At 69.6% G+C, this 56,012-nt stretch carries 57 protein-coding genes and 1 pseudogene (1 of these 58 cut by a window edge); 26 read left to right on the forward strand and 32 right to left on the reverse strand.

Annotated features, from left to right (window positions below; all coding sequences use genetic code 11):
- Positions 1 to 130 precede the first annotated feature (130 nt).
- The 3 genes from V1227_RS17725 to V1227_RS17735 all read right to left on the reverse strand — a co-directional run bounded on the left by V1227_RS17725 (position 131) and on the right by V1227_RS17735 (position 2,448).
- Positions 131 to 1,258 (reverse strand): sensor histidine kinase, encoded by a 1,128-nt coding sequence (locus tag V1227_RS17725; RefSeq protein ID WP_329793690.1) that lies wholly within the window; start codon positions 1,256 to 1,258, stop codon positions 131 to 133.
- 1 nt (position 1,259) lies between these two features.
- Positions 1,260 to 1,943, reverse strand: coding sequence for a response regulator transcription factor (locus V1227_RS17730; protein WP_090102807.1), 684 nt, complete (start codon positions 1,941 to 1,943; stop codon positions 1,260 to 1,262).
- 64 nt (positions 1,944 to 2,007) lie between these two features.
- A complete protein-coding gene (locus V1227_RS17735; protein ID WP_329793691.1) occupies positions 2,008 to 2,448 on the reverse strand; it encodes a MarR family winged helix-turn-helix transcriptional regulator in 441 nt (146 codons plus the stop codon).
- Between the two features lie 90 nt (positions 2,449 to 2,538).
- Between V1227_RS17735 and V1227_RS17740 the strand changes: the two genes are divergently transcribed.
- A complete protein-coding gene (locus V1227_RS17740; RefSeq protein WP_329793693.1) occupies positions 2,539 to 2,940 on the forward strand; it encodes a nuclear transport factor 2 family protein in 402 nt (133 codons plus the stop codon).
- Positions 2,941 to 2,952: 12 nt separating this feature from the next.
- Here the strand turns inward: V1227_RS17740 and V1227_RS17745 are convergent, their stop codons facing one another.
- The 4 genes from V1227_RS17745 to V1227_RS17760 all read right to left on the reverse strand — a co-directional run bounded on the left by V1227_RS17745 (position 2,953) and on the right by V1227_RS17760 (position 8,978).
- The gene (locus V1227_RS17745; RefSeq protein ID WP_329793694.1) at positions 2,953 to 3,594 is read right to left on the reverse strand and encodes a slipin family protein; all 642 of its coding nucleotides are present in this window, start codon (positions 3,592 to 3,594) and stop codon (positions 2,953 to 2,955) included.
- A 229-nt stretch (positions 3,595 to 3,823) separates the two neighbouring features.
- Entirely contained in the window at positions 3,824 to 5,728 is a 1,905-nt protein-coding gene (gene dxs, locus V1227_RS17750; protein ID WP_329793695.1) for a 1-deoxy-D-xylulose-5-phosphate synthase, read from the reverse strand.
- A gap of 62 nt (positions 5,729 to 5,790) precedes the next feature.
- Positions 5,791 to 6,996 (reverse strand): class I SAM-dependent RNA methyltransferase, encoded by a 1,206-nt coding sequence (locus V1227_RS17755; RefSeq protein ID WP_329793696.1) that lies wholly within the window; start codon positions 6,994 to 6,996, stop codon positions 5,791 to 5,793.
- Positions 6,993 to 8,978 carry an APC family permease gene (locus V1227_RS17760; RefSeq protein WP_329793697.1) on the reverse strand — a complete coding sequence of 662 codons (1,986 nt, stop codon included), beginning with the start codon at positions 8,976 to 8,978 and terminating at the stop codon, positions 6,993 to 6,995. Before V1227_RS17760 ends, V1227_RS17755 begins: the two co-directional genes overlap by 4 nt.
- Positions 8,979 to 9,060: 82 nt before the next feature.
- Here V1227_RS17760 and V1227_RS17765 point away from each other — a divergent pair, with 82 nt between their 5' ends.
- Complete coding sequence (locus V1227_RS17765) at positions 9,061 to 9,723, forward strand: potassium channel family protein (RefSeq protein ID WP_329793698.1); 663 nt, start codon at positions 9,061 to 9,063, stop codon at positions 9,721 to 9,723.
- Positions 9,723 to 10,379, forward strand: a complete 657-nt coding sequence (locus V1227_RS17770; RefSeq protein WP_236220254.1) for a potassium channel family protein — start codon at positions 9,723 to 9,725, stop codon at positions 10,377 to 10,379. Before V1227_RS17765 ends, V1227_RS17770 begins: the two co-directional genes overlap by 1 nt.
- A 60-nt stretch (positions 10,380 to 10,439) precedes the next feature.
- On the opposite strand, the gene V1227_RS17775 is transcribed toward V1227_RS17770, so the two are convergent.
- Positions 10,440 to 11,204, reverse strand: a complete 765-nt coding sequence (locus V1227_RS17775; RefSeq protein ID WP_329793699.1) for a DUF3159 domain-containing protein — start codon at positions 11,202 to 11,204, stop codon at positions 10,440 to 10,442.
- Positions 11,201 to 11,581 carry an OB-fold nucleic acid binding domain-containing protein gene (locus V1227_RS17780; protein ID WP_030464824.1) on the reverse strand — a complete coding sequence of 127 codons (381 nt, stop codon included), beginning with the start codon at positions 11,579 to 11,581 and terminating at the stop codon, positions 11,201 to 11,203. Before V1227_RS17780 ends, V1227_RS17775 begins: the two co-directional genes overlap by 4 nt.
- 202 nt (positions 11,582 to 11,783) lie before the next feature.
- On the opposite strand from V1227_RS17780, the gene V1227_RS17785 reads away from it, so the two are divergent.
- Positions 11,784 to 12,305: an alpha/beta fold hydrolase gene (locus V1227_RS17785; protein ID WP_329793700.1), complete on the forward strand. Its 522-nt coding sequence runs from the start codon at positions 11,784 to 11,786 to the stop codon at positions 12,303 to 12,305.
- Here V1227_RS17785 and V1227_RS17790 read toward each other — a convergent pair.
- Positions 12,302 to 12,919: a DUF3710 domain-containing protein gene (locus tag V1227_RS17790; RefSeq protein ID WP_090102617.1), complete on the reverse strand. Its 618-nt coding sequence runs from the start codon at positions 12,917 to 12,919 to the stop codon at positions 12,302 to 12,304. The genes V1227_RS17785 and V1227_RS17790 overlap by 4 nt on opposite strands.
- Before the next feature lie 3 nt (positions 12,920 to 12,922).
- Positions 12,923 to 13,396 (reverse strand): dUTP diphosphatase, encoded by a 474-nt coding sequence (gene dut / locus V1227_RS17795; protein ID WP_090102619.1) that lies wholly within the window; start codon positions 13,394 to 13,396, stop codon positions 12,923 to 12,925.
- 24 nt (positions 13,397 to 13,420) lie between these two features.
- On the opposite strand from dut, the gene V1227_RS17800 reads away from it, so the two are divergent.
- Positions 13,421 to 13,882, forward strand: coding sequence for a DUF3093 domain-containing protein (locus V1227_RS17800; RefSeq protein WP_329793701.1), 462 nt, complete (start codon positions 13,421 to 13,423; stop codon positions 13,880 to 13,882).
- Positions 13,883 to 13,965: 83 nt separating this feature from the next.
- On the opposite strand, the gene V1227_RS17805 is transcribed toward V1227_RS17800, so the two are convergent.
- Positions 13,966 to 14,265 carry a DUF4193 domain-containing protein gene (locus V1227_RS17805; RefSeq protein ID WP_329793702.1) on the reverse strand — a complete coding sequence of 100 codons (300 nt, stop codon included), beginning with the start codon at positions 14,263 to 14,265 and terminating at the stop codon, positions 13,966 to 13,968.
- A 422-nt stretch (positions 14,266 to 14,687) separates the two neighbouring features.
- On the opposite strand from V1227_RS17805, the gene cei reads away from it, so the two are divergent.
- Positions 14,688 to 15,410, forward strand: a complete 723-nt coding sequence (gene cei / locus V1227_RS17810; RefSeq protein WP_329793703.1) for an envelope integrity protein Cei — start codon at positions 14,688 to 14,690, stop codon at positions 15,408 to 15,410.
- Positions 15,411 to 15,435: 25 nt separating this feature from the next.
- Entirely contained in the window at positions 15,436 to 15,978 is a 543-nt protein-coding gene (locus V1227_RS17815) for a hypothetical protein (RefSeq protein ID WP_329793704.1), read from the forward strand.
- Positions 15,979 to 16,096: 118 nt separating this feature from the next.
- On the opposite strand, the gene V1227_RS17820 is transcribed toward V1227_RS17815, so the two are convergent.
- Positions 16,097 to 16,891, reverse strand: coding sequence for an inositol monophosphatase family protein (locus V1227_RS17820; protein ID WP_329793705.1), 795 nt, complete (start codon positions 16,889 to 16,891; stop codon positions 16,097 to 16,099).
- A gap of 105 nt (positions 16,892 to 16,996) precedes the next feature.
- Here V1227_RS17820 and ppgK point away from each other — a divergent pair, with 105 nt between their 5' ends.
- From ppgK to V1227_RS17835, 3 genes are all read left to right on the forward strand, one after another.
- Positions 16,997 to 17,758 (forward strand): polyphosphate--glucose phosphotransferase, encoded by a 762-nt coding sequence (gene ppgK / locus V1227_RS17825; protein WP_329793706.1) that lies wholly within the window; start codon positions 16,997 to 16,999, stop codon positions 17,756 to 17,758.
- 218 nt (positions 17,759 to 17,976) lie between these two features.
- Positions 17,977 to 19,287, forward strand: a complete 1,311-nt coding sequence (locus V1227_RS17830) for an RNA polymerase sigma factor (protein ID WP_329793707.1) — start codon at positions 17,977 to 17,979, stop codon at positions 19,285 to 19,287.
- Between the two features lie 577 nt (positions 19,288 to 19,864).
- Entirely contained in the window at positions 19,865 to 20,044 is a 180-nt protein-coding gene (locus V1227_RS17835) for a DUF7455 domain-containing protein (protein ID WP_231642793.1), read from the forward strand.
- A gap of 62 nt (positions 20,045 to 20,106) precedes the next feature.
- Here V1227_RS17835 and V1227_RS17840 read toward each other — a convergent pair whose 3' ends face one another.
- From V1227_RS17840 to V1227_RS17855, 4 genes are all read right to left on the reverse strand, one after another.
- Positions 20,107 to 21,261: an ROK family transcriptional regulator gene (locus V1227_RS17840; RefSeq protein ID WP_329793708.1), complete on the reverse strand. Its 1,155-nt coding sequence runs from the start codon at positions 21,259 to 21,261 to the stop codon at positions 20,107 to 20,109.
- 4 nt (positions 21,262 to 21,265) lie between these two features.
- Complete coding sequence (locus V1227_RS17845; RefSeq protein WP_329793709.1) at positions 21,266 to 22,696, reverse strand: sugar ABC transporter permease; 1,431 nt, start codon at positions 22,694 to 22,696, stop codon at positions 21,266 to 21,268.
- 20 nt (positions 22,697 to 22,716) lie between these two features.
- Positions 22,717 to 23,490 (reverse strand): ATP-binding cassette domain-containing protein, encoded by a 774-nt coding sequence (locus V1227_RS17850; protein WP_329793710.1) that lies wholly within the window; start codon positions 23,488 to 23,490, stop codon positions 22,717 to 22,719.
- Between the two features lie 77 nt (positions 23,491 to 23,567).
- A complete protein-coding gene (locus V1227_RS17855; RefSeq protein ID WP_329793711.1) occupies positions 23,568 to 24,692 on the reverse strand; it encodes a sugar ABC transporter substrate-binding protein in 1,125 nt (374 codons plus the stop codon).
- A 246-nt stretch (positions 24,693 to 24,938) separates the two neighbouring features.
- On the opposite strand from V1227_RS17855, the gene V1227_RS17860 reads away from it, so the two are divergent.
- A complete protein-coding gene (locus V1227_RS17860) occupies positions 24,939 to 25,727 on the forward strand; it encodes a class I SAM-dependent methyltransferase (protein WP_329793712.1) in 789 nt (262 codons plus the stop codon).
- Positions 25,728 to 25,733: 6 nt separating this feature from the next.
- Here V1227_RS17860 and V1227_RS17865 read toward each other — a convergent pair whose 3' ends face one another.
- Positions 25,734 to 27,419 carry a DEAD/DEAH box helicase gene (locus V1227_RS17865; RefSeq protein WP_245733948.1) on the reverse strand — a complete coding sequence of 562 codons (1,686 nt, stop codon included), beginning with the start codon at positions 27,417 to 27,419 and terminating at the stop codon, positions 25,734 to 25,736.
- 141 nt (positions 27,420 to 27,560) lie between these two features.
- Here V1227_RS17865 and V1227_RS17870 point away from each other — a divergent pair, with 141 nt between their 5' ends.
- Complete coding sequence (locus V1227_RS17870) at positions 27,561 to 28,670, forward strand: YihY/virulence factor BrkB family protein (protein WP_442916503.1); 1,110 nt, start codon at positions 27,561 to 27,563, stop codon at positions 28,668 to 28,670.
- Positions 28,671 to 28,738: 68 nt separating this feature from the next.
- Here the strand turns inward: V1227_RS17870 and V1227_RS17875 are convergent, their stop codons facing one another.
- On the reverse strand, positions 28,739 to 28,990 hold the full coding sequence (locus tag V1227_RS17875) for a DUF3039 domain-containing protein (protein WP_236220241.1): 252 nt from the start codon (positions 28,988 to 28,990) through the stop codon (positions 28,739 to 28,741).
- 31 nt (positions 28,991 to 29,021) lie between these two features.
- Between V1227_RS17875 and V1227_RS17880 the strand changes: the two genes are divergently transcribed.
- Positions 29,022 to 29,912, forward strand: a complete 891-nt coding sequence (locus tag V1227_RS17880; protein ID WP_236220240.1) for a pseudouridine-5'-phosphate glycosidase — start codon at positions 29,022 to 29,024, stop codon at positions 29,910 to 29,912.
- Positions 29,909 to 30,786 (forward strand): annotated as a pseudogene (locus tag V1227_RS17885) (carbohydrate kinase family protein). The gene V1227_RS17880 and the pseudogene V1227_RS17885 overlap by 4 nt, the downstream one beginning before the upstream one ends.
- Positions 30,787 to 31,125: 339 nt before the next feature.
- Here V1227_RS17885 and V1227_RS17890 read toward each other — a convergent pair.
- On the reverse strand, positions 31,126 to 31,440 hold the full coding sequence (locus V1227_RS17890; RefSeq protein ID WP_329793714.1) for a DUF3099 domain-containing protein: 315 nt from the start codon (positions 31,438 to 31,440) through the stop codon (positions 31,126 to 31,128).
- A 77-nt stretch (positions 31,441 to 31,517) separates the two neighbouring features.
- Here V1227_RS17890 and V1227_RS17895 point away from each other — a divergent pair, with 77 nt between their 5' ends.
- From V1227_RS17895 to V1227_RS17915, 5 genes are all read left to right on the forward strand, one after another.
- Complete coding sequence (locus V1227_RS17895; protein ID WP_329793715.1) at positions 31,518 to 33,002, forward strand: PucR family transcriptional regulator; 1,485 nt, start codon at positions 31,518 to 31,520, stop codon at positions 33,000 to 33,002.
- A 28-nt stretch (positions 33,003 to 33,030) separates the two neighbouring features.
- Complete coding sequence (locus V1227_RS17900; protein WP_329793716.1) at positions 33,031 to 34,500, forward strand: DUF7782 domain-containing protein; 1,470 nt, start codon at positions 33,031 to 33,033, stop codon at positions 34,498 to 34,500.
- A complete protein-coding gene (dtd, locus tag V1227_RS17905) occupies positions 34,497 to 34,922 on the forward strand; it encodes a D-aminoacyl-tRNA deacylase (protein WP_090102656.1) in 426 nt (141 codons plus the stop codon). The genes V1227_RS17900 and dtd overlap by 4 nt, the downstream gene beginning before the upstream one ends.
- A gap of 235 nt (positions 34,923 to 35,157) precedes the next feature.
- Positions 35,158 to 36,147 carry a sigma-70 family RNA polymerase sigma factor gene (locus tag V1227_RS17910; protein WP_329793717.1) on the forward strand — a complete coding sequence of 330 codons (990 nt, stop codon included), beginning with the start codon at positions 35,158 to 35,160 and terminating at the stop codon, positions 36,145 to 36,147.
- A 250-nt stretch (positions 36,148 to 36,397) separates the two neighbouring features.
- Complete coding sequence (locus V1227_RS17915) at positions 36,398 to 38,062, forward strand: fumarate hydratase (RefSeq protein WP_442916504.1); 1,665 nt, start codon at positions 36,398 to 36,400, stop codon at positions 38,060 to 38,062.
- 364 nt (positions 38,063 to 38,426) lie between these two features.
- On the opposite strand, the gene V1227_RS17925 is transcribed toward V1227_RS17915, so the two are convergent.
- The 8 genes from V1227_RS17925 to V1227_RS17960 all read right to left on the reverse strand — a co-directional run bounded on the left by V1227_RS17925 (position 38,427) and on the right by V1227_RS17960 (position 46,079).
- Entirely contained in the window at positions 38,427 to 38,972 is a 546-nt protein-coding gene (locus V1227_RS17925) for a hypothetical protein (RefSeq protein WP_329793718.1), read from the reverse strand.
- Between the two features lie 214 nt (positions 38,973 to 39,186).
- A complete protein-coding gene (locus V1227_RS17930; RefSeq protein ID WP_329793719.1) occupies positions 39,187 to 39,579 on the reverse strand; it encodes a hypothetical protein in 393 nt (130 codons plus the stop codon).
- 56 nt (positions 39,580 to 39,635) lie between these two features.
- Positions 39,636 to 40,769: a hypothetical protein gene (locus tag V1227_RS17935; RefSeq protein ID WP_329793720.1), complete on the reverse strand. Its 1,134-nt coding sequence runs from the start codon at positions 40,767 to 40,769 to the stop codon at positions 39,636 to 39,638.
- Positions 40,766 to 42,025, reverse strand: coding sequence for a glucarate dehydratase family protein (locus tag V1227_RS17940; RefSeq protein ID WP_329793721.1), 1,260 nt, complete (start codon positions 42,023 to 42,025; stop codon positions 40,766 to 40,768). The genes V1227_RS17935 and V1227_RS17940 overlap by 4 nt, the downstream gene beginning before the upstream one ends.
- A 13-nt stretch (positions 42,026 to 42,038) precedes the next feature.
- Positions 42,039 to 42,953 (reverse strand): 5-dehydro-4-deoxyglucarate dehydratase, encoded by a 915-nt coding sequence (locus V1227_RS17945; RefSeq protein ID WP_329793722.1) that lies wholly within the window; start codon positions 42,951 to 42,953, stop codon positions 42,039 to 42,041.
- Complete coding sequence (locus tag V1227_RS17950) at positions 42,950 to 43,828, reverse strand: carbohydrate ABC transporter permease (protein WP_329793723.1); 879 nt, start codon at positions 43,826 to 43,828, stop codon at positions 42,950 to 42,952. The genes V1227_RS17945 and V1227_RS17950 overlap by 4 nt, the downstream gene beginning before the upstream one ends.
- A complete protein-coding gene (locus tag V1227_RS17955) occupies positions 43,825 to 44,691 on the reverse strand; it encodes a carbohydrate ABC transporter permease (protein WP_329793724.1) in 867 nt (288 codons plus the stop codon). Before V1227_RS17955 ends, V1227_RS17950 begins: the two co-directional genes overlap by 4 nt.
- A gap of 77 nt (positions 44,692 to 44,768) precedes the next feature.
- On the reverse strand, positions 44,769 to 46,079 hold the full coding sequence (locus V1227_RS17960) for a sugar ABC transporter substrate-binding protein (RefSeq protein WP_329793725.1): 1,311 nt from the start codon (positions 46,077 to 46,079) through the stop codon (positions 44,769 to 44,771).
- Positions 46,080 to 46,203: 124 nt separating this feature from the next.
- Between V1227_RS17960 and V1227_RS17965 the strand changes: the two genes are divergently transcribed.
- From V1227_RS17965 to V1227_RS17975, 3 genes are read left to right on the forward strand one after another with little or no spacing between them, the layout of a single operon-like run.
- A complete protein-coding gene (locus V1227_RS17965; RefSeq protein WP_329793726.1) occupies positions 46,204 to 46,992 on the forward strand; it encodes an IclR family transcriptional regulator in 789 nt (262 codons plus the stop codon).
- A 43-nt stretch (positions 46,993 to 47,035) separates the two neighbouring features.
- Complete coding sequence (locus V1227_RS17970) at positions 47,036 to 47,860, forward strand: NAD-dependent epimerase/dehydratase family protein (RefSeq protein ID WP_329793727.1); 825 nt, start codon at positions 47,036 to 47,038, stop codon at positions 47,858 to 47,860.
- A gap of 8 nt (positions 47,861 to 47,868) precedes the next feature.
- Positions 47,869 to 49,359 (forward strand): aldehyde dehydrogenase (NADP(+)), encoded by a 1,491-nt coding sequence (locus V1227_RS17975; RefSeq protein WP_329794053.1) that lies wholly within the window; start codon positions 47,869 to 47,871, stop codon positions 49,357 to 49,359.
- Positions 49,360 to 49,431: 72 nt separating this feature from the next.
- Here V1227_RS17975 and cpt read toward each other — a convergent pair whose 3' ends face one another.
- Both cpt and V1227_RS17985 read right to left on the reverse strand, forming a co-directional pair.
- On the reverse strand, positions 49,432 to 49,977 hold the full coding sequence (cpt, locus tag V1227_RS17980; RefSeq protein WP_329793728.1) for a chloramphenicol phosphotransferase CPT: 546 nt from the start codon (positions 49,975 to 49,977) through the stop codon (positions 49,432 to 49,434).
- Between the two features lie 209 nt (positions 49,978 to 50,186).
- Entirely contained in the window at positions 50,187 to 51,506 is a 1,320-nt protein-coding gene (locus tag V1227_RS17985; protein WP_329793729.1) for an NAD(P)-binding domain-containing protein, read from the reverse strand.
- Positions 51,507 to 51,652: 146 nt separating this feature from the next.
- On the opposite strand from V1227_RS17985, the gene V1227_RS17990 reads away from it, so the two are divergent.
- From V1227_RS17990 to V1227_RS18005, 4 genes are all read left to right on the forward strand, one after another.
- A complete protein-coding gene (locus V1227_RS17990) occupies positions 51,653 to 52,330 on the forward strand; it encodes a hypothetical protein (RefSeq protein ID WP_329793730.1) in 678 nt (225 codons plus the stop codon).
- Between the two features lie 10 nt (positions 52,331 to 52,340).
- Complete coding sequence (locus tag V1227_RS17995; RefSeq protein WP_329793731.1) at positions 52,341 to 53,519, forward strand: RtcB family protein; 1,179 nt, start codon at positions 52,341 to 52,343, stop codon at positions 53,517 to 53,519.
- A gap of 71 nt (positions 53,520 to 53,590) precedes the next feature.
- A complete protein-coding gene (locus tag V1227_RS18000; RefSeq protein ID WP_236223336.1) occupies positions 53,591 to 54,175 on the forward strand; it encodes a hypothetical protein in 585 nt (194 codons plus the stop codon).
- Positions 54,168 to 54,734 carry a hypothetical protein gene (locus V1227_RS18005; protein WP_329793732.1) on the forward strand — a complete coding sequence of 189 codons (567 nt, stop codon included), beginning with the start codon at positions 54,168 to 54,170 and terminating at the stop codon, positions 54,732 to 54,734. Before V1227_RS18000 ends, V1227_RS18005 begins: the two co-directional genes overlap by 8 nt.
- Before the next feature lie 92 nt (positions 54,735 to 54,826).
- Here V1227_RS18005 and V1227_RS18010 read toward each other — a convergent pair whose 3' ends face one another.
- Complete coding sequence (locus V1227_RS18010; RefSeq protein WP_329793733.1) at positions 54,827 to 55,168, reverse strand: hypothetical protein; 342 nt, start codon at positions 55,166 to 55,168, stop codon at positions 54,827 to 54,829.
- 341 nt (positions 55,169 to 55,509) lie between these two features.
- Positions 55,510 to 56,012: the 3' portion of a GntR family transcriptional regulator gene (locus V1227_RS18015; protein WP_090102693.1), read on the reverse strand. Its footprint extends 265 nt past the window's final position; the window shows 503 of its 768 coding nt (coding positions 266–768); its start codon lies off the right edge, out of view; its stop codon occupies positions 55,510 to 55,512.

Here is a 56,012-nt window from a genome sequence, read left to right on the forward strand (position 1 = left end):
CGCCCCACGAGATCCAAATCGGGGGTCCTCCAGTGCGTCACCGCAGGTCAGACACCACGCGGACGGCCCAAACCCGCCATGATCGACGCAGAGTGTGACCGGGGCCACGCAGAGAATCTTGCACTCGGCGTCAGTGAGGTGCGCTCGGCAGGTGCACGGTGACCGACAGACCACCCGTCGGCACGGCCACTGCCTGGGCAAACCCGCCGTGAGCGGCCACCGCGGCACGCACGATCGACAGGCCGAGGCCCGTGCCGGACTGGCCGGTGCGGTCCTTGACGCCGCGGCGGAACGGCTCGAACAGCTCCTCGACGCGGTCGGGCGGGATGACCGGACCGGACGACGACACCCTCAGCACCGACCACTGCGGCCCGGTCTCGACCACGGTCTCGATCCACCCGCCGACGTGGTTGTGCCGGACGGCGTTCTCCAGCAGGTTGCCGGCGATGCGCTCCAGCAGTGCGGGGTCGCCGACCGCGAGAGCCGGCACGCACCGGAACACCGCGCGCAGGTTCCGCGCCTCCGCCTCGGCCCGCGTGGCCTTCCACGCCGACTCGACGACGGCGGACAGGTCGACCGGTTCACGCACGGCGAGCCCGATGCCGTCCGTGCGCGCGAGCAACAGGAGCGCCGACACCAGCTGTTCGGCACGCTCCCCTGCCGCGCGCACGACTCCTGCCATGCGGCGCAGCTCTTCGACGTCGGCGTCCGGATCGGACAGAGTCACGTCCAGTTCCGTGCGCACCACCGAGAGAGGAGTGCGCAGTTCGTGCGACGCGTTCGCGACGAACCGCCGTTGCGAGTCGAAGGCCGCTTCGAGCCGGTCGAGCATCGCGTCGAACGTGTCCGCGAGTTCCGCCACCTCGTCACGCGGTCCCTCCAGGCGCAGCCTCGACCCGAGCGACTCGGCCGACAGCTGACGTGCGGCGCCCGTGACGTCGTGCAGCGGTTTGAGCACACGGCCGGTGAACGTCCATGCGAGCAGAGCGGCGGCCAGCACCATGCAGGCGAACGCGATCAATCCCGCGTGCAGCAGGTCTTGGCGAGCGGCAGCCGTCAGCGCGTCGGTCAGGGTCTGCGCGGTGACGGTGACGCCGTCGACCGTGACCTGGCTGTCGGAGGGGAACGACGGCGACGAGTCGAAGACCCGCCCGACCAGCGTCCACCCGAGGAAGAGCAGGACAGCGCTCACCACGGCGACGAGCGCGGTGGTGAGCAGTGTGATCCGGAGACGCAGTCCTGGGCCGCGTCTGCGCATGTCAGTCCTCAGCAGATCCGTTCGAAGCACTCGGCACCCGGTACCCGGAGCCCACGACGGTGTCGATGATGCCCGGCTCTCCGAGCTTCTTGCGCAACGTCATCACGGTGACGCGCACGGTCGTGGTGAACGGGTCGGCGTTCTCGTCCCACACGCGCTCGAGCAGCTCCTCGCTGCTGACGACCGATCCCTTGGCCGCGAGCAGGACCTCGAGGACGCCGAACTCCTTGCGCGTCAGCTCGATCGGGGTGCCGCCGCGCGCCACGGTGCGCCGCGCCGGGTCCAGCTCGACGTCCTGCGCGGACAGCACGGGCGGGGTCGCGGGCGTCGCGCGCCGGGCCAGCGCCCGCACGCGCGCCACGAGCTCGGGGAACGCGAAGGGCTTCGCGAGGTAGTCGTCGGCGCCCAGCGACAGCCCGGACACGCGGTCCTCGATCGAGCCGCTGGCCGTCAGCATCATGACCCTGGTGAGCGCGCCGGAGCTGAGGATCTCCTTGCACAGCTCGTCGCCGGACATCCCCGGCAGGTCGCGGTCGAGCACCACGACGTCGTACCGCGTGACGGTCGACTTCTCGTGCCCGGTCTCGCCGTCGTAGGCGACGTCCACGGCCATGCCTTCGCGCCTCAGGCCGCGAGCGATCGCATCGGCCAGGGGCGCCTCGTCCTCGACAACCAGAATCCGCACGAGTCCAAGGTGCCACATCCACCTGAGACCACGCTTAACGGCACCTTCACGCGAGCTGTCGGAGCTATCCGCGCTGGTGGTGCGCCAGAAGCACGCCCAGCAGACGGGTCAGCTCCTCCCGGTCGGGCTCCGCGAGCGGCCCCAGGAGCGCGACCTGCGCCCCGTCGAGCGCCCGGTCGAGCCGGCACAGCCGCGTCTTGCCGAGCTCGGTGAGCGTCACGGTGTTGCGCCTGCGGTCCCGCGGGTCCGGCGCACGGTCGACGAACCCGTGGTCCGACAGCTCGTTCACCGCCGCCACGACGTCGCTGCGGTCCATGTTGCAGCGGCGGCCGAGGTCGGCCTGGCTGGCCGCGCCGAACTCGTCGAGCGCGGCGAGCACCCGGTAGTGGTAGCCCCTCGCTCCCTCTTCGCCGAAGGCCTCGGAGGCGAGCCGGTGCGCATGTACCGCGAGCTGGGTCAGCAGCCAGCTCGGTTTCGCGGCCAGGCGTGCGGGGGTCTCCTCCATGGACGTCATCCTAAAACGTTGGCGCGACCAACAACGATATGTAATGTTGGCGACGCCAACGTTGGCGACGCCAACTAGTTAGGGGTTCTCATGTCCGCGACAGACCGTCTCGAGATCAACGTCCTGTTCAGCAAGCTCGCCCGCCTGCTCGACGAGAAGCGGTGGGACGACGCGCACACCGTCTTCGACCGCGACATCGCGATCTCCTCCCCCCGCAACGGCGAGATCAACGGCGTCGACGAGTTCGTCGCGGCGATGCGGAGCGCGGACAAGCCGGACGAGCTCACCCAGCACATGACCACCGGGCTGCTGGTGGAGCTCGACGGTGACAAGGCCACCGCCTCGGCGAACTCGGTGACCTACTTCTTCCGTGCCGGTGAGGCACCCTTCCGCACCGCGGGGCTGCGCCTGGACTGCGCCGCGGTCAGGACGCCCGCCGGCTGGCGGCTGCGCGAGTCGCGGACGACCCTGCTCTGGTTGCGCGAGGACTGACCGGTTCCGCGGTCAGGACTTCCGGGCGGGCCGGTCCACCACGACGGTCGAGGCGGCCTGCAGCGCCCGCAGCTCCAGCAACGCCGGGTGCTCCTCGGCCAGCCGGGCGGCGTTCAGCAACGACCGCAGCGCGGCCGTCTCGCCACGGGCCCGCTCCAGCGCCGCACGTCCCTCCGAGGCCGCCACCAGTTCGGCCAGCGCGGCCCGCCGCAGCTCACCCGGCATGACGACGTCGCGGACGGCGACCTCGGACACGGTGATCCCCAGCTCCTCGGCGCGCGTCGCGACACCGGCCAGCATCTCGGCCGCGACGGCGTCCCGCTCGGGGTCCACCGCCGAGTGCGCGCGGGTGACCACGGCGGCGCGCAGAGCGAGCTGCACGGCGGTGTAGAGGTCGGACTCGGGCTCAGCCGACTCCATGACGTACTTCGTCGGCGAGGTCACCGCCCACCGCACCACGACCGTCACGCGCACCAGGACCCCGTCTGCGGTGGGAACCTCCTGCGCCGCCGGGGTCATCGTCCGCGAGCGGACGTCGACGCGGGTCAGCACGGACCGCATCGGCACGCGGTGCCGTCCGGGACCGAGCTCACCGACCAGCACACCGCGGTCGAACCGGACACCCCGCTCCCACGGGTACAACGTGCGCTTCATCGTCTCCACCCCCGTCCGGACAGGCCACGACCCCGGCCGGCGAGGCGGTGAGCGGGAGTCCTCCAGGGACTCGCAGAGCTCCTCGCCCCCGTGTGCGGCCGGGGTCGTGGCGTCAGGATTCGAACCTGGTCTCTACAGAACCAACGCGTCCGCCCTATCACGGAACCAGGCGAGGGAAACCTGCCGGGCCGCCTGGAGCGGACGCTCTCGGGGTGGGAGGTTAGCCGACCTACTTCTCCGCGGTCGCGTCGATTTCCACGGGCAGGCACTCCAGCCGGGCCGCCCACTCCGTCACGCGGCGTGCGACGTCCTGCGCGGTGATGCCGCACAACGCCAGCACCTCGCCGCGCGAGCCGTGGTCGTGGAACTGCTGCGGCAGAGCGATGTCCCGCAACGGCACCTCGACATCGGCGTCGCGCAGGGCAGCCGCGAGAGCCGAACCGAAGCCACCGTGCCGGCCCCCGTCCTCGACGGTCACGACGAGCTTGTGCGACGCGGCCATCTCCACGAGGTCGGACGACATCGGGTAGATCCACCGCGGGTCGACGACCGTCACGCCGATGCCCTGGTCCTCCAGCCGGTGCGCGGCTTCGAGGCCGAGCTCGCCCAGCGCACCGACCGTCACCAGCAGCACGTCGTTGCCGGAGCGGCGAAGCACGTCGACGGAACCCACGCGCTCCAACGCCGGCAGGTCCGCGCCCACGGACGCCTTCGGGTAGCGGATCACCGTCGGGGCGTCCGAGACCGCCACGGCTTCGCGCAGCTCCTCGGCGAGCGTGCCGGCGTCACGCGGCGCCGCCACGTGGATGCCGGGGATGACACCGAGGATCGACATGTCCCACATGCCGTGGTGCGACGCGCCGTCCGGGCCGGTGACACCCGCGCGGTCCAGCACGACCGTGACGCCCTGCTTGTGCAGCGCCACGTCCATCAGCAGCTGGTCGAAGGCCCGGTTGAGGAACGTCGCGTACACCGCGACGACCGGGTGCAGGCCGCCGATCGCGAGACCGGCGGCGGAGGTCAGCGCGTGCTGCTCCGCGATGCCGACGTCGAAGAAGCGCTCCGGGAACGCCTTGGCGAACGCGTCCAGACCGGTCGGCCCCTGCATCGCGGCGGTGATCGCCACGACGTCGGAGCGTTCCCGGCCGATCTCCACCAGCGAGTCGGAGAACACGTGCGTCCAGGTGCGGCTGGACGGCTTGAGGTCCTCGCCGGTGATCGGGTCGATGACGCCGGTGGCGTGCATCTGGTCGGCCTCGTGGTTCTCGGCCGGCGCGAAGCCCATGCCCTTGCGGGTGACGGCGTGCACGATGACCGGGCCGCCGAACGACTTCGCGCGCTGCAGAGCAGACTCCAGCGTCGAGATGTCGTGGCCGTCGACCGGGCCGATGTACTTGAGGCCGAGGTCCTCGAACATCGCCTGCGGCGCCAGCGCGTCCTTGATGCCGCGCTTGGCGGCGTGCAGGGCGGCGTAGACGGGCTTGCCGAGGATCGGCGTCTGCTGCAGGGCGCTCTTGCCCTTCTCCAGCACGCGCTCGTAGCCGGGGCGCAGGCGCAGCGACGACAGGTGGTCGGCGAGACCACCGATGGTCGGCGAGTACGAGCGGCCGTTGTCGTTGACCACGATCACGACCGGGCGGTTCTTGTCCGCCGCGATGTTGTTCAGCGCCTCCCAGCACATGCCGCCGGTCAGCGCTCCGTCGCCGACCACGGCGACCACGTGGCCGTGGGCGCCGTTGATCTGCTTCGCCTTCGCCAGACCGTCGGCGTAGGACAGCGCCGTCGAGGCGTGCGAGCTCTCCTGCACGTCGTGCTCGGACTCCGACCGCGACGGGTAGCCCGACATCCCGCCCCGCTGGCGCAGCCGGTCGAAGCCGTCGCGCCGGCCCGTGACGATCTTGTGCACGTACGACTGGTGACCGGTGTCGAACACGATCGGGTCCTGCGGCGAGTCGAACACGCGGTGCAGAGCCACGGTCAGCTCGACGACACCCAGGTTCGGGCCCAGGTGCCCGCCCGTCTTGGACACCTTGTCGACCAGGAAACGCCGGATCTCCTCGCACAGCCGCGACAGCTGCGCCTCGTCCATCCGTTTCAGATCAGCCGGTCCGTGCACGGACTCCAGCAGGGTCACCACGCCCACCTCACTCCTGAAGACTTCGGCTCAGTCTACGGAGACGCGACTGAGACGCATGGTCACGGCGTCTCAGGTACGAGCAGCGCGATGCACTCCACGTGCTGCGTCATCGGGAACGCGTCGAACGCCCGCAGATCGGCGAGCCGGTACCCCTGAACTGTGAATTCGGCCAGGTCTCGCGCCAGGGCGGCGGGGTCGCAGGCCACGTACACGACCCGCTGCGGACGGCGTCGTGCGACTTCAGCCACAACGACCTTGCCCGCTCCCTTGCGGGGCGGGTCCAGCACGACGACGTGGGGGTCCTCGACGGGCAGCCTGCGCGTCACGGCGCGTTCGACCTTGTCCGCCACCCACTCCACCTGCGACAGGCGGCGCAGGTTGCGCCTGCCGTCCTCCACGGCACCGGGGAAGGACTCCACGACCAGCACCGATCCGCTTTCGCCGACCTGACGGGCGAGCACGGACGCGAAGAGGCCCGCACCGCCGTAGAGGTCCCACGCGCGTTGGCCCGGCTCGGCCGCGGCCCACTGCCCCACGACGGTCGCGAAGGTGTCCGCGGCGGCCGGGTGGACCTGCCAGAAACCCTCGGCGGAAATCCTCCACTTCCGCTGGGCGGCGGTCTCGACGGCCGTACCCGATCCGGCGCGTCGCGCGGTGTGCCGGCCGCGCACCTCGCCCACGTGACGGTTGCCGTCACCGTCCTGGACGATCGTCAGCTCCTGCGCCCGCCACGTCCGGCCGGTCACCGCCTCGACCATGCCCGGCCGCGAGATCACGCAGTGGTCGACCGGGATCACGTCGTGGGAACGGGTGCCGCGGAAACCCGGCCTCCCGTCGCGGTCGACGGCCATCCGGATCCGGGTCCGCCACTCCAGCGGACCACCGGGCAGCGCCTCGACGACCACGTCCCGTTCGATCTTGCCGAGCCGGGAGAGCTGCTCCCGGACGACCTGGGCCTTGAGCTCCCGCTGCGCGTCCCACGAGACGTGCTGGAAGTCGCAGCCACCGCACTTCCCCGGCCCGCTGAACGGGCAGGGCGGCGACACCCGGTCCGGTGAGGGCTCCAAGACCTCCACGGCGTCCGCACGGCAGAACGAGCCGCCGTTGTCCTCGTACACCAATGCCACGACGCGCTCGCCGGGCAGCGCGTGACGCACGAACACAACGCGTCCCTCGTGCCGTGCCACGAAATGCCCGCCATGAGCAACGGGCCCCACTTGGACCTCGAACTTGCGTCCGGTCCAGTCTTCCTTGGTCGAGCTCATCGGTCGTCAAGTCCCCTTCGGACAGCGCCGGGCGCGATGACGTCCTTGTCCTTGACCTTCACCGACGACTCGAGCTGCCACGGCACACTGGTCACCATCACACCCGGCTGGAACAGCAGCCTTCCCTTGAGCCGCAAAGCGCTCTGGTTGTGCAGGAGCTGCTCCCACCAGTGGCCGACGACGTACTCGGGGATGAACACCGTAACAACGTCGCGCGGGTTGTCCGTCTTGACGCGCTTGACGTAGTCGAGGACGGGCTTGGTGATCTCCCGGTACGGCGACTCTATGACCTTGAGCGGGATCTTGAAGTTCTCCTTCTCCCACTCCTGCACGAGCCGGCGGGTGTCGCGGTCGTCGACGTTGACCGTGACGGCCTCCAGCACGTCCGGGCGCGTGGCCTTCGCGTAGGACAACGCCCTGAGCGTCGGCATGTGGAGCTTCGACACCAGCACCATGGCGTGGTTGCGGGCGGGCATCGTGCGCACGCGCTCCTGCTTGCGCAGCTCCTCGGCGACGGTGTCGTAGTGCTTGCGGATCGCCGTCATCAACCCGTAGATGGCGGCCATCGCGGCGATGGCGATCCACGCGCCCTTGGTGAACTTGGTGATGAGCACGATGATCAGCACGGTCGCGGTCAGCGCCAGGCCGAACGTGTTGATCGCCTGCGAGCGCCGCATGCGGGTGCGGGCCTGCGGGTCGGTCTCGGTCTTGAGCAGCCGCTGCCAGTGCTTGATCATGCCGAGCTGGCTCAGCGTGAACGACACGAACACACCGACGATGTAGAGCTGGATCAGCCGGGTGACCTCGGCGTCGAAGGCGATCACCAGCACGACCGCGAACCCGGCGAGGAACAGGATGCCGTTGGAGAACGCGAGCCGGTCGCCGCGGGTGTGCAGCTGGCGCGGCAGGTAGCGGTCCTGGGCGAGGATCGAGCCGAGGACGGGGAAGCCGTTGAACGCGGTGTTCGCCGCGAGCACGAGGATCAGGGCGGTGACACCGGCGATGAAGTAGAAGCCGGGCGGGAAGCTGTCGAACACGGCGTGCGCGATCTGCGCGACCATCGTCTTCTGCTCGTAGCCCTCGGGGGCGTTGGTGATCTGCTGCTTGGGGGACTCGGCCATCCGCACGTCGGTGAGCTGGGCGAGGACGATCAGGCCCATCAGCATGAACACCGAGATGCCGCCCATGAGCAGCAGCGTGGTCGCCGCGTTGCGGGACTTGGGCTTGCGGAACGCCGGCACGCCGTTGCTGATCGCCTCGACGCCGGTGAGCGCGGCGCAGCCGGACGAGAACGCCCGCAGCACGAGGAACACGAAGGCGAGACCCATCAGGTGGTCCGACTCGGCGTGGATCTCGAGACCGGAGCTCTCTGCCCGCATCTCGTCGCCCATCACGAAGCCGCGGAACAGGCCGTAGCCGATCAGGCCGAAGACGCCGATCATGAACGCGTAGACCGGCACGGCGAACGCGGCGCCGGACTCGCGGATGCCGCGCAGGTTCACCGCCGTCAGCAGCACGATGGCCGCGACCGCGAACTCCGCCTTGTGGGTCGCGACGAACGGGATGGCCGAGCCGATGTTCGCCGCCGCCGCCGAGATCGACACCGCGACCGTGAGGATGTAGTCGACGAGCAGGGCGCTCGCCACGGTGAGCCCCGCCCTGCGCCCCAGGTTGACCGTCGCGACCTCGTAGTCACCGCCGCCGGAGGGGTAGGCGTGCACGTTCTGCCGGTAGCTGGCGACCACGGTGAGCATGACCACGACGACCGCGACCCCCACCCACGGCGCCAGGGCGTAGGCGCTCAGGCCCGCCACCGACAGCATCAGGAAGATCTCCTCCGGCGCGTACGCGACCGACGACATGGCGTCGGAGGCGAACACGGGGAGGGCGATGCGTTTGGGCAGGAGGGTGTGAGCGAGGCGGTCGCTGCGGAACGGCCTGCCGACCAGGAGGCGTTTGGCAGCGGTGGCGAGCTTGGACACGGCCAGAGCGTAAGGGGTCCGCTCACCGGGACAGGCTAATGCTGGGTAGGTTCTGCGGAGAGTTCGCCTGAGGAGGCAAGTCGTGCACGTGGTGATCATGGGGTGTGGCCGGGTGGGAGCCTCCCTGGCCAGGGCCCTCGAGCGACTCGACCACCAGGTCGCCGTGATCGACAAGGACCCGCAGTCGTTCCGCAGGCTGGGCAGCGACTTCCACGGCCAGCAGGTCATCGGCAACGGTTTCGACCGCAACGTCCTGATCGAGGCGGGTGTCGAGCGCGCGGGCGCGTTCGCGGCGGTCTCCAGCGGCGACAACTCGAACATCATCTCGGCGCGGGTCGCGCGCGAGACGTTCGGCGTCGAGCACGTCGTCGCCCGCATCTACGACCACAAGCGCGCCGCCGTGTACGAGCGGCTGGGCATCCCGACCGTGGCGACCGTGCCGTGGTCGACCGACCGGTTCCTGCGGATGCTGCTGCCCGAGGGCGCGGCGACCGCGTGGCGCGACCCGTCCGGCACCGTGGCGGTGCTGCCGATCGAGGTCGAGGAGTCGTGGGTCGGACGGCCCGTCTTCGACCTCGAGGCGGCCATCGGCGCGCGCGTGGCGTTCCTCATGCGGTTCGGCACCGGGGTCCTGCCCGACGCCAAGACCGTGGTGCAGGCGGACGACACCATCTACGTGGCGGCGCTGTCCGGCACGATCACCGACGTCGCGGCCGCGGCGCTGCAGGCACCGGAGGAGAGCTGATGCGGGTCGCGATCGCGGGTGCGGGCGCGGTGGGCCGGTCCATCGCGCAGGAGCTCGTCTCGGACGGGCACCAGGTCATGCTGATCGAGCGGGACCGGGCGCACTTCGACCCGAACTCGGTCGAGCAGGCCGAGTGGGTGCAGGCCGACGCGTGCGAGCTGTCCTCTTTGGAGGACGCCGGCATGCAGCTGTGCGACGTGGTGATCGCCGCGACCGGTGACGACAAGGTCAACCTCGTGGTGTCGCTGCTGGCGAAGACGGAGTTCGCGGTCCGCCGCGTCGTCGCGCGCGTGAACGACCCGACGAACGAATGGCTGTTCACCGAGTCGTGGGGTGTCGATGTGGCCGTGTCGACGCCACGGCTTCTCGCCGCGATGGTCGAGGAGTCGGTGACGATCGGCGACGTCGTGCGGTTGCTGACGTTGCGGCAGGGCCAGGCGAACCTCGTGGAGATCACGCTCGACGAGTCGACGCCGTTCGCCGGGCGCGCGGTGTCGGAGCTGACGCTGCCCCGGGACGCCGCTCTGGTGACGATCCTGCGCGGCGGGCGGGTCATCGTGCCGCAGCCGGACGACACCCTGGAAGGCGGGGACGAGCTGCTGTTCGTCACGACCGCCGCCGTCGAGCAGGACATCAAGAGCGCTCTCGGCTACTGATCGCCGTACGGACCCGGCCGGCGCCCCACGAGGAGGCGCCGGCCGGGAACGGCGGGCGGATCAGTCCCTGGACCTGTCGCGGGACTCGGCGTCGACGACGCGCTTGAGCTCGTCCATGTCCGGCGTCAGCAGGTCGTCGGCCGTGCGGGCCAGGACGTCCTCCGCCTCGGCCTCGGACCTGGCCTTCGCCTCCGCGGCATCCTCGGCCGCCTTGAGGCGCTTGTCCGCGCGGCGGACCGCCCAGACCGTGGCCAGCAGTGCGATGGCCATCAGCGGGTAGCCCATGGCGAGGCGGGCGACGGCGAGCCAGCCGACCTGGTCCCCGTCGTAGAGCCAGCGCTGGACGACGAAGCGGGCGAAGAAGACGAGGGCCCACACGAAGGTCGCGATGTCGTAGTCGCGGACCGTGGCCTTGTCGTCGCGCCAGGAGCGGTCTCTGCCGTTGAGGAACGTCCAGATCACGCCGGCGAGCGGCCGGCGCACGACGATCGACAGCAGGAACGCGCTGCCGTAGACGACGCTCTGCCAGATGCCGAAGAGGAAGAAACCCTTGGCCTCGCCTGTCTTGTAGGCGATGAAGGCCGCGATGCCGACGCCGAAGACGGCGGAGATCGCGGGCTGGACGGTGCCCTTGCGCACCGCGAGGACCACGCCGATGACGACGGCCGCGGCGAGCGAACTGATGATCGCGGCCATCAGGTTCTTGGTGGTGAAGTTGACGATCACGAAGACGAGGACGGGCAGCGACGAGTAGAGCATTCCGCTCACGCCGCCCATCTGCTCGAGGACGGTGGGCTGCTTTTCTTCGGTCTTGGCTGAAGTCATGAAGCGTTCTGCAACTCGTAATAGGGGTTGTAGAGCACCTTGCGCCCGTCGCGCACGGCGATGCGGCCACGGGCCTTGATCGTCCGACCAGGCTCGATACCCGCGATGCGACGGCGGCCGAGCCAGACGAGGGTGACGCCCTCGGTGCCGTCGTAGAGCTCGGCTTCCAGGGTGGCGGCCGCGTCGCGGGGGCAGAGCTCCACGCTGCGGAGCCTTCCGAGGACGGTGACCTCCTCACCGGACTTGCAGTCGCAGGCCTTCACCGCGCCGACGGCCTCCGCTTTTCGCGAGAGGTCGTCCGCGTCGAGCTCGGCGACGTCGCTGGTCAAGCGACGCACCAAGCGGCGCCAATAGCCGCTCATCCCCGACTCCTGCATTGCTCAGGTGGCCCGTGGTGTGGACCGTCTGTCATGAGGGTACGCAGAGGGGGCGACAATCTCGGCCGTGCCTGCCGAGACCGTTGTCCTCCTGCCCGGAACCGCCTCCGACGAGGTGTTTGTCCGTTCCGTGTTCACCGAGCCGTTGTCGCAGGTCGGTGCCGTTTTCACAGCACCGGCGGTCCGCACACTCCGTGAACGGTTGACGGCCCTCGAAAATGCCCGGGAAGGCCACCCGATCGTGGTGGGTGGCGTCTCACTCGGCGCCCACGTGGCCGCACGGTGGGCCGCGGCCAACCCGGACAGGTGCGCGGGTCTGGTCCTCGCGCTGCCCGCGTGGACGGGTTCCCCGGACGGGGCCCCCGCGGCGCTCGCGGCGAAGGCCAGCGCGCAGGTCGTCGCGACGCGGGGCCTGGAGGCCGCGCTGGCCGGCACGACCGGCTGGCTGCGCGAGGAGCTCGGCAGGGCCTGGCGCGGCTACGGCGACCTGCTGGTGCCGCACCTCGAGGAGGCCGCCGAGTCACCGGCGCCGACGCTCGAGGAGCTGAGGTCGCTCGACGTGCCGGCGGGGATCCTCGGGTGCACCGACGACCCGGTGCACCCGATCGACGTCGCCCGGCAGTGGGCCGAAGCCCTCCCGCGGGCCGTTCTCGTCACGACGACGCTCGACGCCTACCCGCACGCGCTGGGGCGCGCGGTGCAGGCGTGGCGACAGGCCTGTTAGCCCTGCTGCTGGATGTGCCGGGCGATCGCTTCCGGCAGCTCGACCGGCAGCGGGGTGCGGGGCGGCATCGGCTGCTCGCCGCGCACGACGACGGTGCCGCGGATCATCTCACGCAACGCCTCGGAGTTCTGCGCGAAGTGCTCCTCGGGACCGGCCGCGACACCGCGCAGCATCCAGCGCGGCCCGTCGATGCCGATGAAGAGGATCTGCACGCCCTGGTTGCGCGCGGTGATCTCCTCGCCCCACTCGCCGTTCTCGCGGTTGATGCGGGCGCCGTCCTCCTTGAGGCCCTGCACCAGCTCGGCGCCGACCTCCTTCCAGAGGCCGCCGGACTTCGGCGCGGCGAACGCGCTCACCGTCAGCTGCCCGACGGACGTGAGGATGTGCACGGCGCGCACGGAACCGTCCTGCTGGTCCATCTCGACCTGCAGCTGGGCCTCGTCCGGCATCGGCAGCAGCACCGATCCCAGGTCGAGCCGCTGCACGTCGTCACGGGGCGCCACCGTCGAGTCCCACGGGCCGTCGACGTCCTCGTCGAACGCCTCGTCGTGCTCCGGACCGGTGTCGACCGAGCCCGAGGAGTGACGACCGCGCTTGCGGCGCCTTCCGAACATGCCCTACCCCTCCGCATTCATCCGGGCGAGCACCTCATGCCCACCGGTCGAGCCATAGCCTCCCGCACCGCGTGCCGTTTCCGGCAACTCGGCGACCTCGCGGAACACCGCGTGCTCGACGCGTTGCACGACGAGCTGGGCGATCCGGTCGCCGCGCGACAGCGCGATCGGCTCACGAAGATCATGGTTCACGAGGCAAACGCGGATCTCACCGCGGTAGCCGGAGTCGATCGTGCCCGGCGTGTTGACCACGCTCAGCCCGACCCGCGCCGCCAGTCCGGACCGCGGGTGCACGAACCCGGCGAACCCCTCCGGCAGCGCGATGGCGACACCGGTGCCGACCACCGCTCGCTCGCCTGGTGGAATGACCACGTCCGACGTGGTGACCAGATCGGCGCCCGCGTCGCCGGGACGGGCGTAGGCGGGCACGGGAACCCCCGGATCGAGCCGGGTCAGCAACACCTCGACGCTGGACACGGCGGCCGAGATTACCCTGACGACGTGAGTGAGACTGCCGTGACCGCCACTACGACCTTCCGCGAGCGCCTCTACGTGACGTGGTGGATCTGGCCGCTGCCGCTGCTGGCCGCCGCGCTGCTGGCCGCCGAGGTGCACATGGGCTTCCCCGGGGTGCGCTCCTGGCTGCCGTACGTGATCCTGCTGCCCCTCACGGTCGTGCTGATCGTGCGCATGGGGTCGACGAAGGTCGAGGTCGCCGGCGGCGAGCTCCGCGCCGGTGACGCCCACATCCCGCTGGACCTGCTCGGCGAGGTCGAGGTCATCGCCCCCGAGGACAAGCGCAAGGCCATGGGCCCGCACCTGGACCCGGCGGCGTACGTCGTGCACCGCGGCTGGGTCAAGCCGCTCGTGCGGGTGCGCGTGAACGACCCCGAGGACCCGACGCCCTACTGGGTGATCAGCACGCGGCGCCCGGAAGAGCTGGCCGCGGCGATCAAGTCCTGAAAGACACAACTGGGCGCCACCCGTGAGGGTGAGCGCCCAGTTCTCTGAAGCGGTCTTCTCTCCGACGGCCCTCAGGCCGTGGATCAAGCGCAGTCGCGGCAGACGTACACGCCGTTGTTGTCCTCGGCGAGCCTGCTGCGGTGGTGCACCAGGAAGCACTTGGAGCACGTGAACTCGTCGGCCTGCTTGGGCAGGACCTTGAACGTGAGCTCCTCGCCGGACAGGTCGGCGCCCGGGAGCTCGAAGTTCTCCGCGCTCGCGTCCTCGTCGACGTCGACGACGCCGGACTGCGTCTCGTTCCGCCGGGCCTTCAACTCCTCGAGGGAGTCCTCAGCGAGTTCGTCCGCCTCGCTGCGACGCGGCGCGTCGTAGTCGGTCGCCATCTTCTTCACCCCTGCGGTCTACGGAGACTGTTCGTGTCGCTGGTTAACGCTCCAGCGACCTCATTTGTGCCCCACGTCAAGGTGACGTAGGTCTCTCGCACGCGGCGGCCGAGCCAACCCCCTTGACGTGACCGTCGGCTTGATCGACATGTGCGCGGAGCGCGCAGAGGGTAGCTCATTGTCGGAGTGGCCCGGCATCGGGTTACCCCTTACCGACCGGACGGGTGACACAACCTTTCTACGCTGGACCGATACCCTGTGCGGGAGCACCCACGCCTCGGCGTGCAACCTGACGCCGAGCCGGTACCGTCCTGACTGTGAGCGACCAGGCCGGTGCAGTGGGTCACGCCCGTCGGGGCGCGGTCCAGCCGGGCAAGGCCTAGGCTGGACCTCAGGGACGGATCACGGGGAGGGCTTCGGACGTGGGATCCGCATCGGGGAACTTGACGCCGTACAAGAGGCGTCGGCCCGTGCCCGCGCTCGTCCTGTTCGCGGTGCTGTTGGTCAGTTCCGTGTTCGTGTGGGTGAAGGTGCTCGGCAACGCCGGCGACGTGGACGCGGCGATCAGGTGCAACCCGCCCGGCAACGTGACGACGGCATCGGCCGTCGTACCCGCCGACCCGGCCGCCGCGACGTCGACGGCCCCGCCGCCCGCGCTGGGCACCGTCCTGGAGCACGACGCGCTCGACCGCACCGACCCGGTGCCGGTCGGCGAGGTCAACTTCAAGGTCGTCAACGCCTCGACGCAGCGCAACCACGCCAAGGCCGTGGCCACGATGCTCACCGAGCTCGGCCTGAAGCAGGCGGCCGACCCCGGCAACGACCCCATCTACCCGGCGGGCGACATGACCTGCCGCGGCCAGCTCCGCTTCGGCGCGCCCGGCGCGTCGGCGGCCAGGACCCTGTCGCTGCTGGAGCCGTGCCTGGAGCTCGTGCGCGACGACCGCCAGGACGCGACCGTCGACGTCGCGATCGGCAAGAAGTTCGACGAGGTCAAGCCGAACAGCAGCGCCCGCAAGGTCCTCGACCAGCTCAGCGAGTGGGCGGCGCAGCAGCCGGAGCAGCAGGGCGGCCAGGTCGCCGCGGCCACCTCGCCGTCGCTGAACGCGGACAACCTGGCGGGCGCGCGAGAGGTGACCTGCTGAGGTCCTGCTCCGCTACCTTGCGGGCATGGGGGTGGATCTTCTTCCGGGCGAGCGCGTCCTCTGGCAGGGCTCGCCCGTGCACCGTTCGGTCTTCCTGCGCGTTGACGCCGCGTGGATGCGGTTCAGCCTGAAGTTCGACGCCGTCCTGTTCGCCGTGGTGGCGGCGGTCATGTGGCTGGTGGACGGCTGGCTGGGTCCGTTCGACGTCTGGAACTTCCTGCTCGTCGGAGGCGGGATCCTCGCGTCCACGACGTTCCGCTTCGTCGAGCCGTTCGCGTGGCGCCGGCTCACGCTGCACCGCACGACCTACTACGTCACCAACAGACGTGTCGTGTGTGTGCCCGGCCGCGGAGAGAGGTCGACCGAGCTCTCCGACGTCGAGGTCCTGACGTTCCTGGAGGAGGCGGACGGCTCGGGGTACGTCCGCCTCGACCGGCGGTACACGCCGGACGGGTTCATGAACGCGATGGTCGCCGAACTGATCCACGTCCCGGACGTTCGCGAAGTCGTCGCCCTGCTGTCGGAGCTGACCGGGCAGACGCCGGAAACAACGTTGATCCGACGTTGACGCGACGTTGATCGGACGTTGACCCGCGACGTTGCAACGACCCCTTGTGCAAAAGACGTTTGCGGACGTCGCAAACGTCTTTTGCACAACCGATATATCAGTGCGTTGACCTGCGGTTTCAGACCTTGTCGAAGCCGGACTCGGCGAGCGCTGCGTACATCGCGTCCGCGATGCCCGGTGCGGCGGCGAATGTCGCGTCCTCCCCCAGCTCCGGCGACGATCCCGGCAGCCGCACGACCGCGCCGGCCTCCGCGGCGATCAGCCCGCCGGCCGCCCAGTCCCACCGGCCGAGCGCGTGCTCGGCGTAGGCGTCGAGCCGTCCCGCGGCCACCGAGCACAGGTCGAGCGACGCCGCGCCGGCCCGGCGCAGGTCGCGCACGCGCGTCGCCATGCGGGCCCACGTCTCGGCCTGGCGCTGCCGCCGTTCTGGCCGGTACGCGAAGCCGTACCCGAGCAGGGACAGCGACAGGTCCGTCGTCGCGGACACCTGCAGGGGCGTGCCGTCCAGGAAGGCGCCGTGGCCGCGGGCGGCGGTCCACAAGCGTCCGGTCGCGGGCTCGAACACCGCGCCAGCGACGGACTCGCCGTCGAGCTGCGCCGCGATCGACACCGAGTACCAGGGGATCCCGTACAGGTAGTTGACGGTGCCGTCGATCGGGTCGACGACCCACGTCAAGCCCTCGACGACGGTGCCGCCCTCCTCCTCGCCCAGCACGGGCTCGCCGGGGCGCAACTCGGACAGACGCGTCCGGACGAGTTGTTCCGAGGCCCGGTCCGCGGCGGTGACCACGTCGGTGGAGGTGCTCTTGGTGTCGAACGAGACGACCGCGGAGGCGCGCATGCGCTGAACAAGAGCGCCCGCTTCCCGTCCGACGGCCGTCGCGATGTCAACGAGTGGCCGGGGATCGAACACGACCGGTTTCCTCCTACGTCACTGGCACGGGACTATCGGACGACGTCAGGCTAATGTCTGCGCACCACGGTTACTGAATCGAACGAGTAGGAAGGACCACGGGGAATGGGCATCACCCGCGGGTTCGGTGTGGACATCGGCGGCTCCGGCGTCAAGGGCGGCCTGGTCGACCTCGAGGCAGGAGCACTGGACGGCGAGCGCATGCGGATCCCCACGCCTCAGCCCTCCACGCCGGAGGCGGTGGCGGAGGTCGTCGCGGAGATCGTCGAGAAGTTCCAGTGGGAGGGACCGGTCGGCATCACGCTGCCGTGCGTGGTCAAGCACGGTGTGTCGCTCAGCGCGGCGAACGTCGACAAGGGCTGGATCGGCTGCGACGCGCAGAAGCTCTTCGCCGAGCGCCTCAAGCGCAGGCCCGAGGACATCGTGGTCATGAACGACGCGGACGCGGCCGGCATCGCGGAGATGTCGTTCGGCGCGGGCGTCGGCAAGGGCGGGACCGTGGTGCTGCTGACGTTCGGCACCGGTATCGGCAGCGCGGTGTTCCTCGAGGGCAAGCTCGTCCCGAACACCGAGTTCGGCCACCTCCAGGTCGACGGCCACGACGCCGAGAAGCGCGCGGCCGCGTCGGTGAAGGAGGAGAAGGACCTGTCGTGGGAGGAGTGGACTCCCCGCGTCAGCCGGTACATCAACGTGCTGGAGGACCTCATCTGGCCGGACCTGGTGATCGCGGGTGGTGGCGTGAGCAAGAAGGCGCACAAGTGGTTGCCGTTGCTCAAGGTCCGCACCGAGGTCGTCGCCGCGGCGCTGAAGAACGACGCGGGCATCGTGGGCGCCGCCTGGGCCGCCGCGCACGGCGTCAGGCCTTGACGACCATTCGACACCGAAACGTGTCCGACTCGATCTAGCTGCGACAACGCAGGTGAGAGCGCCTCGAAGCACCTCGGGGCGCAACACCGCGTCACCGACGTCGTTACAATGGAACGCACACCCGCCGGGCAAGATCGGCGGGGAGATCCCCTGAACTCTGGCGACCGAGGTTTCGCGCCCTCTGGTCCGCCTTGAACGACCGTCGCGAAAGGGCGTACGTGGCAGCCGCAGAAACCGCAACCCGACGCTCCAGCTCCGCCGCGAGCGCCGCCAAGACGACCAAGGCGACCGCGGCCGGCGAGGCCGAGGAGAAGCCGAAGCGCAAGACGACCGCTGCGGCAGCGAAGAAGCCCGCAGCCAAGGCCCCGCGCAAGACGGCCGGCAAGGCCGATCCTGCCGCGAAGGGCACCGCCAAGAAGGACGGCGACGAGCCCGAGGACATGGAAGGCGCTCCGGGCGCCGAGGACCTGGAGGACGTCGAGATCGTCGACGAGCCGGTCGTCGACGAGCCCGAGGAGGCGGAGGACCCCAAGACCGAGGGTGACTTCGTCTGGGACGAGGAGGAGTCCGAGGCCCTGCGCCAGGCGCGCAAGGACGCGGAGCTCACCGCCTCGGCCGACTCGGTACGCGCCTACCTCAAGCAGATCGGCAAGGTCGCCCTCCTCAACGCCGAGGAGGAGGTCGAGCTCGCCAAGCGCATCGAGGCGGGTCTCTACGCCGCCGAGCGCGTGCGCCGCTCCGAGGAGGAAGCGGAGAAGCTCACGCCGCAGCTGCGCCGCGACCTGCGCTGGATCGTCCGCGACGGCGAGCGCGCCAAGAACCACCTGCTCGAGGCGAACCTGCGCCTCGTCGTGTCGCTGGCCAAGCGCTACACCGGCCGCGGCATGGCGTTCCTGGACCTGATCCAGGAGGGCAACCTCGGTCTGATCCGCGCGGTCGAGAAGTTCGACTACACCAAGGGCTACAAGTTCTCCACGTACGCCACCTGGTGGATCCGTCAGGCGATCACCCGCGCGATGGCCGACCAGGCCCGCACCATCCGCATCCCGGTGCACATGGTCGAGGTCATCAACAAGCTCGGTCGCATCCAGCGCGAACTGCTCCAGGACCTGGGCCGCGAGCCCACCCCGGAGGAGCTCGCCAAGGAAATGGACATCACGCCCGAGAAGGTGCTGGAGATCCAGCAGTACGCGCGTGAGCCCATCTCGCTGGACCAGACGATCGGCGACGAGGGCGACAGCCAGCTCGGCGACTTCATCGAGGACTCCGAGGCCGTCGTCGCGGTGGACGCCGTCTCGTTCACGTTGCTGCAGGACCAGCTGCAGTCCGTGCTCGCGACGCTGTCCGAGCGCGAGGCGGGCGTCGTCCGGCTGCGCTTCGGTCTCACCGACGGCCAGCCGCGCACGCTGGACGAGATCGGTCAGGTCTACGGCGTCACGCGTGAGCGCATCCGCCAGATCGAGTCCAAGACGATGTCGAAGCTGCGTCACCCGTCGCGCTCCCAGGTCCTGCGCGACTACCTCGACTAGGTCCTACCCGGTCATACGCACGAAGCCCCGCACCGGTTCGGTGCGGGGCTTCGGTGTTTTCGGCGAGCGCTGCTCGCGGGTTCGTGAAAATGTGGCGGAAGTGTTCGCTTTCCGCGAAAGAACGCCGGAAATGTCCGTAGCGGGCGCTGCGCCGGCGTTCGCCCGAAACCTCGAATCCGGGTCGAGGACCGCTCGTCGATCACGGTCTCGCGTCCGAATCGTGGGACGTTCGTGACCTGTTCGCTGCGGGCGGACAAGAGCAACCGATATCACACTCCCGGCCGCACGCAACCGACCGCCTGGCCGCACTTGGCTGCTCCACCAGCGGGTTTCCGGTTGCCCAGCGTGCGTGTCAAGCCGGTGAACCGGTGGCGAACGGAGGTGTGAAGCTGCTGCAGGCGGGTAAATCGGAGAGTGACGCGAGTCGCCACGTACACGGGAACACTGACTAACGCCAAAACGTCTGTCAGAGTGGAGCCAGCGAGCACCGCGCACCATCCAGGGGCGTTGTGGTCGCAGCTTGGTAAGAGGGCACCGGGACACTTCGTTCCGTTGCTGGGACGGAGGGAGATTCATCATGACTGCAGCACTCACCCGCCCCGAGTTGACCGCTGCCGACCGCTGCGACCGCTGCGGGGCTGCTGCCCAGGTTCGCGCTTTGCTCCCGTCCGGGGGCGAGTTGCTGTTCTGCGGGCACCACGCCCGGGCGCACAGTGAGAAATTGCGCGAACTCGCTGCTGAGATTCAGCAGGGCTGACTTCCACCCCACCTAGCCGCTCGGGGCGGAGATCCGCGAGGATCTCCGCCCCCTTCGCTTTTCTAGAGGGCGTCGAGCACCGGCTCGAAGGCCAGTTCGGCGGCCCCCACGAGCTTCGCGTCCCGCCCCAGCGGCGACGTCACGACCTGGGTCCCCCCGACGGCGCGGGAGACGAGGCTGCGCCGCTGCACGGCGGAGCTCACCGACTCCACCACCGACAGCGGCAGCGCCGTGTAGAGGTCGCCGAGCACGACGAGCTCGGGACCGAGGACGTTGACGATGTTCGCGAGGCCCAGGGCGAGCCAGTCGGCGAACTCGTCGAGCACCGAGGGGTCGTCGAGCGCCCGCAACGCCGCGACGACGGCTCCGCGCGGGGCGTCGTCGGGAAGGCCCAGCGCCCGGCACAGCGCCGGCTCGCCCACCTCGGTCTCCCAGCAGCCGTCACAGCCGCAGTAGCACCGCCGCCCGTGCGGGTTGACCACCATGTGGCCCAGCTCGCCGACGTAGCCGCCGGAGCCGCGCAACGGCTGCCCCGACAGGATCACTCCCCCGCCGACGCCGACGTCCGCGGAGATGTAGACCATGTCCGAGGACTCGCGCGCCGCACCGCGGACGTGCTCGGCCAGCGCACCGAGCTCCGCGTCGTTGCCGACCTGGACGGGCAGCTTCAGCACCGCCTCCAGGCGCTTGCCGAGCGCCACACCGGTCCAGTGCAGGTTCGGCGCCTCGTGCACGTGCCCGTCGGCACGCCGCACGACGCCGGGCACGGAGATGCCCACCCCGACCGCGGTGGCGTCGAGGTCGTCGGCCATGAGGCGCGCCGACTCGACGATGTGCGTGATGACCTCCCCCGGATCACGCGTCCGGTGCAGGTTCCAGCTGTCCCGCCCGAGGATCTCCCCGCCGAGGCCGACGAACCCCATCGCCACGTGTTCCACCCGCACGTCGATCGCGATGACGACCGCAGCCTGCGGCTGGGGCAGTACCAGCAGGGATGGGCGGCCCGCTCCGCTGCGCAGAGCGGGCACGCGTTCGGCGACCACGCCGGCTTCGGCGAGGCCGTCCACCAGGGCCTTGATGGTGCTGCGGTTGAGCCCCAGCTCAGCCGCGAGCGAGGCCCTGGTGGACGGTCCGTCGACGTGCAGGCGGCGCAGCAGCGCCGTCCTGTTGTGCCTGCGGATCTCGTCGGGACGAGTGCCGGACGTGGGTCCCGTCACCGCGTCATCGGGCCGCGGTGGCCGCCCGGCGGCGGGACAACGCGTCGACGCTCGCGGCGAGCAGCAGGACGAGGCCGGTCACGATGAACACGACCGCGGCGGGCTGCTTGAGCAGGCCCATGCCGTTCTGGATGATCGCGAGCACCGCGCCACCGATGACGGCGTCGCGCAGGCGGCCCTTGCCACCGAACAGCGACGTACCACCGATGACGGCCGCGCCGACCGACAGCAGCAGCGTGTTGCCGCCACCGGCGTTCGGGTCGACCGAGCCGACCTTCGACGAGTACACGATGGCGCCGATCGCGGCCGCCGAGGAGGCGATCACGAAGACGCTCATGCGGATGCGCTCGACGTTGATACCGGCGCGGCGGGCCGCTTCCTTGTTGCCACCGACGGCGTAGATGTGCCGGCCGTAGCTGGTGCGGTCGAGCACGAACGTGCCGATCACCAGCAGCACGAGCACCAGCGGCACCACGAACGGCACGCCTTCGATCACCACGAGGTTGCTCGGCGCCCGGTTGAGCGACAGCGCGTAGGTGATGACGGCGGCCAGCACCGCGAGGGCGCCGATCTTGGCCAGCACCAGCGTGGTGGGCTGGGCGACGAGGCCCCTGCGCAGCCGCGAGAAGTGGCGGGTGAGCACGACGGCCGCGTAGCCGCCGACGGCGATGACGAACAGCGCCCACGAGCCGACGAAGTCCAGGTTGCCGTTGGCGACGTTGAAGATCGTGTCGTCACGCAGGCCGAGCGTGCCGCCCTGGCCGATGAGCTGCAGCACGACACCGCCCCAGACCAGGAACAGCGCCAGGGTCACGACGAACGACGGGATGCCGACCTTCGCGACGAGGAAGCCGGTGATGGTGCCGATGGCCGCGCCGACGCAGACGGCGAGCAGCATCTCGAGCCAGGCGTTGGCGGGGATGCCGACCGCGGCGATCACGAGCGCCACGGCGGACAGCGCCGCGCCGGCCCAGACCTTCATCACGACCGCGAGCACGATCGCGATCACCAGCAGGCCGCAGAACACGTAGAAGACCGTGTCGCCCATGCCGCCGAGCAGGTTGCCGTTGTGGATCAGGTGCAGTGCCATCACGGCGGCCGTCACACCGGACGCGGTACCGGCGGACAGGTCGATCTCGCCGAGCAGCAGCACGAACACCAGGCCCATCGCGATGATGGTGATGCTGGCGCCCTGCTGGAGCAGGTTGGCGAGGTTGCCGAGGGTGAAGAACGTGTCCGACAAGGAGCTGAACACGATCAGCAGGACGACGAGGCCGAGCAGCGCGGGCAGCGAGCCGAGCTCACCGCCGCGGACCCTGGCCCAGTAGTCGCGGACGGCCTCGCCCGTGGACTGGGACGTCGTGTCGATGCCGAAGTCGGAGATGGCGCCCTGCTGCGGGGTTTCCTGCACGGGCGATTCGGTGGTGTCGGTCATGCTGCCCTCTTCGGAACTCATCAGATCGTCGCCGCCTCGGGGCGGGCGATGCCCAGGTCACCGGAACGGCCGGCCGTGATCAGCTCGACGACCTGGCCGTGCGTGACGTCCTTGGACCCCACGACGGCGGCCATGCGGCCGAGGTAGAGGCACGCGATGCGGTCGGCGACCTCGAAGACGTCGTTCATGTTGTGGCTGATCAGGACGACCCCCAGGCCCTGCTCCGCGAGCCGGCGGACCAGGTCGAGCACCTGGCGCGTCTGCGCGACGCCCAGTGCTGCGGTGGGCTCGTCGAGGAGCACCACCTTGCTGTTCCACAGGACGGCCTTGGCGATCGCCACGGTCTGGCGCTGACCACCGGACAGCGACGAGACCTGGGTGCGCACCGACTTGACGGTGCGGACCGACAGCGAGGCCAGCGTCTTGCGCGCCGCCTGCTCCATGTCCGTCTCGTCGAGCAGACCGGCCTTGGTGCGCTCACGGCCGAGGAACATGTTCTGGACGATGTCCAGGTTGTCGGCGAGCGCGAGGTCCTGGTAGACGACCTCGATCCCGAGGGCCGCGGCGTCGCGCGGGCCCTTGATGTCGACGGGCTTGCCGTCGAAGAGGACTTCACCCGAGTCGGTCGGGTGGATGCCCGCGATGCACTTGACCAGCGTCGACTTGCCCGCGCCGTTGTCGCCGACGAGGGCGGTGACCTCGCCGGGGTTCACGACGAGGTCGATGTCGTGCAGGACGTGCACGGGGCCGAAGCTCTTGTTGATGCCGCGCAGCTCGAGAATCGGCTCGCTCACTGGGGATTCCTCCGTGGTTACCACGCGCCTAGGGCGGGGTGCGGTCGTTGCCGCACCCCGCCCTGGCGCGAGCGGTCCTACTTGATGCCGAGCTCGGTGCAGGCGGCCTGGGTGTCGGCCACGCAGATCTCCGAGGCCTTGACGAAGCCCGCGTCGACCACGGACTTGACCTTGTCCTTGGTGATCAGCTGAGCGGTGAGCAGCACGGACTTGACGTCGCGGTTGCCCTTGGCGTCCTTGGTCTTGCCGGTCGCGAGGGCGTCGGCGGCGGCCGTGTCGCCCTTGGCGAGGGCGGCGGCCAGCTTGGCGGCGGCCTCGGCCTCGTCCTTGATCGGCTTGAAGACGGTCATGTACTGGTCACCGCGGAGCACGGCCTGCAGACCGTCCGGGGTGGCGTCCTGACCGGTGACCGGGACCTTGCCGTTCAGGCCGACCTTCTTGAGGACCGTGATCACCGCGCCGGCGAGGCCGTCGTTCGCGGCGACGACGCCGTCGACCTTGCCGCCGTTGGAGGTCAGGATCTGCTCGAAGACCTGGCCACCCTTCTGGTTGTCCCAGTTGTCGATCGGCTGGGACTGGACCAGCTTGAGCTTGCCGGACTCGTAGAGCGGCTTGAGGACCTTCTGCTGGCCCTCGTGGAACAGGGTCGCGTTGTTGTCCGTCGGCGCGCCCTCGATCTCGATGACGTTCGCGCCCTGCGGCGCGGCCTTCATCGCGTCCGCGAGACCCTGGCCCTGCAGCTCGCCGACCTTCACGTTGTCGAACGACACGTAGTAGGACGAGGAGCCGCCGGTGTTCAGGCGGTCGTAGTCGATGACCTGGATGCCCTGGGCCTGCGCCTTCTTGGCGACGGAGGCACCGACCTCGCTGTTGGGGGTCGCGATGATCAGGACCTTGACGCCGGCGTTGATCATGCCGTCAGCCAGGGTGCTGAACTTCTGGACGTCGCCCTGGGCGTTCTGGATGTCGGGGTCGAGCCCCTCCTTCTTCAGAGCGGCCTCGAGGAGCGGCTTGTCGAAGCCCTCCCAGCGAGCGGAGGAGGCGGTCTCGGGCAGGATCACGCCGACCTTCGCGCCCGTGCCGCTGCCAGAGTTCGTTTCAGAGGTTCCTCCGGTGCCGGAGGAGGAGTTGGCGCCGCACGCCGAAACCGCCAGGGCGAGGCCCGCGGTCACGGCGATGGAAGCGAGAGTCTTGCTGCGCATCCGCCATCCCTTTCACTGCGCTGTGTCACAGAGAATGTTGTGGCGCACAACGTATGCCCGACATATGCGTGACCGGAACCACACTGGATCGATTAAGTCGCAACGATGCGGTAACCGTGCCGAAATTTAGTCACCGAGAGTTGTGAGAGCGTTACCACCGCGCTACTGCATCCAGCGGCGATATATTGGATATCGCTTGCGGCGAACACTCGGGGGCCATCTCCCGGACACCCCTAGGTTGGGTTCATGACCTTCAACGGGGAAGCCGCCAAAAGACTGGCGAAATCGTTCGGTGCGGAAGCGGCGCGCTACGACCGCACCCGCCCCACCTACCCGGACAAACCGGTCCGGAAGATCGTCGCCGCGAGCCCCGGCCCGCGTGTCGTCGACGTCGGCTGCGGCACCGGGGTCCTCTCCCGCCCGCTCGCCGCGGCCGGGTGCGAGGTGCTCGGGGTGGAGCACGACGAGCGCATGGCCGAGTTCGCCCGTGCCACCGGCGTGACCGTGGAGGTCTCCGAGTTCGAGACGTGGAACCCGGCGGGCCGCGAGTTCGACGCCGTCGTCGCCGGGCAGTCGTGGCACTGGGTCGGCGCCGAGGCCGGTCCCGCGCAGGTCGCGCGGGTGCTGCGGCCCGGCGGGGTGTTCGTCGCGCTCTGGCACGTGTTCGGGACGCCCGAGCCGATCGCCGACGCGTTCGTCGCGGCGTACGCCAAGGTGGCGCCCCAGCTCCCGCACCGCGTCGGCCACTCCTACGCCGAGGCGTTCGAGGCCTACCAGGCCGGCTGCGTGCGCACCGGCGAGGCGTTCGCCGCGACCGGGGCGTTCTCCGCCGCCGAGCAGTGGCGGGCGGACTGGGAGCGGACGTCCACGACCGCCGAATACATCGACCTGATGCGCACCATGAGTCCGATGGCCCTGCTCAGCGCCGAGCAGGCCACCGAACTCCTCGACGACGTCGGCCACGCGATCGACGCGATCGGTGGCGAGTTCACGATGCGCTACAGCACGCTCGCCGTCGCCGTCACCCGCGTCTGAGGCCGGCTACCAGGAGCGCAGGGTCGCGATCCGTTCCTCGAGCTGTTCGATGGTGGCCATCGCGGTCGGCGGGCCGCCGCAGTACTCGCGCAGCTGGTTGTGGATCTTGCCGTGCGGCTTCTTCGTGCGGTGGTGGTGCATCGCGACGAGGGTGTTGAGCTCCTTGCGCAACGACGTGAGGCGTTCCTGCACCCCCGCGGGCCGTGCTTCGCGCACGGCGACCTCGGGCTTGGGCCGCTTGGCGGCCAGCGCCATCTGCTCCTCCTGCCGCTGCAGCAGCAGGGTGCGCACCTGGTCCGGTTCCAGCAGCCCCGGCAGGCCGAGGTACTCCTGCTCCTCCTCGGAGCCCGCGTGGGTCGGGGCGCCGAACGACGAGCCGTCGAAGATCACCTGGTCGAGCTCGGCCGTCGTGCCCAGGGCCGTGAAGGCGCGCTCGTCCTCGCCCGGTTCGTCCTTGGTCTGGTTGGCCGCGGCCATCAGCTCGTCGTCCCAGCCGTCCTTCTCGCGGTGCGGCTTGCCCAGGACGTGGTCGCGCTCGGCCTCCAGCTCGGACGCGAGCTGCAGCAGCACCGGCACCGAGGGCAGGAAGACGGTAGCCGTCTCGCCGGGTTTCCGGTTGCGCACGAAGCGGCCGATGGCCTGCGCGAAGAACAGCGGGGTCGACGACGACGTCGCGTACACGCCTACGGCAAGCCGCGGCACGTCGACGCCCTCGGACACCATGCGGACCGCGATCATCCAGCGTTCGTTCGTCGCAGAGAACTCGGCGATCTTGCCGGACGCCTTCGGGTCGTCGGAGAGGACGAGCGTGGGGACCTGCCCCGTGACGCGCTGCAGCACCTCCGCGTACGCCTTCGCCACGGTCTGGTCGGTGGCGATCACCAGGCCGCCCGCGTCGGGCAGGCCGTTCTCGCGCTTCTGCGTCAGGCGCTGGTCGGCGGCGCGCAGCACGGACGCCATCCACTCGCCGGCCGGGTCGAGGGCCGTGCGCCACGCCCGTGCGGTCTGCTCCTGCGTCAACGGCTCACCCAGGCGCGCCGTGTACTCCTCGCCCGCGCTGGTCCGCCACGACGCCTCGCCCGAGTACGCCAGGAACAGCACCGGCCGGACGACGCCGTCGCGCAGCGCGTCGGCGTACCCGTAGGTGTGGTCCGCCTTCGACGTCTTGAAGCCGCCGGAGCTCTCCTCGTACTGCACGAACGGGATCGGCGAGTCGTCGGAGCGGAACGGGGTGCCGGTCAGGCAGAGGCGGCGCACCGCGGGCGTGAACGCCTCGCGGATCGCATCACCCCACGACTTGGCATCACCACCGTGGTGCACCTCGTCGAGCAGCACGAGCGTCTTGCGGTTCTCCGTGCGCACCCGGTGCAGCGTCGGATGGGCGGCGACCTGCGCGTACGTCACGGCCACGCCGTGGTAGTCGCGGGAGGTCATCGCGTTGGTGTTGCGGAAGTTCGAGTCGATGTGGATGCCCTGCTCGGCGGCCGCCTTCGCCCACTGGTGCTTGAGGTGCTCGGTGGGGGTGACGATCGTGACGGCCTCGATGGTCCGGTCGGCCAGCAGTTCGGCGGCCACGCGGAGCCCGAAGGTCGTCTTGCCCGCGCCCGGTGTCGCGACGGCGAGGAAGTCCTGCGGCTTGGCGGCCAGGTACTTGGTCAGCGCCCTGCGCTGCCATGCCCGCAGCGGTCGCATTGCTGCTGTCGCTGTCACAGACGTGTTTCTCCTCATTTGTGCAGGTCAGACATGGCGGGCCCCGCAGGCGGACCGTGGCCGGGGGCACCGCGACTCTACCTGTTCCGAACGTCGATGCCGCGAAACGTGGCGGTATGCACCATGCTTGTCACTGCGATGGGTTCGCCTTCCGACAACAGCGCACGCAGGTCCGGCCGCAAGGGGCCGCTGCGTCTACTCGCACGCACGCTGTCGAAGGCGTGGCAGGGGAACATCTTCTCAGAAGCGGCCGAGGCGGCGTTCTGGCAGACGCTGTCGTTCCCGCCGCTGCTGCTCGGCGTGCTGGGCTCGATGGGCTGGATCGGCAGCTGGTTCGGCGACGACGTCGTCAGGGCCGTCCAGGAGAAGATCATCGGCTTCACCCGGACGATCTTCAGCCGGGACGTCGTCAACAGCGTGATCGAACCCACGGTCGCCGAGATCCTCACGACCGGCAAGGGCGAGATCGTCTCCATCGGCTTCCTGATCTCGCTGTGGGCGGGTTCGTCGGCGATGTCGTCGTTCGTCGACGCGATCACCGTCGCCCACGACCAGTACGGCGTGCGCAACGAGGTCTGGCAGCGCTTCTTCGCGCTGCTGCTCTACCTGGTGTCCCTGGTGGCCCTGGTGGTCGGCCTGCCGGTCCTGGCCCTGGGCCCGGAACTCCTGCCGCAGTTCTTCCCGGCGTCGTGGCAGCCCTACATCGAGACGTGGGCCGGCCGCTTCTACTACCCCGGCGTCGCGCTGCTGCTGGTGCTGTCGCTGTCGGCGCTCTACAAGGTGGCGCTGCCCAGGCGGTTGCCGTACCACCGGGTGCTGCCCGGCGCGATCCTCGCGATGGCCGTGTTCATCCTGTCGTCCATCGGCCTGCGCCTGTACATCCAGTGGATCACCACCACCGGCTACACCTACGGCGCGCTCGCGACCCCGATCGCGTTCCTGCTGTTCGTGTTCTTCATCGGCCTGGCGATCACGCTCGGCGCGTACTTCAACAGCGCCATCCAGGACATGTGGCCTGCGCGCATGACCCGCCGCCAGCGCCGCCGCTGGCGCAGGCTCGAGATGGAGCGCGCGGCGTCCCGCATCCGCGAGGAGAGCGAGCAGGCACCCTCGCGGGAGACGAACAACGACACCGGCTACTCGGCTCCGTCGCCGGCCGACACGCAGCTCACGGAGCCGTTGCAGATCCAGGAGCAGCGGACCCGCTCCGAGGAGGAGCGGCAGCGCGGCTAGCCGGTTGCGCGGACAGCAGCGCCCGGCGCCTCAGGACGTGGTCCGGGGCACCGGGCCGCGTCCGGAGGTCAGTCGCCGTCGCCGCCGGGCGGCAGGCTCTCGTAGATCTTCTTGCAGTCCGGGCACACCGGCGAGCCGGGCTTCGGTGACCGCGTGACCGGGAAGACCTCGCCGCACAGCGCGACCACGTGCGTGCCCATCACGGCGCTCTCGGCGATCTTCGCCTTGCGCACGTAGTGGAACATCTTCGGGGTGTCGTCCCCGGACTGGTCGGTACCGTCCGGCCGTACATCGACCTCGGGGAGAGTCTGGGTGCTCACGCGCCAAGGGTACCTGGGATGATGTCCCCTCGTGACCACGCTGCACATCGCCGATGAAGTTGCCTCCGCGCTGGCCGAGAACCGGCCCGTCGTCGCTCTCGAGAGCACCATCCTGTCCCACGGCCTGCCCGCCCCGCGCAACCTCGCGGTCGCCGCACGCCTGGAAGAGGTCGTGCGGAAGGCAGGCGCCGTCCCCGCGACGATCGCCGTCCTCGACGGCGTGCCGCACATCGGCCTGACCTCCGCCGAGCTCGACCGCGTCTGCACCGCGGGCGACCTCGTGAAGCTGTCGCTGCGCGACCTCGGCCCCGCCTACGCCCTGGGCCGCAGCGGCGCGACGACCGTGGCCTCGACCACCGCTCTCGCCCACCAGGCGGGCATCCGCGTCTTCGGCACCGGCGGCCTGGGCGGCGTGCACCGCGGCGCGCGCGAGACGTGGGACGTCTCCGCCGACCTCGACATCGTGGCGTCGACCCCGGTGGTGGTCGTGTGCTCGGGCGTGAAGTCGATCCTGGACATGGGCGCGACCCTGGAGGTCCTCGAGACCCGCTCGGTGCCCGTCGTCGGCTACCGCACCTCCCGCTTCCCCGCCTTCTACCGCCGCGAGTCGGAGTTCGACGTGCCGTGGCGCGTCGAGACCCCCGCCGAGGCCGCCGCCGTCTTCGCCGCGGGCGGCCGCGGCATGCTGCTGGTGAACCCCATCCCCGCCGACTTCGAGATGGACGCCGACCTGCACGACCGCCTGCTCGCCGAGGGCCTGCAGAAGCTCGTCGACCAGGACGTGCGCGGCAAGGACGTCACCCCCGTCCTCCTCGAGCACTTCCACACCGCGAGCGCCGGCGTCAGCCTCGACGCCAACGAGGAGCTCGTCGTCAGCAACGTCTCGGTCGCCGCGGCCGTGGCCGTGGAGCTGTCCCGGTGAGGCCAGTCGTCGTGGTGGGTGACGCGGGCCTCGACGTCGTGGCCCGCCACACCGGCCCCATCGCCCACGGCGGCGACGTGCGCGCCAAGGTCACCATCGAGCCGGGCGGCGCGGGCGCGAACACCGCCGTCTGGCTCGCCGCCTGCGGAGCCTCCCGGTCCTGGTGGCCCGCGTCGGCGCCGACTCGGCCGGCCGCCAGGTCCACGCCGAACTGACCGCGGCGGGCGTCCAGTGCGCCTTCGCGGTGGACCCGGACCTGGCCACCTGCTGCGTGGTCGTCCTGGTCGACGAGGACGGCCAGCGCTCGATGCTGCCCGACCGTGGCGCGAACGCCCGCTTCTCCCCCGCGGACCTGGCCCCGGGCCTGCTCGCCGGCACCGGCGGCCACCTGCACCTGTCCGGCTACGTGCTGCTCGACGCCACCTCACGCCCCGCCGGTCTCGCCGTGCTGGCCGCCGCCCGCGCGGCGGGCTGGACGACGTCGGTGGACCCGCAGGCCGCCGTGCTGATCCACTCGGCGTCCGCTTTCCTGGAGGACGTCCGCGGCGTCGACTTCCTCCTCCCCAACGCCGACGAACTGCTCGCGCTGACCGGCTCGTACGAGCCTTCTTCGGCCAAGACCCTGCTCTCGCACGTCGGGGCTGTCGTGGTGACGTCCGGTGCGGACGGTGCCTCCTGGGTGGACGCCGACGAGGTCATCTCGGTCCCCACTGAAGCCACCGTGTGTGTCGACTCGACGGGTGCCGGTGACGCTTTCGACGCCGGCTTCCTGGCGGCCTGGCTGTCCGGCGCTTCGAAGCACGACGCCCTCCTCGGTGGTGTCCGGGCGGGGTCGCGCGCGGTCAGCGTCGTGGGAGCGCAGCCGCCGAGGTAGTCACTGATATATCGGTTCTGCCGGTCACACCTTCGTCTGGGCGCCGTCGAGTTCGTCACCCTCACGACCAGTCTGCTCAGGCGTGAACCGCTCGCCATCTCGCCTCATGCAATTCCACCAGATGCAAAAAACGTTTGCGGACGAAGTCAAAAGACTCATTGCAAAGGCCGATCGCCGAGCGTTGCAAGGTGCACGCAAGCGCTTGTCCGCCTGACGGCCGCAGGTCGTCCGCCTTTGCAACGAGTCTTTTGCGGACGAAGTCCAAAGAGTTGTTGCAAAAGGTGAGGACGGCGTCCGACAGAGGTCGGGCGCGGGTGCGTCAGGGGCTTCGGCGGCGGTCTAGCCGTCGATGACAGTCGTGCTCTTGGGCGCGATGGCGCGGCGCTCGGCCTCGTAGCGGTTGGCCTTCTCGGCCTTGCGCGGCGGTCTGTCGTTCGCGATCAGCACCGCCATCCACGGCAGCGGCACGGACAGCACGATGAAGAACAGCGCGAGCCACCAGGTGTGCGCGAACAGAGCCGCGAGGATGAGGCACGGGAAGCGCAGGCTCATCATGATCGCGTACTTCTTGCGCCGGGCGGCGTGCTGTTCCTCGTAGGACGGGGCCGCCTCGGTGATCAACACCGGGGTGTCGTTCCGGTCGGGACTGCTCACGACACCACCTCCACGTATCCCATGGTCCCACGTCCGAGTGACCGCCGGGACACCCGGTCGGCGGTTAACATCCGCGGGTGGTCGCCCTTGATCGCCTCGTGGACGTGCTCGGCAGTCTGGGCACGCATCTGGCGTGCGCGCCGAGGGGCCGTGATGCCGAACTCCGCGGGGTTGCCCTGCACGACCCCGCCGAAAACACGCCGGCGACCGCGGGGGACGTTCTGCTCGGGCTCGGCACGCCGTCGGTCGCCGCGGCGGTGCGGCTCGTGTCGTCCACGGCGGCCTCGGCTGTTGTGCTGCACGGCAAGCCTCCGCTCGACGAGCGGGTGATCGCGGCGGCCAAGAAGTCGGGTGCGGCCGTGTTGCTCGTGGATCCGTCTGTGCCGTGGAGCCAGCTTGCGAACGTCACGCAGACGCTGGTCAACGGCGGCACGCGCACCGGAGACCTGTTCGGGTTGGCGGACGTGATCGCGGGCGTGGTGGGCGGGCCGGTCACGATCGAGGACCAGCAGTCCCGCGTGCTCGCGTACTCCTACCGCCAGGAGGACGTCGACCCCGTGCGGGTGCAGACCATCCTCGGGCGGCGCGTGCCCGAGGAGGCGCGGCGGGCGCTCGACGAGTTCGGCGTGTTCAGCCACCTCGCGTCGTCCGACGAACCGATCTTCGTGCCCAAGCTGACGCCGCAGCTCGGCAACCGGCTCGTCGCCGCGGTGCGGGCGGGGCGTGAGCTGCTTGGCTCGGTCTGGGTCGAGGTGACGGGGCCGGTCGATGCGGCACGGAGCGCGGCGTTGGTCGACGGCGCGCGCACGGCGGCGTTGCACCTGTTGCGGTCGCGGGCGTCGACCGACCTCGAGCGCCAGGCCGAGGCGGACCTGGTGATCCGGCTGCTCGACCAGCCGGAGTCCGCTGACGTCGCACGCCTCGGTCTGCCGTCCGCCGACCTGCGGGTGATCGCCGTGCAGGCGCACGCGGGCGAGGGCGAGCACGGCGCGGCGGTGCTGGCGTTCCAGCGGGCGACGGCGGGCTTCGGCTGGTCGCGTCCGGGACGCAGCGCGCTGTTCGGCAACGTCCTCTACACCGTCATCCCGGCCGCCGACGACGCCGTCGATTGGGTGCGTTCGCTGACCCGCGAACTCCCCTCCGAGGCGACCGTGCTGGCCGGCATCGGCGGTCCGGCCGAGGCGGCGCAGCTGCCGACGTCACGGCAGGAGGCCGACGAATGCCTCGCGCTGTCCACCGGTACACCGGTTGTGTACGACGACGCGTGGGCGCAAGTCCTGTTGCACCGGCTCGCCGCCGTCGCCGAAGCCGGACGCCTACCCACCCGTGGGCCGATATCCAATATATTGCGCTACGACGCCGACTACGGGACGCAGTACGCGATGACGTTGAGGGCGTGGCTCGCGGCCCAGGGAGACGTGCGGGCGGCGGCGAAGGACCTCAACGTGCACCCGAACACGTTGCGGTACCGAATGCAGAAGATGGCCGAAGTGACGCCGCTCCCCCTCGACGACCCCGACCAGCGCCTCGCGATGGCCATCGCCCTCCAGATCACGCGCTGAACCGGACGGCGTGAAAGCATCTCCACCCGTGCACCCCGATCTTTCTGCCGACCTGTGCGCCCGACTGCGCGAAGCCTTCCTGAACGCCGGCTACACCGCGGACGGCGTCGTCGACGCGCTCGGCCCGCAGGCCCACGCCGCGCTCGGCCGCGGTGAGCCGGAGCCCGCCCGCCGCGCGAGCAAGGACGCCGGGGCGCTCGGCACGCTGATCCGCCTGTTCCTGCTCGGCGACCAGGAGCCCGAGCAGGACGTCCGCAAGGCGCTCCACGGCGTCGACATCGACGACGCCGTCAAGAACGAGGTCCTCGCCGCAGACAGAAGCGCGGGTGGCCTCAGGGCCGGTCTGGACGTCCGGCCGTACGAGGACAACTGGTGGGTCATCGCCGACCTCGACTCCGACCTGCGCGGCGGCGCCGTCCCCGAGGACCACGTGCTCGGCGTCGGCCACGCGTCCATCAGCCTCGCCCGTGCCACCAAGCGCACGCCGGTCGGCACGCTGCTCGACCTCGGCACCGGCTGCGGCGTCCAAGCGCTGCACGCCGGCACGCACGCCGAGCGCATCACCGCGACCGACCTTTCCGAGCGCGCGCTGAGGCTCGCCCAGGGCACGTTCCGCATGAATGAGCTCGACGTCGAGACGCTGCAGGGCGAGTGGTTCGGCCCGGTGCGGAACCGGCGGTTCGACCAGGTCGTGTGCAACCCGCCGTTCGTGGTCGGACCGCCGCGCGTGGACTTCGTGTACCGCGACTCCGGCCTCGGCGGCGACGACGCGTCGGCGCTCGTCATCCGGCAGCTGCCGTCGTTCCTCAACGAGGGCGGCGTCGGCCAGCTCCTGGCGTCCTGGGTGCACCGCAGGGGCGAGGACTGGGAGGAGCGCGTCTCCGGCTGGCTGCCCCGCGGTGGCGTCGACGCGTGGTTCGTGCAGCGCGACATCGCCGAGCCCGCCCTGTACGTCGGCACGTGGCTCAAGGACGCGGGCGTCGACCCGCGCAGCCCCGAGGGGCGGGCCAAGGCGAGCGCGTGGCTCGACTGGTTCGAGGAGAACGACGTGCAGGGCGTCGGCTTCGGCTACGTGACGCTGCGGCGCACCGACGAGATGCACTCCCAGGTCGTCTGCGAGGACCTGCGCCACGCCTACGACGACCCGCTGGGTCCGGAGGCCGCGCGCTGGCTCGACAACGTCGCGTGGTTGCGCGCCAACCCCGATCTGCTGGGTCAGCGGTTCCGGGTCGCTGACACCGTCCTGCTCGAGGAGGTGTCCGAGCCGGGCGAGGAGGGCTGGAAGAAGGTCGTCGCGCGGCTGCACCGCACGGACGGGCCCGGCTGGCAGCACGAGGTTGACGAGGCGACCGCGAAGCTCGTGGCCGGCTGCACCGGCGCGTTGCCGCTGGAAGACCTGCTCTCGCTGCTCGAGTTCGCATACGGGGAAATCGATGCAGAAGCGGCGTTGCCGATCGTTCGTGATCTCATCCGGCACGGAATGCTGATTCCTGCATGAAAGCGGTTGTGGCGCGCGTCACAGAGGCGAGTGTGGAAGTCGCCGGCGAGATCGTCGGTGCGATCGCCGAGCCCGGATTGCTGGTGCTGCTCGGCGTACACCATGACGACACGGACGCGCACGCTCGGAAAATGGCGCAGAAGCTGCACGGACTGCGCATCCTCGACGACGAGCAGTCGTGCGAGTCGACAGGTGCTCCGCTGCTGGTGGTCAGCCAGTTCACCCTCTACGGGGACACCCGCAAGGGCCGCCGTCCGTCCTGGACGGCGGCCGCCCGGCCCGAGCACGCGGAGCCTTTGGTGAACGCCGTCGTTCAGGAACTCCGTCAAAAGGGCGCGCGTGTCGAAACAGGACGATTCAGGGCGGAGATGAAGGTGCGGAGCGTGAACGACGGCCCGTTCACAGTGCTCGTAGAGGTCTGACTAAAGGGTTCTCAGCCAATCCTCAGATTAGTCGCGCAACCGCTGTGACAGCGGCGACGTCTTCAGGTCATGGAAGTCGGGAACGAATTCGGAATCGTCTTCGTTACCCAGGTATCAGCCAGCTAGCGATGGGATCCCGAGCGGGCCCGCCGCAACCGGCAACCAGGGCGCAGCGCCGCGCCGCCTTGACCGCCAGCGCGACTTGTCGCCGCCCGCAGCAGGGGGAGGGAGATCCATGACCGTCACGAGGATCTCCGACCGTGAAGTCGGAGAGAACACCGCCACCGTCGTCGAGCACGAACTCGACGCCCAGGGGCCGGCAGCCGATCTCGTTCGAGTCTACCTGAACGGAATCGGCAAGACGGCGCTGCTCACCGCCGAGGAGGAGGTGGAGCTCGCCAAGCGCATCGAGGCCGGTGTGTTCGCGCAGCACGTCATGGAGACGGCCAAGCGCCTCACGCCCACCCGTCGCGAAGAGCTGGGGGCGCTCGTCCGCGACGGCCGCCGCGCCAAGGACCACCTGCTCAAGGCCAACCTGCGCCTCGTCGTGTCGCTGGCCAAGCGCTACACCGGCCGGGGCATGCCGCTGCTGGACCTGATCCAGGAGGGCAACCTGGGCCTGATCCGCGCGGTCGAGAAGTTCGACTACACCAAGGGCTTCAAGTTCTCGACGTACGCGACGTGGTGGATCCGCCAGGCGATCACCCGTGGCATGGCCGACCAGAGCCGCACCATCCGCCTCCCCGTCCACCTCGTCGAGCAGGTGAACAAGCTCGCGCGGATCAAGCGCGACCTGCACCAGACGCTCGGCCGCGAGGCGACGAACGAGGAGCTCGCGAAGGAAGCCGGCCTCAACGTCGACAAGGTCGCCGACCTGCTCGACCACGCGCGTGACCCGGTATCGCTCGACATGCCGGTCGGCACGGAGGAGGACGCGCCCCTCGGTGACTTCATCGAGGACTCGGACGCGACCGACGCCGAGAGCGCCGTCATCTCCGGCCTGCTGCAGGACGACCTGCGCCGCGTGCTCGCGACGCTGGAGCCGCGGGAGCAGGCGGTGATCCGGCTGCGCTACGGCCTGGAGGACGGCCAGCCGCGCACGCTCGACCAGATCGGCAAGCGGTTCGGGCTGTCACGCGAGCGGGTGCGTCAGATCGAGCGCGAGGTCATGTCGAAGCTCCGCCAGGGTGAACGTGCCGCGAAGCTGCGTGCTTACGCCTCGTGATCCCGGTCGGGTCTCACCCGTCCGGCAGTATTGACTTGTGACTCAACTCACGGCACGGTCGGGCGTTACCAGAGCCACGCGTCGCCCGTCGTGAGCCGGGTTTCGCACGCGAAGGAAGGTCGGGGCAGCCGGGGGCTGCCCCGGCCTTCCGCGTTCGGGCGGCCGTTGCGAAGAACACGGTGCACGGGCGGCAGGACGTCCGTTCGATGGCGGTACGGTTTTCTGATCCGAACTGCACACCGTTGGAGTTGTGTACGCCGTGCCCACCACTTTCGAGTACACCGACGTCCTGCCGCTGGCGAAGGACACCGAGACCGAGTACCGCCTCGTCACGTCGGACGGGGTGAAGCTGATCGAGGCCGGTGACCGCAAGTTCCTGCAGATCGCGCCCGAGACGCTGACGCTGCTCGCGAAGGAGGCGATCCGGGACATCCAGCACCTGCTGCGCCCGTCGCACCTCGCCCAGCTGCGCAAGATCATCGACGACCCGGAGGCCTCCGGCAACGACCGGTTCGTCGCCATGGACCTGCTGCGCAACGCCGCGATCTCGTCCGGCGGCGTGCTGCCGATGTGCCAGGACACCGGCACGGCGATCATCATGGGCAAGCGCTCCGAGAGCGTCCTGACCGGCGGTGACGACGAGAAGGCGCTCGCCCGCGGCGTCTACGAGGCCTACCAGGAGCTCAACCTGCGCTACTCGCAGATGGCTCCGGTGACGTTCTGGGACGAGAAGAACACCGGCACGAACCTGCCCGCGCAGATCGAGGTGTTCCACAAGCCCGGCCAGGAACCCGTGTACGAGTTCCTGTTCATGGCCAAGGGCGGCGGTAGCGCGAACAAGACGTTCCTCTACCAGGAGACGAAGGCGGTCCTGAACCCCAAGCGCCTCGCGTCGTTCCTCGACGAGAAGCTGCGTTCGCTCGGCACGGCCGCGTGCCCGCCGTACCACCTCGCCGTGGTCGTCGGTGGCCTCTCCGCGGAGCAGAACCTCAAGGTCGCGAAGCTCGCCTCGGCCCGCTACCTCGACACCCTGCCGACCGAGGGCTCGCCGCTGGGCCACGCGTTCCGCGACACGGACCTCGAACAGCAGGTCTTGGAGCTCACCCGCAACTTCGGCATCGGCGCCCAGTTCGGCGGCAAGTACTTCTGCCACGACGTGCGCGTCATCCGCCTCCCCCGCCACGGCGCGTCGTGCCCGGTCGGCATCGCGGTGTCGTGCTCGGCCGACCGCCAGGCCAAGGCCCGCATCACGGCCGAGGGCGTCTTCCTGGAGCAGATGGAGCGCGACCCGGCCCAGTTCCTGCCCGACGTGGAGGGCGAGGACCTCTCCGACGAGGTCGTGCGCATCGACCTCACCCGCCCGATGTCGGAGATCCGCGAGGTCCTCACCAAGCTCCCGGTGAAGACCCGTGTCTCACTGACCGGTCCGCTGGTCGTGGCCCGCGACATCGCGCACGCCAAGATCAAGGAACGCCTCGACGCCGGCGAGGAGATGCCGCAGTACCTGAAGGACCACCCGGTCTACTACGCCGGCCCGGCCAAAACGCCCGAGGGCTACGCCTCCGGTTCGTTCGGCCCGACCACCGCCGGCCGCATGGACTCCTACGTCGAGCAGTTCCAGGCCGCAGGCGGCTCGCTGGTGATGCTCGCGAAGGGCAACCGCTCCAAGCAGGTCACGTCCGCGTGCTCCACGCACGGCGGCTTCTACCTGGGCTCGATCGGTGGCCCGGCGGCCCGGCTGGCGCAGGACTGCATCCGCAAGGTCGAGGTGCTCGAGTACCCCGAGCTCGGCATGGAGGCGGTCTGGAAGATCGAGGTCGAGGACTTCCCCGCCTTCGTCGTCGTCGACGACAAGGGCAACGACTTCTTCGCCGAGACGTCCGCGCCGACCCTGCAGATCAGCTTCCGCCGCTAGGCCCTCGCGGTCCGGCTGACGAGCCCCCGTTCAAACAGTACGCTCGTACTGCTTGAACGGGGGCTCTGCTTTGATCCATCACGTGCAGGTCGCCTGCCCCGCAGGCGCCGAGGACGACCAACGCGCCTTCTGGACCGGCGTGCTCGGCTGGGCCGAGCTGCCCAAGCCACCTCTTCTCGCCGCACGGGGTGCCTACTGAGGTGGAACCGCCGTAACCGGGTCAGTCGTACGACACCCAGCGCACGCCGGGACGGGACAGCGGCTCAGGCGGGAGGCCGAGGTTGGGAGTGCCGTGGTGCCAGAACACCGGCTACGCCACGTCGTATACACGCAGTACACGACCGTTCAACCGCCGCCCCACGCGTCAGCCGGTCTCTTCGCGGGACTCCAGGACCAGGCGGCGGTTGCCGAGCGGTGCGTCCAGGCGCACGGTCAGCGGCACCTGCCGGACCTCCTGGGTGCACACCGTGCCCGGAGGCTGCTTGGTGATCGTGACGAGCGTGATCTGGACGAGCTCGGCGGACTGGCCGCTCACCTCGGCACGGGCCTCCTTGCAGCCGCCGCCGACGCCGAACACCTCGACGTCGCGGCCGTCGCCGAAGACGTAGGCCTCGTCGCGGTAGGTGTCCGACAACGATGTCGTGTCGACCTTGTCCTTCGCCACGGGCGTGACGTTGGGCGGGACGACCGGCTTCTCCTCCGAGATCGAGACCGGAGGCTGAGCCGGAGCGGTGGGGTTCGCGCCGGGTGAGCTGGAGCCGGTCGAACCGGGTGCGGACGTGCCCGTGGTGGGCGCGCCGCCGGTCGAGCTGGAGCCGGACGTACTGGAGCCGGGCGCACTGGACTGCGTACCGGACGAGCAGCCGACGAGCACGACGGCGAGAGCAACGGCAGCGGCGGCGTTTCTCATGCTCACCATCCTCGCAAACCGGGACGGGAGGTCCCTGTGAATTGTCCTGCGACCTGTCCGGTCGAGTTTCCCGGACGAGGGGACGGCGGGTGGTGCCCGGCCGGCGGGGCAGATGCCGGCCGGGCACCGTGGGGAAGGAAAGAGGTCTACTTCTGTTCCTGCCGCGACGTCAGCACGACCGTGCGCTCACCCAGGGGCTCGGACAGCTGCACCGTCAGCGGGGGAAGCGGATGTCCATCGTGCACATTTCCTTGGTCAACGGCAGCGTTTCGAGCAGCTCGATCTTCACCGTGGAGGTGTTCTGCTCCAGCACGGACGCGCTCGCCTTGCCGCACCCGGCCTCCTGGGCCACGACGCCGACGGTCTTGCCGTCACCCTGCGTCCAGACGGTGCGCGGGTAGTCCGACGCCAGGCCGTTGGCGTCGAGCTTCGTCACCGGTTTGCCGTCCGGCGGCACTTCTCCGGGCGCGACACCGGGAGGCGCCTCGGAGGACGAGGTGGCGGTCGGCAACGTCGGACCGCCACCTGCTCCAGTGTCCGCGTTCTGCGCACCGCCACAGGCCGAGAGGACGAGCAGCAGTGCGCCTGTACCAACTACGGTTCCCATGTGCCTCATGCGAAGAGGACGGAACCGCGCTCACAACGGGTTGCAGCGACTTCCCTTCACAGTTGCCGGGACACCGCCGCGACCGCCTCGCGCAGGGCCTCCAGTCGCGCCCCGGATGCCAGACCTCCGTGGTAGAGGTGGAACTCCTCGACCCCGGCGTCGAGGTAGGCGAGCCACTCCTCGGACAACGCCGCACCGTCGGCGGGTTTCGGCGGCAGCCCCAGCACGTACGCGGCGATCCGCGTGTCCGGCGCGACCGCGCGCAGCGCCTCGATGCCGGGCACGGCGGCTTCCGGACCGGGCCAGCACATCGTCGTCAGGACGTCGACCTCCGCGTCGACACCACCGGCCACCGTCGCGAACGGACCGGTGCCCCAAGGGTCCGCCGTCACGTGCATGCCGACGCGAACCGACGGCGCGGCGGAGCGGATCTCGCCGACGAGCTTCTGCCGCAACGACCGCACCACTCCGGTGCGCACGGCCTGAACGTCCTCCGCGAGCGCACCCAGCGCTTCCTCGACGCCGGGTGCACCGCGATCGACCCCGGCCCGGACCGCTTCGCGCAGGGCATCCGGGTCGGCGTACAGGGCGGTGCAGGCAGAGCAGAAGCACAGCGACAACAGCTTCTGCTGCACCGCGTTCCAGTCCGTGCCGTCAGTCTTCTCGTGGTGGCCGCCGTGGAAGAACCCCAGCGGCCCGCACGCCTCCAGGATGATCCCGTCCGGCGCACCGAGCTCCAGCACTTCGGACACCAGCACGGACGCGTACTCGACGACGTCGGGCTGCGCGGTGCACAGCGCGTACGGGTAGCGGTCGCCGAACGCGTTCACCACCGTCACGTCCGGGTGCAGGTCGCCCAGCCGCGAGTTGTGCGTCAGCACGGTCCACGCGTACACGGGCATTCCGGCCGCGCGAACCAGGGCCGCCGCGTCGCCGAACGAGTCCGGACCGTCCATCCAGGACGGTTCGGCGGGCACCAGCCGGCCGTAGTGCGAGGCGCGCACCGGCAGGTAGAACGCCGCGTGCCGCGCGTCCACGAGGCGGTGCGACGGGTGGAGCGGCGTCGCGGCCCTCACGGTGTGATAGGACGCGGCGACGGCGATCGCGTCGACTCCGAGGTCCTGGTACCGCGTGACGGCGTCAGGATCTCCGATCAGGTCCCACGGGTAGGCGTGGACAACCGACTTCACCACCGGGGACGCTTCCTCTCGTAGCTCGGGTCGAACTTCTGCATGTAGCTCGTGTCGTCACGAGCCGTGATGCCGCACCGCACGTAGTTCTCCGCCAGGCGTGCCAGTGCGTCGCGGTCCAGCGAGACACCCAGTCCCGGAGTCGTGGGCACCGCAACCGATCCATCCACAAAGGACAGCACGCCGGGCTCGACGACCTCGTCGGCCGCGTTCCACGGGTAGTGCGTGTCGCAGGCGTAGTTCAGGTTCGGCGTCGCCGCCGCCAGGTGCGTCATCGCGGCCAGCGAGATGCCGAGGTGCGAGTTCGAGTGCATCGACAGGCCGATGCCGAACGTCTGGCAGATCATCCCCAGCTGGCGCGACCGCTGCAGGCCGCCCCAGTAGTGGTGGTCGGACAGCAGCACCTGCACGGCGTTCTGCTCCACGGACGGCTTGAGGTGCTCGAACGCGACGACGCACATGTTCGTGGCCAACGGCATCGGCGCCTTCGCGGCCACCTCCGCCATGCCGGCGATCTCGGGTGCCGGGTCTTCCAGGTACTCCAGCACGCCGTCGAGCTCGCCGGCGACCTCCAGCGACGTCGCCGGCGACCAGGCCGCGTTCGGGTCGAGCCGCAGCGGGTGGTCCGGGAAGGCCTCGTGCAGCGCGCGGATCGCCTCGACCTCCTGCGCCGGCGGGAAGACACCGCCCTTGAGCTTGATCGACCCGAACCCGTACCGGGAGATCATCTTCCGTGCCTGGGCGACGATGCCGGCGGGGTCGAGCGCCTCGCCCCACTGGTCCGGCTCGGAGCCGGGGTGCCCTGCCCACTTGTAGAACAGGTAGGCGGAGTAGGGCACCGCGTCACGGACGGCGCCGCCGAGCAGGTCGCTCACCGGACGCCCCAGCGCCTTGCCCTGGATGTCCAGGCACGCGACCTCGAACGGCGAGTAGACGCGGTCGACGGTGCTCTCCGCGGTGATCTTCCCGGTCAGGCCGTGCTTGTCGGGGCCCGCCTGGCCGCCGAGCCGAGCGGCCACACGCGCGTGCATCTCGTTGAGCGCGAAGACGTCGAGGCCGATCAGGGAGTCCACAACGGACCGCGAACGCTCCAGGTGTCCGAGGTCGCCGTAGGTCTCCCCCAGCCCCGAGATGCCTTCGTCGGTGTGCACCTCGACGATCGTGCGCAGCGCCCACGGCTCGTGCACGCCGGCCGAGTTGAGCAGCGGCGGGTCGCGGAACGCGATCGGTGTCAGGACGATCTCGGTGATCTTCATTCCGGACGTCCCCTCAGCCCAGCAGGGCCTTGCCGGCGGCGATGATCTTGTCGAGCGCGGCGAGGTGCTCCTCCAGCGGGTCGACGAGCGGCGGGCGCACGCCGCCGACCTCGAGTCCGTTGGCGCGCACCGCGGCCTTCACCAGGGCGACCGCGTAGCCGGGCACCTTGTCGCGCAGCTCGACCAGCGGCTTGTAGAACTCGAAGAGGAAGCGGTTCACGAGCTCGGTGTCGCCGGACTGCACGGCGTTGTAGAAGCCGATCGAGATCTCCGGCGCGAAGCAGAACACCGCCGACGAGTAGAGCTCGACGCCGATGGCCCGGTACGCGAGCTGGGTCATCTCGGCGGTCGGCAGGCCGTTGAAGAACTGGAACGGCTTGTCGACGTTGGCACGCACCGACAGCACGATCCGCTGCATCTGGTCGAGGTCGCCGAGGCCGTCCTTGAAGCCCACGACGTTCGGAATCCGTGCGACCTCGACGGCCGTGTCCGGCGTGAACCGCGCGTTGTTGCGCTGGTACACGATGATCGGCAGCTCCGTGACGCCCGCGACCTCGGCCACGTACCGCACGAGACCGGCGGCCGGGTTGCCCACCAGGTACGGCGGCAGCAGCAGGATGCCCTGGGCTCCGGCGCGTTCGGCCGCCTTCACGAACTCCTTGGTCATCGCGACCGACCCACCGGCGCCGGCGAACACCGGCACCTTGCCCGCGGTCGCCTCGACCGCGACCGCGACCGCGCGTTCGAACTCCTCCAGCTCCAGCGCGTGGAACTCGCCGGTGCCGCAGGCGGCGAACACCGCGCCCGGCCCGGCGGACACACCGTGCTTGACGTGCTCGGCGAGCACGTCGTACGCGATGTTCCCCTCGCTGTCGAACGGGGTCACCGGAAAGAACAGCACACCATCGAGTTGCATAACCAGACTCATCCCTTGATCGCTCCGGTGGTGATCCCACGCAGGAAGGACTTCTGCAGCGCCAGGTACACGACCAGGCTCGGTACCAGCGCCAGCAACGCACCGGCCAGCACGATGCCCGTCCCGACCATGTCGTCGGAGCGGAGCGCGAGCAGTGCGACCGTGAGCGTGTAATCGGAGGGGTCAGCGGCGACGATCAGGGGGAGCAGGTACTGCTCCCAAATCATGTTGAAGCCGAACACGGCGATGACGCCGAGGGCGGGTCTGCACAGCGGGAGGATGATCTGCGCGAAGAGGCGCAGCTCCCCCGCACCGTCCACTTTGGCCGCTTCCTCCAGTTCCGCGGGGATCTCCCGCATGAACTCCGTCATGACGAAGATGGAGAAACCCCACGCCCCCAGCGGGAGGATGACACCGAGAAGGGTGCCCTTGAGACTCACGTGCACCAGCGGGAGGTCCCCGATCACCAGTGACAGGGGGATCGCGATGACCTCCTCCGGCAACATCATCGTGGCGAGGATGACCAGCAGTGCGATGGCCTGACCGCGGAACTTCTTGCGCGCCAACGCGTAGGCGGCGAAAACGCTCACCGACAGCTGCAGCAGCAGGGCACCACCGGCGATGACCAGGGAGTTCATCAGGTAGTGCCAGATCCTGTTCTCCGCCGCGACCTGGAAGTTGATCAGTGACGGGTTGTCGGGGATCACCGACAGCCGGGTGGGATCGGGGTTGTCGTCGAACGCGCCGGAGAAGATGACCAGCAGCGGGCCGCAGAAGAGGACCACGGCGAGGGCGCTCAGGACGAACCGGATGCCCCTGCTGAGCCAGGCGTCCGTGCGGGTGGACCAGCCGATGGCGCTGTCGAAGCGGCTCGAGTTGATGCTCATCGCGCCTCCCTCCTGCGCCGGTACCACTGCACGCTGACCGTCAAAACCAAGGTAACCAGGAACAACAGCACGGAACCAGCGGAGGCGAGCCCGGCTTCGGACTGTTCGAACGCCGCGGTGTAGACGCGCGTCATCCACACGTCGGTCGATCCTGCCGGTCCGCCACCGGTGAGCACGTAGACCTCGGTGAAGACGCGCAGGCCGCGGATGGCGGCCAGGGTCAGCAGGATGGTGATGACGGGCCGCAGCGCGGGCAGCGTGACGTTCCAGATCCGTTGCGGCGTCGTGGCCCCGTCGATGGCGGCGGCCTCGTACTGCCGGCGGTCGATGCCGGCGAGGCCCGCGAGGATCAGCACCATGTCGTACGGCGCGTGCTTCCAGATGCCGACGAACATGACCGACACCAGCGAGGTGTCCGTGTCGTGGATGTACTCCCAGGGCCCGAGGCCGACCCACGAGATGAGCTCGTTGAGGAAGCCCTCGGGCGCCGGGTAGAAGAACAGCCGCCAGATCTCGCCGATGACCGCGGTGGCCGCCACGACGGGCAGGAACACCGCGGACCGGACGAACCACAGCGACTTGGTGTGCCCTTCCAGCAGCAGCGCCAGGAAGAAGCCGACGACCATCGCGCCGGCGGTCAGGAACTTCTCGTCCCCCAGGATCGTCGCGTAGTTCTCGAAGCCGACGAAGATGTCGCCGAGGAACGGCCGGACCTCGTAGAGCGAGAGCCGGATCCCCTCGGCCATCGGGATGAACTTGAAGACCAGGAAGATCAGCGCGGCGGGGAGCAGGAACAGCCACGGGACCCAGACGCCCCCGCCCGGGGTGGCTCCCGTGAGGCGGCGCCGGCGGCGCCGCCTCACGGGGTGGGTTTCGACGGCACCGCCGCCACTAGCCGTCGAGCCCACGTCTCGGGTGTCGCCAGGTGACTGGACTGCGGTCACGTCGACGCCTTCTGGTTGTCCAGTTCCTTCTTGAGCGCGTCCGCCAGCGACTTCAGCTCGGCCGAGGAGTCGGCGGGACACTTCGCGAAGATGGAGTTCAGGGTCTCCGAGGTCTTCTGCCGGAACGGCGCGAAGTTCGGGACGCTGGGGAACGGCCGCGCCTCGCTCTGGTAGACGCCCGCCACGGTGGCCCAGCGCGGGTCCCTGTAGGTCGCGTTGACGTCGACGGTCTTGTTGACGGGCAGGCGCACGACAGGCTGCGGGTCGCCCTTCATGCCGGCCTGCTGCGCTTCGGCGGTGATCAGGTACTCGCCGAGCTTCTTCTGGTCGGCGGTCTTCGCGGAGCCGGCCATCCGGTAGATGTTCTCGCCCTCGCCGAGCACCGTGGCGCCGGCCGGGCCGCGCGGGGAGGCGATGACCTCGTACCTGTCCTTGCCGATCGACTTGTCGAAGCGGCCGATCATGTAGGGGCCGGTGAGGTAGATGCCGCTCTTGCCCGACTCGAACAGCGGGTGCGCGTCGTTCGTGCCGAGGGTCAGCGAGCCGGGCTGCACGACCTTCTCCTCGCAGAAGAGCTTGCGCAGCCGTTCAACCGCCTTGGCCGACTCCGGGGAGTCGACGCCGACGCGGAACTTGCCGTCGCCCTCCTCCTCGAGGATGCCGCCGCCGCCCTGCCAGATGTAGCTGGACGCCCACCACGCGAGGTAGCCGCGGTCGGTCGTTCCGGGCACGAGCATGCCGTAGGTGTCGTTCTGCCCGTTGCCGTCGGGATCGTCGCGGGTGAAGGCCTTCGCGAGGTCGTCGAGCTCCTCCCACGTCGTGGGGATCGGCTTGCCGAGCTTCTCGCGCCAGTCCTTGCGGATCAGCGTGACCATCGCCTGGGTGGAGTAGGGGATGGCGTAGAACTTGCCGTCGGCGCCCTTCCCGTTGTCCCACGCGCGGTCGACGATGTCGGTGCCACCCGCCACGTCCTCCCGCTCGACCTCGGTCGCCCAGCCCTGCTTGACGAAGTTGCCGAGCGAGCCGGTGTCGGTGATGACCACGTCGGGGAGGTCCTTGGCCGCGGCGCGCTGCTGCACCTGCTTGTCGAAGTCGTTGAAGATCGGCTTGTAGTCGACCTGCACACCGGTCTTCTCGGTGAACGTCTTGAAGATCTTCTCGTAGACCTTGGCCGTCGCCTCCGTCGAGCGGGTCCACACCTCGAGGGGCTTGTTCGGGTCCTTGGCCGACGACGCCGTGCCGCCACACCCCGCGAGCAGGGCGGCCACGCCGAGCATGGCGATGGTGGTGGCTGTCCTGCGGCGCATCGTCGGAGCCCTTCGCGTTCAGATATATGAACTGGGGTCGTACTTGTGAACCTGATGCAGGACTGTAAGAATCAGCAGAGCAACGTGTCAAGGGCAAGTTGCTTAACTGTTTCGAGGAGGTCAGGTGGCGTCGCCGATCGACAAGGGCACGGCTCGTCCAGGCGCGGTGAAGTCCGCTGACCGCACTGTGGAGCTGCTCGAGGTGCTGTCCGCGTCAGACCGCAGGCTGACGCTCACGGAGCTGCACCGCGAGCTCAGCTATCCCAAGTCCAGCCTCTACATGCTGCTGCAGACGCTCGTCGCACGCGGCTGGGTGGAGGTCGACTCGGACAGGGGCACGTACGGCATCGGCGTTCGCGCGCTGCTCGTCGGTACGTCCTACCTGGACCACGACCCGGTCGTGCGGGCCGCGATCCGCGTGATGGAGCAGGTCCGCCAGGAGATCAACGAGACCGTGCACCTCGCCCGTTTGGACGGCGCGGACGTCGTCTACCTCGCGAGCCGCGAGTCCGAGCACCACCTGCGCGTCGTCTCGCGCGTCGGCCGCCGGCTCCCCGCGCACTCGACGTCGCTCGGCAAGGCCGTGCTCTCGACGCGCACTCCGGAGGAGGTCGACGTGATCCTCCCGGACGAGCTGGCGCCGCTGACCCCGAACACCGTGACCGATCGGGCGGCGCTGCACGAGCAGCTCGCCGGGTTCCGCAACGTCGGTTACGCCCACGAACGCGAGGAGAACACGCCCGGGCTGGGCTGTTTCGCGGTGGCGCTGCCGTACCGCAACCCCGTGCTGGACGCGATGAGCTGCTCCGTCCCGCTGGGCAGGCTGACGCCCGAGCACGAGAAGCAGGTCATCTCCGCGCTGCTCGACGCCGCCAGGACCATCACCGAACTCCTCCGCCAGTTCGGTCGCTGAGCCTTTTGACGGAACACCCGAACAAGACGGAAGGGTCCAACCCGTGACCGCACGCATCCTGATCACCGGCGCCGGTGGCGGGGTGGGCACGCTCATGCGTACCCGCCTCGCGGCCGAGGGCCGTGTCCTGCGGCTGCTGGACATCGCGGATCTCCCCGCGGCCACCGACGGCGAGAACGTGGAGCTCGTCCAGGCGTCGGTGACCGACATGGCCGCGATGGAGGCCGCGTCGGAGGACGTCGACGCGGTGATCCACCTCGGCGGCCACAGCCTCGAGGAGTCGTGGGACGAGATCCTGCGGGTCAACATCGACGGCACGCACACGGTGCTGGAAGCCGCGCGGCGGGCCGGTGTGCGCCGCGTCGTCCTCGCCAGCTCGAACCACGCCGTCGGCTTCGTCGAGCGGGCTCAGGGCGTGGCCGGCGACTACGCGTTCCCCCGCCCGGACACCTACTACGGAGTGTCCAAAGTGGCGATGGAGGCGTTGGGGTCGCTGTACGCCGACCGCTACGGCATGGACGTGATCGCGATCCGCATCGGCTCTTGCTTCGAGAAGCCGAAGGACGTGCGGATGCTGTCGACGTGGATGTCGCCGGACGACGGCGCGCGCCTGTTCGAGGCGTGCCTTTCCGCTCCGTCGCCGGGGTTCCGCGTCGTGTGGGGTGTCTCGGACAACAAGCGCGGCTGGTTCTCGCTGGACGAGGCCCGCGCGCTGGGGTACGACCCGAAGGACGACTCGGAGCAGTATGCGGCCGAGGTTCTGGAGGAGCACGGTGAGCTGGACCCCTCGTCGCCCGCGGCGAGGTACGTGGGCGGGGCCTGGTGCGGCCCCGATTTCGACACGGCAGTCAAGGAGGCAGGGCGTTGAGCCACGGCGTGCAGGGATACAACCCGCGGACCGGTGAGCCGTTCGGTGAACCGGTGGCGAAGACCCCCGACAGCGAGGTGGACCGGATCGCCTCGGCCGCCGCTGTGGCGTTCTCGGCGTGGTCGGTCGTTCCGGCGGCGGACCGGGCCGTGGTGCTGGAGAAGGTCGCGGACGCGCTCGACGCCGAGTCGTCGCTGCTGGTCTCGACCGCCGACAGCGAGACGGCGCTCGGGACGCCGCGGCTGACGACCGAGCTCAAGCGCACGACGAACCAGCTGCGGCTGTTCGCGGAGGTGCTGCGCGAGGGCAGCTACGTCGAAGCCACCTTGGACTCGGCGAACCCGGACATCATCCCGCCGCGTCCGGTGCTGCGGCGCGTTCTGCGTCCACTCGGGACGGTCGCGGTGTTCTCCGCCTCGAACTTCCCGTTCGCGTTCTCGGTGGCCGGTGGCGACACGGCGTCCGCGCTGGCGTCCGGGTGTTCCGTTGTGGTGAAGGCACATTCGGCGCACCCGTCGACCTCGCGCGAGACCGCCAGGGTCGTCGTGGACGCCCTGCGCGAGGCAGGCGCGCCCGAGGGCGTGTTCGGCATCGTCCACGGCACCGAGGCGGGTGTCGCGCTGGTGAAGCACTCCGCGGTGCGCGCCGTCGGCTTCACCGGCTCGACCGGGGGTGGCCGGGCGTTGTTCGACCTGGCGCAGGGCCGGCCGGACCCGATCCCGTTCTACGGCGAGCTGGGCAGCGTGAACCCGACGGTGATCCTGCCGGGCGCGGCGACCCCGGACATCGCGGAGGGTTTCGCGCAGTCGCTGACGATGGGCGTCGGGCAGTTCTGCACCAACCCCGGCCTGGTCTTCGCACCCGAGTCGCTCGTGCCCGCGCTGGGCGAGGCGGTCGCGGCGACTTCGGGCGGCGCGATGCTGAACGAGCGGATGTGCGACTCCTACAAGGCGGGCACGGACGCCCTGGCCGCGTCGGACCTCGTGTCCGTGGTGTCGACGGGAACCCGCCCGGACGAGGCGTGGGCGGTGGCGCCGCTGCTGTTCGCGACGTCGGTGGAGGTGTTCGAGGAGAACCTCGAGAAGCTGACCGAGGAGCACTTCGGCCCGGCGGCGCTGATCGTCACGTACTCCTCGCCGTCCGAGCTCCACTCGGTGCTGGCGAAGCTGCCGGGAACGCTCACCGGCACGGTGCACGCCGCCGAGTCGGACCACGCGGAGGCCGGTGAGATCGCCGAGGTCCTGCGCCGCGTGGCGGGCCGGCTGATCTTCAACGCCTGGCCGACCGGTGTCGCGGTGGCGTGGGGCCAGCACCACGGCGGCCCGTGGCCCGCGACGACGAACCCGCTGCACACGTCGGTCGGCGCCACGTCGATCCGCCGCTGGATCGCCCCGGTGACGTACCAGTCGTGGCCGGACGCGCTGCTGCCCGCGGAGCTGCAGGACGCGAACCCGCTCGGCATCCCGCGCCGGGTGGACGGTGTGCTGGGCGTGCACTGAGCTGTGGGACGAGCGGGGCCGCCGACGCACCGTCGGCGGCCCCGCTTTCCTCGATCGTTGCCCATCTTGCTTTCAGCCGCTCCGCATCTTCTCGGCGATCGCCCGCGCACACTCGACCGCCTCGGCGTGAGCGGTGTCGACCTCGACGTCGTAGGTCAGCCCGCGGTGGACCACGTCGGCCTGCGCCTCGGCCATCCCGGCGACCCGGTCTCCCCTGGCGAGCTCCCGGCCGGCGGCGACGTCGGCGTCACACCGCACCCCGACCCACAGCACGTCGAGCCCGTCCAGCGCCTTCTCCCACCGCGACCGCGACTCGGTCCCGCCGAGGAACACGTCGTCCACGATCACCCGCGCCCCGGCGTGCACCATCGCGGCGACCCCGGCCATCCACGCGTCCTCGAGCACCTGGAACTCGGCCCCGACGCTGACCTCACCGTCACCCGCGAGCCCGATCCCCTCCGACCCGAGCCGCAGCCGCGCGGGCATCACGTCGATCAACGTGTCGACCCCGATCGCCAGCCACGCCTCCGGCAACACGGCTTGCAGGCACCGCGCGATCCCCGACTTCCCCGAGCTGGACCCGCCGTTGAGGACGATCACCTGAGCACTCGACGCCACGCTCCGACCGTACCCAGCCGACCCGCCGTCCAAGCCTTCGTCCTTCGCCGCACACCTCCTTGGCAATGGGTCATTTGCGGGCGTTGTCAAAAGATCCATTGCTAAGGAGCAGTTCAGCGCCCTGCCGCAGCTGATATATCGGTTTCCTGATCCAGCCGCATGCAAAAAACGTTTGCGGACGAAGTCAAAAGACTCATTGCAAAGGTGCGTCAGACGCGGGCCGCGCCCGCTCGTCGTTCCTGCCGCAGCTCTCGCTGGTACCCGAGGAAGTCGACCTCCAGCGTGTGCCGCTTCGACTTCACGTACCGGCGCCGCAGCCCCTCCCGGTAGGAGGTGATCTCCGCCTTCATCTCCGGCACCGGCGGCAGTGCGGCCCTGCCGGAGATCAGGTCGGCGATCCACTCGGCCTGGGCCTCGGCCAGCGGCATGATCGCCCCCAGCGGCTGGATCAGCCCGAGGAAGTACAGCCCCGGATGCCCCGGATCGACGACCCGCCGGTACAGCGACACGTCGTTGTCCGCGGACGAGACGGCGGGGAACTCGGCGGCGGGCAGGAACGGGAAGTCGACCTTGTAGCCGGTGCAGTAGACGATCACGTCGACGTCCTCGCGGGAGCCGTCGGCGAACACGACGCCGGAGCCGTCCAGCCGCTCGAGGTTCGGCTTCACGGTGATGTCGCCGTGCCCGAGTCTGGTCAGCAGGTCGTCGGACACGGTCGGGTGCGCGGCGAGAATGCCGTGCGACGGCTCGGGCAGGCCGTAGTCGGAGAGCTTGCCCCGCGCCAGCCGCAGCATCACCTTCAGCGACAGCGCCTGCAGCCAGGAGGGCGCGAACCGGGCGAGCGGCGAGGTCGTCAGGTGGTCGGTCGGCATGCCGAACAGGTACTTCGGCATGATGTGCGCGCCACGTCGCATCGCGAGGAACGTCCGCGCGGAGACGCGCGAGGACTCGACAGCGATGTCGCAGGCCGAGTTGCCGATGCCGAGGACCAGCACCTTCTTGTCGGTGAAGCGCTCCGGCGTCTTGTAGAAGTGAGCGTGCATCTCCTCGCCGTCGAAGGTGCCGGGGAACGCGGGCTCCGGCATCCGCGGCGACCAGTGGTGCCCGCTCGCGACGATCACCGACCGGTAGGTGGCGGTGGTCTCCTCCCCCGTGTCGCGGTCACGCGTCGTCACCGAGTACCCGCCCGGCGCGACGGCGACGGACGTGACCTCGGTGCGGAACCGGATGCGGTCGCGGAACCCGTGGTGCTTCACGAAGTCGTCGAAGTACTCGGCGATCTGGAAGTGCGAGGGGTAGGCCGGCAGGTGCGACGGCATCGGGAACGACTTGAACTCCATCATCTGCCGCGAGGTGTTGATGTGGAGCGAGCGGTAGGCGGACGACATGCCGTTGTCGTTGAGGTAGCGCCAGTTGCCACCGATGTCGGACCCGGTCTCGAAGCAGTCGAACTCGATCCCGCGGGCACCGAGGACCTGACATGCGGCGATGCCGGACGAACCGGCCCCGATGACGCACACGCGTTCCATGGCTCTGAAGTATTTTCACGTTCATTGCGACTGTCAATGACCCAGGCCAACGGGATCCGGACGACCGATCACCAGCACGAACAAGCACCGGCCCGCGGAGTGGAACGGGGTGTACCCGGCCACTCCGGGCCCATACGTTGTGGCGCATGCGAAATCTTCTCGTGGCAGTCACGTCGGTGTTGGCGTTCGCGGTCTCGACGGGCACGGCGGCGGGAGCGCCGCTGCCGTCCCCGGAGATCTTCGCGTCGAACAACACCGCGATCATCACCGATCCCGCCGACCCGCGCCTGAAGGACAGGTTGATCGGGTTCGACCGCGAGGTCCGCGGGATCGTGCGGGCTAACGGTGGCGTCACCACTCGCTCCACGCTGCTCGACGGCGTGTTCTGGTCGAGCGACCTGCAGCAGACGACGTTCGAGCGCTCCCGCAAGTTCGACGTCACGCTGAACGAGGAAAGCCTCCGCCACACCGCGTCGACCATCGCCAAGCGGTTCGGGCAGGAGTCGGTGCTCACGTTCCGGTTCCTGCACGCCAACTCACCGGAGGTCGACGCCGTCCAGGTCGAGGTCCAGGGCATCACCGCTCAGCAGGTCCGCGAGGGGCTGCTGCAGGACGCGGTCGCGCGCGAGAAGCTCGGCGGCGGCAGCGTCACGTTGCACGACAAGGCGATCCTCATCGCCGGCGTCGACGACCTGCCGATCGTGCGCGCGTTCATCACCGAGATCGGCGGAGACGTCTCCGGGGCGAAGGTGCGCAAGGGCACCTGGGAGTTCGTGGGCGCCGAGGCGGAAACTCTTTTGTGGAACGGGCAAAAGGCCGCCTAACCTCGGTGTCATGGCAGCAACGTTGGTCCGCGGCCAGAACGTGGACATCCGCATGTGGACTCGACCGCACGAGGTCGAGGAGTTCGCCATGCGACAGCTCCAGAACATCTCCTCGCTGCCGTGGGCGTTCAAGCACGTCGCGGTCATGCCCGACGTGCACTACGGCAAGGGCGCCACGGTGGGTTCGGTGATCGCGCTGCGCGACGCCGTCTCCCCCGCGGCGGTCGGCGTGGACATCGGCTGTGGCATGGCCGCCGTGCGCACCTCGCTCACGGCCAGTGACCTGCCGGAGACACTGCGCGGTCTGCGGTCCCGCATGGAGGCCGTGGTTCCCGTCGGTTTCGGTCAGCACAAGGCGACCGCCTTCACCGAGAGGGACGCGTCCGACTGGGGAACGTTCTGGAGGAAGTTCGACGACCTGACGCCTGCCGTGAAGGCGCGCGCCGACAAGGCGATGCACCAGATGGGCACGCTCGGCGGCGGCAACCACTTCCTCGAGGTCTGCCTGGACGAGGACCAGCGGGTGTGGGTCATGCTGCACTCCGGGTCGCGCGGGATCGGCAACGAGCTGGCGCAGCACCACATCTCGGTGGCGCGCACGCTCGCGCACAACTCCGAGCTGCCGGACCCGGACCTCGCCGTGTTCCTTTCGGGAACGCCGGAGATGGCGGCGTACCGCCACGACCTCTACTGGGCCCAGGACTACGCGCGACGCAACCGCGCGGTCATGCTGCGCCTGGTCTGCGACGTGCTGCGCGCCGACTTCCCGCACGTCGTGTTCGAGGAGCCGATCTCCTGCCACCACAACTACGTCAGCGAGGAGAACCACTTCGGAGAGGACGTCCTGGTGACGCGCAAGGGCGCGATCCGGGCGGGACGGGGCGAGCTGGGCATCATCCCGGGCTCCATGGGCACCGGCTCGTACATCGTGCGCGGGCTCGGGAACCCGGACTCGTTCGAGTCGGCGTCGCACGGCGCCGGGCGGAAGATGTCGCGCAACAAGGCCCGCAAGACGTTCACCGCGCAGGATCTCGCCGATCAGACAAGTGGTGTCGAGTGCCGCAAGGACTCCGGTGTCGTGGACGAGATCCCGGGCGCCTACAAGGACATCGACACCGTGATGGCGAACCAGTCCGACCTCGTCGAGGTGGTCGCGAAGCTCAAGCAGGTGGTTTGTATCAAGGGTTGATGTTTCCCGTGTGAGTGAACCGGAAAGCCTCCCGGACAGCCAAAGAGTTTGCCTGTCTTGGAGGTTTTTCCATGTCAACGGGCGCCATCATCGGCGTGGCGGTCGCGATTGTCGCGGCATTGGTGATCCTCGCTCTCGTGCTGAGGCCCGCCATGCAGCGCAAGAAGCTGCGCGACCGCTTCGGCCCTGAGTACGACCGCGTGGTCGAGCACAGCGACAACAGATCGGCCGCGGAGAAGGAGCTCGCCGAGCGGGAACAGCGCCACAGCGAGTTCGACCTGAAGCCGCTTTCCCCCACGGCGCAGGAGAGTTACCGCCGGCACTGGGCCGACGTGCAGGCCAAGTTCGTCGACTCGCCGGAGAGCGCGATCGCGGACGCGGACCGGCTCGTGACCGATCTGATGGCGGAGCGCGGTTATCCCACGGAGGGTTACGAGGCGCAGCTGAGCGTTCTGTCCGTCGAACACGCGCGGACGCTCGAGCACTACCGCAAGGCGCACGACATCTCCGAACGCCAGGAGATCGGGGAGGCGAGCACCGAGGACCTGCGGACCGCGATGGTCCACTACCGCGAGCTGTTCACCGATCTGCTCGAACGCGGCGCCGAGCCGCACACGAACCGGGAAGCCGCGCGGAAGGAGAAGACCGATGTCTGAGGCCCCCACCCACTCCGCTGGAGTCCCCACCCCCGCCCGACCGCAGCAGGGTGAGCGCGCAGCGCAGGTGGAACGGCACGTCGAGGAGCGCGTCACGCACACCGACCGCATGCCGCAGCAGGTCCAGCGCCAGGACCAACAGCGTCACGAGGACGCGCGCGCCGACCAGGCCCGTGGCGACCAGACGCGCACCGAGCACGTTCGCACCGAGCAGACCCGTGCCGACCAGACGCACGGCGAGCACACGCGTTCCGAGCAGCCGCGTCACGAACAGCAGCGCGCGGAGCACCACCGCACCGAACAGCCGCGGTCCGAGCAGCAGCCGGCCGGCAGGCTCGAGAACGAGTGGCAGGCGGTGCAGTACGAGTTCGTCGACGACCCGAAGGCGGCTGTCCGCAAGGCCGACCAGCTCGTGACGCGGGCGCTCGAGGAGCTCACCACACGGCACCGTTCCCTCACCCAGCAACTCGAGGGAAACCGTGATCCGCAGACCGAGGACTTGCGACTGGCTCTCCACCGGTACCGGGAACTGTTCAGGTCGCTGGTCGCCGTCAAGTAAGTGCTGCTGGAAGCCCCGGCGCCGCGGCCGTGACAGGTGGCGGCGCCGGCAGGCACGTCCGGACACTTCACGACTGGTGGACCACGCCCGGATCAGCTGGGCAGCTCGCGGATTTCCATCTCCAGCACGTCGATCTCGTCACTGATCGCCTCGTCGAGCATGTCGTCCAGCAGCTTGCGGCACTCCTCCGAGCCGCACCGCGGCAGTCCCGCGCCGAACCGCGGCACCTGCTCCCACCACACCGCCGGGTTGTTCCAGAACGACCCGGACCCCTGGTCGACACCTTCGAGGCAGCGCAGTCTCCGGTCGCTGGCCGGAAGCGCCCGCACGAACTCGATGAACAGGGCGAGTGCGTCGGGATTGCTCACCGGGACCGCGCCATAACCGCGCAAGCAGTCCTCGAGTTCTGCGAGGAACTCCGCCTTGAAGGACACGGCACACCCCCGCTCCTCCGCACCTTCGCGGACGTCCTGAAGTTCGTGAGAACAACAGTACCTCCGCGACCTGAGCGGGGAACGAGTGCGAACGGGCGGTATCTTCCTGAGCCCGCACGGGGTTTCCGGTGACCCGCAGTCACTTCTCCGAGCCGCCGGGCGCGCATTTCGGCACGGTGCGCGGCGCTGTCAGCCGCCCGGACGCTCCGGGTGGGTCACGCAAAGTGCGCGGCTTCCGCAACGCCGCGAAACCACGAAAACCGTTGGGGTCCGAAAGGAATTCCGCCGCGCATTCCGTTGACGGCGAAGAGAGCGCGCCAATTCCATTGTGGACGAATGCTTCAGCGGTCCGCGTGGAGCCTCGCGACGAAGCTGAACCGATCACCCCGGTACAGCGACCGGGCGCGTTCGATCGGGTGACCGCCGACGTCGTAGGAGACGCGGTGCAGCAACAACATCGGCAGCGCGGGGTTCGTGCCGATCAGCAGCGCCTCCCGGGGCGTGGCGAGCACTGTCTCGACACGTTCCTCGGCTTCGGCGAACCGCACACCGAGCCGCTCGGTGAGGCAGGCGTAGAGCGAGCCGGCGGGGTCGAGCTTCTCCGGCAGGTCCGGGAAACGCCCCAGGCTCAGGTACGTCGACTCGAGGCCGATGCGCTCGTCGTCGGCGAGCAGAACGCGTTCCAGGTGCACGACCGGGTCGCCGGGGTCGAGCGCCAGGTCGCGGGCCAGCCCCTCGTCGGCGCCGAGCTCCTCGACCGTGATCACGGTGCGGTTCGGCTCGACGCCCTGACGGCGCATGCCCTCGGTGTAGCTGACCAGGGACAGCGGCTGGACGAGTTTCG

Source organism: Lentzea sp. DG1S-22, from assembly GCF_036321065.1.
In the GTDB taxonomy this organism is placed as follows: Bacteria; Actinomycetota; Actinomycetes; order Mycobacteriales; family Pseudonocardiaceae; genus Lentzea; species Lentzea jiangxiensis.

Coding starts and splice junctions, on each gene's coding strand:
- V1227_RS18000 (WP_236223336.1), top strand. CDS start 53,591: ATGTCAACGGGCGCCATCATCGGCGTGGCGGTCGCGATTGTCGCGGCA.
- V1227_RS17835 (WP_231642793.1), top strand. CDS start 19,865: ATGACTGCAGCACTCACCCGCCCCGAGTTGACCGCTGCCGACCGCTGC.
- V1227_RS17735 (WP_329793691.1), bottom strand. CDS start 2,448: ATGGAGGAGACCCCCGCACGCCTGGCCGCGAAACCGAGCTGGCTGCTG.
- V1227_RS17990 (WP_329793730.1), top strand. CDS start 51,653: ATGCGAAATCTTCTCGTGGCAGTCACGTCGGTGTTGGCGTTCGCGGTC.
- V1227_RS17865 (WP_245733948.1), bottom strand. CDS start 27,419: ATGCGACCGCTGCGGGCATGGCAGCGCAGGGCGCTGACCAAGTACCTG.
- V1227_RS17775 (WP_329793699.1), bottom strand. CDS start 11,204: ATGACTTCAGCCAAGACCGAAGAAAAGCAGCCCACCGTCCTCGAGCAG.
- V1227_RS17960 (WP_329793725.1), bottom strand. CDS start 46,079: ATGCGCCGCAGGACAGCCACCACCATCGCCATGCTCGGCGTGGCCGCC.
- V1227_RS17745 (WP_329793694.1), bottom strand. CDS start 3,594: ATGAAGCGCACGTTGTACCCGTGGGAGCGGGGTGTCCGGTTCGACCGC.
- V1227_RS17845 (WP_329793709.1), bottom strand. CDS start 22,696: ATGACCGACACCACCGAATCGCCCGTGCAGGAAACCCCGCAGCAGGGC.
- V1227_RS17950 (WP_329793723.1), bottom strand. CDS start 43,828: ATGAGCATCAACTCGAGCCGCTTCGACAGCGCCATCGGCTGGTCCACC.
- V1227_RS17945 (WP_329793722.1), bottom strand. CDS start 42,953: ATGAGTCTGGTTATGCAACTCGATGGTGTGCTGTTCTTTCCGGTGACC.
- V1227_RS17780 (WP_030464824.1), bottom strand. CDS start 11,581: ATGCAGGAGTCGGGGATGAGCGGCTATTGGCGCCGCTTGGTGCGTCGC.
- V1227_RS17860 (WP_329793712.1), top strand. CDS start 24,939: ATGACCTTCAACGGGGAAGCCGCCAAAAGACTGGCGAAATCGTTCGGT.
- dtd (WP_090102656.1), top strand. CDS start 34,497: ATGAAAGCGGTTGTGGCGCGCGTCACAGAGGCGAGTGTGGAAGTCGCC.
- V1227_RS18005 (WP_329793732.1), top strand. CDS start 54,168: ATGTCTGAGGCCCCCACCCACTCCGCTGGAGTCCCCACCCCCGCCCGA.
- V1227_RS17940 (WP_329793721.1), bottom strand. CDS start 42,025: ATGAAGATCACCGAGATCGTCCTGACACCGATCGCGTTCCGCGACCCG.
- V1227_RS17925 (WP_329793718.1), bottom strand. CDS start 38,972: ATGAGAAACGCCGCCGCTGCCGTTGCTCTCGCCGTCGTGCTCGTCGGC.
- V1227_RS17725 (WP_329793690.1), bottom strand. CDS start 1,258: ATGCGCAGACGCGGCCCAGGACTGCGTCTCCGGATCACACTGCTCACC.
- V1227_RS17790 (WP_090102617.1), bottom strand. CDS start 12,919: ATGTTCGGAAGGCGCCGCAAGCGCGGTCGTCACTCCTCGGGCTCGGTC.
- V1227_RS17930 (WP_329793719.1), bottom strand. CDS start 39,579: ATGGGAACCGTAGTTGGTACAGGCGCACTGCTGCTCGTCCTCTCGGCC.
- ppgK (WP_329793706.1), top strand. CDS start 16,997: ATGGGCATCACCCGCGGGTTCGGTGTGGACATCGGCGGCTCCGGCGTC.
- V1227_RS17805 (WP_329793702.1), bottom strand. CDS start 14,265: ATGGCGACCGACTACGACGCGCCGCGTCGCAGCGAGGCGGACGAACTC.
- V1227_RS17755 (WP_329793696.1), bottom strand. CDS start 6,996: ATGAGCTCGACCAAGGAAGACTGGACCGGACGCAAGTTCGAGGTCCAA.
- V1227_RS17870 (WP_442916503.1), top strand. CDS start 27,561: ATGCTTGTCACTGCGATGGGTTCGCCTTCCGACAACAGCGCACGCAGG.
- V1227_RS17770 (WP_236220254.1), top strand. CDS start 9,723: ATGCGGGTCGCGATCGCGGGTGCGGGCGCGGTGGGCCGGTCCATCGCG.
- V1227_RS17815 (WP_329793704.1), top strand. CDS start 15,436: ATGGGGGTGGATCTTCTTCCGGGCGAGCGCGTCCTCTGGCAGGGCTCG.
- V1227_RS17855 (WP_329793711.1), bottom strand. CDS start 24,692: ATGCGCAGCAAGACTCTCGCTTCCATCGCCGTGACCGCGGGCCTCGCC.
- V1227_RS17740 (WP_329793693.1), top strand. CDS start 2,539: ATGTCCGCGACAGACCGTCTCGAGATCAACGTCCTGTTCAGCAAGCTC.
- V1227_RS17995 (WP_329793731.1), top strand. CDS start 52,341: ATGGCAGCAACGTTGGTCCGCGGCCAGAACGTGGACATCCGCATGTGG.
- V1227_RS17985 (WP_329793729.1), bottom strand. CDS start 51,506: ATGGAACGCGTGTGCGTCATCGGGGCCGGTTCGTCCGGCATCGCCGCA.
- V1227_RS17910 (WP_329793717.1), top strand. CDS start 35,158: ATGACCGTCACGAGGATCTCCGACCGTGAAGTCGGAGAGAACACCGCC.